The following is a 45,422-nucleotide window of genomic DNA, read 5'->3' as shown; positions in this document are numbered from 1 at the left end:
GCACATAACGCGGATAACTCCAACACTTACGATTTAACCGGATTACCTGCAGGTGCGACCGTGAAATATTTCATGACCGTTGCGCAGGAAATTGGCGCAATGGATACCCCATGGACTGAGTTTGTATTGAGCGGTTCCGCTGCCTCATCAAGTGCAGCATCCAGTACTCCTGCAAATAGTTCATCCAGTGCAAGCTCTGTGGCTGCGCTCAGTCAACATATCGAAGCAGAAACATTTGCGTTTATGTCTGGCCTGGAATTGTTTAGCACTAGTGATGTCGGCGGTGGCCAAGTTGTAGGTGCAATCGATGCAGGAGATTGGATGGCATTCACCAATATCACCTTCCCAGCTACCGGAAATTATTTGGTGGAGTATCGCGTAGCTAGCCCAACCGGTTCATTGTTATCACTGGATTTAAACGGTGGTTCAATTGTATTGGGCAACGCAAGTATTCCTGCCACGGGTGACTGGGGCAATTTCACCACTGTTAGCCAAACCGTCAGCGTAAATGCAGGCACTTACAATCTCGGCATCTACGCACAACAAGGTGGCTGGAGCATTAACTGGTTACGTATTACCAAACTCTAAAAACACCCAAAAGTTGTAAAAAAGCTGCAACGGAAAATTCCGTTGCAGCAGAGTAAACAATAAATCACAACACTCATACACGGAGATTTACCATGAAAAAGTTTTTTACTGCATTAACGCTCACAGCAAGCGTTCTGCTGGGATCTAATGCCAATGCCGTTATTATTGATGCATCAACCATTATCCCGGATGAAAATATCCTGCTTAACTTTAACGGCCTTGACTGGGTTTATGCCGGCCCGATTGCCACTGAGGAATGGGGTCCAGGTAATATCGAAGCGCCTGAATATCGCGCAAGCGAAGGCTGGCGTTATGCTACCGAAGCAGAGTGGGCATTACGCCCGGATTGGACTGATTTTATTATTGGTAACGCGATAATTGACCCGATTTCCGGTTTTAGCGATCACTCGATATACCGTTTTGCATCAGAGTATTGGAGTAACTTTAATCATATCGATTTAATCGATGCATCCGAAGGCTTAATCACTAACGGTTTTGATATAGGATCTTTATTCGAAACCCATGAAACCTGGTATGTACGCGATGCACGCATCACCAGTGATGTTCCTGAATCGTCTTCCATTATTTTATTAAGCCTTGGCCTGTTAGGCTTAGCACTACGCCGTAAAAAGCACAGCAAATAAAATTCTACTTCTTTGGAAAAACAAAAAAGCCGCATTCAAATGCGGCTTTTTTATTGATACAGATATAACGCAGAACTTTCCAAAGACTAACTTATTAAAGTTGCATTTTCTTCCTCAAAACTCACCCCAATGATATGAGGATATTTAACCAACACAGCCAAAGCAATTAAATCATAGGCACCGTGCCATAGCATAACAAGCACAAGACTATCACTGAAATGATACGCAACGCCGAACACAATACCCATCAAGGTCGCGACAACAAAGTAGACAAAGGAAATAAAATGCAACAAACCGAAAATGAGTGCGGGGATGAGGATGGCAAGGTAGATATTAACATGTGTTGCAAACCAGGCTTGTAAACCAACACGAAACAATAACTCCTCACCAACTCCCGCCAAAATAGAAATGATAACCAGCTTGCCCCATGAGTAACCAATAAAGTGTCGCCCCATTTTTTTGACATCAATAGTTAACTGCTCAGCAACACGACCACCATAAAGATAAACAAAATACATCAGCGCATAAGTCACTACAGCAGCAAATATACCTAGCGACAAATCCACTACAGGTGATGAATGCCACCAGCGCCACGGCAATTCGGCAGCAATCACAATAAGGCAACCGATAAATACAATACAAAATTGACTGACCAACACGTAAGCGAAACTTAATTTATTATCATTAGCTGGCATTCTATTCTCCAAAACTCCATTTAGATCGGCGCTTGATTACCGCTTCCGCAAACGCAACACCGCTTTGTTTTGGTCAATAAAAAAATCGAAACGGCCGAGGATATCAACACCTAATAGGCCATCAAATTGATCCATATTCTCCATGGGCAAACGGGCGAGCATATGTTTATTGAAGGTGATATTGTCGAGTGTAAACGTATCTACCACAAACAAATAACTTTCTACCGAACCACTTGCCGTATTCAATTGAATTGGCTTGGGGGATTTCACTAATGAATAGTGACGATTAATAAAATTGGCCGTTAACCCACTTAACGATGCACCGGTATCTAACAATAACTTAACTGGAACTCCCTCTACTTTTACCGGCACTAAAAATTGGCTGCCGAAGCGAATCAAAGGTACTGTTATTTCCGGTGGATTATTATCATCTCCCGCAGAATCCCCATCCAGCTTGGCGAGGATTCCCTCTGCCCGCGCACGGGTTTCTGGCTGATTAGCGGCCATCAATGCATGATATTGTGCTTGCTCATTATCTTCTTTTTTTAGATTCATTTTAGCGAGCTGTAAATGCAACTCGCCGTTATCCGGCGTGAGCTTGATAAGGTCATTTAGCTGCGCCATTAACCACTCATAACTTTCACCAAAAATGGATGGATTATCGGTGAGGCGAATTAAATATTTCGCCAGATAATCTAATGCATTATCAATTTTCTGTGCGTCTACTTCGGCATTAATATAGCGAAACCAAACCCCAACCGATTCTTTATGTTGCCCTTGCTGCTCATACACGCGCGCCAATAACCAGAGCGCTTCGGTGTTTCTCGCATTCTCATCCAGCAACTGATTTAGCAGGCGCACCGCTTCACCATAGGCACCATTGGCAATTAATTGGTTAGCTCGCGCGATCGGCGATAATGCAGCACTTGGTGCAAAACTATCTTGTGCAGCTACCGTTTGATTTGGTTCAGCATGGATAGAGGGAAAATCAACGCTATCGATTGTTTGTGCTTCAGGGACAGTGCTAGTGACATTAGCTTGCACATTATCAACTTGGCGCCCATGCCGATATTCACTGGCGTAAAACCCCAGTGCAAAAGTGATAGTGGAAATTAGAATTGTCTTTTTGGTATTCATCGTTATTGTAGGTTTGGATAATTTAAAATTTCATCAGGATTGCAATTGCTGTCGAATAAATCCGGCCATGTTTTCCGGTTTAGTAATCGAGGCAAAACGTTTAATCGGTTTACCGTCGCGACCAATTAAAAATTTGGTGAAGTTCCATTTAATCGATTGCCCTAACCAACCCGGCAATTCTGCCGTGAGCCATTTAAATAGTGGATGGGCATCAGGGCCGTTAACATCCACTTTGGCAAACATCGGAAAAGTCACGCCGTAATTGATCTGACAGGTCTGCGCGATTTGCTCTGCGCCCCCTGGTTCCTGTTTTCCAAATTGGTTGCAGGGAAAACCGAGGACCACCAAACCGTCATTGGCAAATTCTTTATAGAGTGTTTCAAGCCCTGCATATTGCGGGGTGAATCCGCATTTACTGGCAGTGTTGACCACCAATACCAACTTGCCTGCGTAGTCAGACAGTGCGACGGGGGTTCCGTTCAGGGATTGGGCGGAGAAGGTATAAAAAGGACTCATGACTCACCTCTAATATTGCTGGCGAAAGTAACATGAGCCCAGACTGCACGGATGGGGCGATTTAATCAACCCCAAACAGTTAGTATTCAGCGGCGGGTTTATCCAGAGGTTTAATCAGGATGTTGCGATAAAATGCTTCAGCCCCTTCGGACTGGATTTGCAGTTTGCCCTTCGTCAAAGCGACATATTTGCCATTGATTTTTTCGCGCGAATTAAAACCACGGAAGACTTCTTTACCGTTCACTTTGTGAATCAGCGTTTTGCCATCGGCGATGACTTCCATGGTGTCCCACTCACCGCTTGGTTTTTCATAATTGCCGAGCTTTAGCACGCGCGCGGCAATATCTTTGCGCAGCGGCTCTTTGGGATCATAGCGATAGAATTTCCAATCGCCCTGATTCGCATCACCTGCATGCACATCAATGATCACACCATCGAGGCTGTGGTAATCACCGCTGTCACCTTCCTGCACCTGGAATTCATGGCTGCGCATCCAGTGTTCGCTTTGCGCACCCTGAGGACCAACAGCGTAGTAAAGCAAACCACTATCGCGCACTACATCCAAACGCGGATGCCATTTTTTCTTGCCCCACTTGATGTCGAATTTCAAATGGAAGTTTTCATATTCATCAAGCGTGGTCAAACCACCCCACTCTTCACCGGATACACGCAGCAAACCATCGACCACCGAAAATACTTTTTTCGGATCATTGTTTAGCCCGCGCGGCTTGTGTTTGGAAACAAGGTTGTACTCGTTAGTCTCCGGCTGATAGCTCACATAAGCTTCCCATCCGGTCAGGTCTTTGCCATTGAACAGGGATTTCCATTCACCGGCCATAACCGCATTACTGGCCAGCAGGCCACAGAGTGAAAGTCCTAGAAGTAGTGGTTTCATTATCGTTCCTCATGTCGTTGTTGTAATTGGTGCGAAGACTAGGCTGGGCGGGAAAATGAGTCCATATATACATCAGGACAATTACAGTCCTTTACCTTACACCGGAATTGATCTCCCAATATCCACCAGTGATCTTTATAAATGGAGCGCCCGTATTCATAGGCAGATCTGCACGCACTCGTTGCTTCGCCGACCCGATTATCCAAGGTTTAACACTATGCACACTTACTGGAAAACTCTGCTGTTATCAGGTTTGATACTTATGCTTGCCTCCTGCTCAACCACCTCAATTGATGACTACGCCAACAATCAGCCAGCGCTGGATTTGCACCACTTTTTTAAAGGTTCATTGAGTGCTCATGGTGTTGTCAAAGATCGCGGTGGCAAAGTTACGCGTTATTTTAATGCGGCAATCAATGCGCATTGGGATAAGGGGATTGGCACACTGGAAGAAAAATTTGTATTTGATGATGGTGAAATTCAATATCGAAATTGGACTCTTACACCTACCAGCAAAGGTTATGCAGCAACCGCAGGCGATGTGATTGGCACTGGCAGCGCGCAAGTCAAAGGCAATGCGATGCAATTGGACTATGTGCTGGAAATAAAATACAACGGCAAACCGCTACAACTGAATGTGGAAGATTGGATGTGGCAAGTGGATGAAAAAACACTGCTTAATGAATCCATTTTACGCAAATGGGGCTTTAAAGTCGGTAGCGTGCAACTGGTTATTGTTAAACACTAACCAAAAAACACCGCTCTATTAAAAACGTATTGTACTGAGCTGATACAACTTATCGCGCATATGCTGTGCGCCCTCGCTATCACCGCGTTTTTCATAAATGGTAATGGCGAGCTGATAAAATCGCTCTTCATTCTCTTCTTTTTTAATCGCTTTTTTTATCAACACCAATGCTGATTCATAGTCATTTTTTTCAATCGCCTCTTCTGCACGCTTGAACATGAAGTAGGGATTGGCATTGCGGTGCATACGCACGCGCTTCTGATACTCCTGATGCTTTTGTATATTTCCCATCTCTTTATACAAGCCAGCCATATTGTGCATGATGGTGTAATCGCGCGGATTAATACTGAGCCCATGCAAATAAACCGCTTCTGCTTCAGCAAACAATCCCTGGCGACGATAAAAACTACCAAAGTTACTCCAGATATAACTCGGCTTTTCACTCATCAATAAAGCTTTACGCAAATACAAAAACGCATCGCGTGTTTTACCCTCTGCAGCCAACTCCATGCCGCGGTTGGAATAATATTGGGCGGAAACCAAATCCTTACCAATAATATTTTGTTTATAGTGCGGGCGAAAACGACGCATTTCCAAATCCACCACTATATCGCTCACATCAGCTGTACCTACCACGCGCACAAAGGTGCGCTGCGGACGCGGCAAAAATACTTTGGCATTCACATGCCGCATAAACAAATAAGTATCGCCCGCGCGCATATCCCACGTGGGCGGCAAGATGACTTCATTTACCTCCGCCAGCAAACCAACATGGCGAGCCATAGCAACAAATAACAAGGTATAACTCAGGCAATTGGCTTGGCGAGTTTCGAATGCCTCCCTGCCGGTGATGGTGTTGCAAGCGCTGTAGACGATGCCGCGCCCACCGTAATTGGTGGAGGTCATCAGCGCTTTGTGCAGCGCCTCGGCTTTGGCATCGGTGTTATTGGCTTTCGCGGTGACTGTCTCGGCGAAGACCTGCATTTCTTTGGTCAAACCGAATAGATCGACATCCGGTAGCTCGCTAGCCTGATAAGGCCTTCCCAAAATGGAGCTACCCGACAAAGCCGTCGCCAGAGGGTCTTTATCTGCCAAAAACGGGACTTTCTGCACCACAGAGGTACAGGCAATAAGGGTAAATGCCAGTGATACAACCAAAAAACGGAGTGAATTCATTGTTATTAGGCTCGAATCCGATCGGTTAGTCCCTTTGAGTATAGGAGCCATTTGCCGATTCCGCGCGCCACAAGTCACCCGCTAAATTTATGCCAAGCCCTTGAAGCAGAATAGATTTTTAATCTCACTCATCTTTGTCTGGATAACCATTTTGCCCCTTACGCAGAATCACTTAACGAGTTGACACTGCAGATTGCTCGAAAAAAGCGCGAGAAAAAACAAATAGTGCACCTACCAGCGCACAACCACCCACCAAATATCGGCACCAAAAATATGCAGTCACTTTTACTGCGATCCAACAATGTGCAAAAGCAATAAAAAATAAAAGAATCAATACCAACACAGCAAATTCCCTGCGCCGTTAAAGTGCACCACCGACCTTGGCACAGTGTTTGAATATGCCTATTTGTACTGACTCATTACATCAAACAATTTTTCCAATTTTTTCTGAATTATTTTTTTATCTTAAATTTTTCAGAAAAATAAAAATTAAATTTATGACCGATGTTTGCATCCACAGCCTGGAGTCTGAAATGAAAGTAACCGCCACTACAATGAAAAAAATTTCACGATTGCTAATGCCCTTGGCAAAAAAAACCTTTGCCCTTGCCGCTGCATTTTCTTTAATAACCGCCGCGCAAGCAGCTACCGGCCCAGCAGAAAAACCCGATTTGAAATTTGGCTTTATTAAACTGACTGATATGGCTGACCTTGCGGTCGCTTACGAAAATGGTTACTTCGACGATGAAGGTTTGACGGTAGAACTGGAAGCACAGGCCAACTGGAAAGTTGTACTTGACCGAGTAATTTCCGGCGAGCTGGATGGCTCACATATGTTGATGGCACAACCGGTTGCCGCCAATATTGGTTACGGCACCCAAGCAGAATTGGTAATTCCATTTACCATGGCGCAAAACACTTACGCGATTACCGTTTCCAATGAAGTTTGGAAAAAAATGAAAAAGAATGTACCGGTAGGAGCTGATGGAAAATTAGTACACCCGATTAGCGCCAGCACATTAAAACCTGTGGTTACCGAAATGAAAGACGCAGGCAAATCAATGCAAATGGGTGTGGTGTTTCCGGTATCCACCCACAATATGGGTTTGCGTTATTGGTTAGCGGCAGGTGGAATTAATCCCGGCGTATATGCACCGCACAAGGGTGACACCACCGGCCAATTAAATGCCGACGTTTTATTATCCGTTACTCCACCGCCACAAATGCCAGCCACTATGGAAGCAGGCACAATTCAAGGTTACTCAGTAGGTGAACCCTGGAACCAGCAAGCCGTATTTCGCGGAATTGGTGTGCCGGTCATCGCTGTGCACAACAAAATGGGCGATAAAGTATTTGCGGTAAAAAGAGAGTTTATCCAGAAATATCCCAACACCAGCGTGCGTGTTGTTAAAGCAATGATTCGCGCAGCGAAATGGCTCGATGAAAAAGAAAATGCCAACCGCAGTGCGGCGGCGAAAATGATTTCTGCAGCGCATTATGTGGGAGCTGATTACAAAGTTATCGCCAACTCTATGACCGGCGTTTTTGAATACGAGCGCAAAGATGTACGCCCAACGCCCGACTTCAACGTATTCTTCCGCTATAACGCCTCTTACCCGCACACTTCCGATGCCGTGTGGTACTTAACCCAAATGCGCCGCTGGGGCCAAATCCCAGAAGCAAAACCAGATAGCTGGTACATGGAAATGGGCAAAAAAGCCGTAGCTCCAGAGATTTATCAACAAGCAGCAGCGGATCTAATTGCTGAAGGAAAAATGGCCGCAAGCGATTTCCCCGACTTCAAAACCTTTAACGGCATTCGTGCAGCAAATGAAACGGAATGGATTGACGGTGTGCAATTTGATGCAACCAAACCTAATGATTACCTCACCAAATTCAAAATTGGTTTGAAAGGTGACGACAAAATCTGATTGACCAACCCTGTACCCGAGCAATGAAAAATAAGCCCGCTCTCACTTAGTGACCAACAAGCGTTTACGAGCGAGCGGGTAACCAGAGGAAATGTTCATGAGCAGCAAACTAGCCACCTTGAAGTTCGAACAATTAAAAGCCATCAAATGGCGCGATGTAGTACTTGCGATATTAATGCCGTCTGTCGGTGTACTCGCGTTTATTTTGTTGTGGCACACCGCCGCTCCTAACATCAATACGTCTCTCGGTGATTTCCCCCAACCCAAGCAAGTGTATGAGCAGTGGGGCAACCTGGTTGACGAATACAAAACCGAACAAGCGCGCGCAGCAACGTTTTATGAGCGTCAGGAAAAGCGCAATGCCGAATTGCTGGCGAATGATCCACAAGCTAAAATTGATGAGCGCAGTTTTAATGGCCGCCCTACTTTTTTTGACAAAATTAAAACCAGTCTGGTGACTGTGCTTTCCGGATTTTTTGTTGCATCAATCATCGCCATTCCTCTCGGCATTTTGATTGGCCTAAGCCAACCGCTCTACAGCGCATTCAATCCGCTGATCCAATTGTTTAAACCGGTATCGCCACTGGCGTGGTTGCCGTTGGTGACAATCGTAGTGAGCGCTGTTTATGTTTCTGACTCGCCGATGTTTTCCAAGTCGTACATTATTTCATTACTCACCGTGAGTTTATGCTCACTCTGGCCGACCATGATCAACACCGCTGTGGGCGTTGCTGGTGTAAGCAAAGATTTGATTAATGTTAGCCGCGTGTTGCGCCTCGGCTGGTTTACCCACGTGATTAAAATAGTTTTACCTTCTGCAATTCCGATGATGTTTACCGGCTTGCGTATTTCACTCGGCATCGCCTGGATGGTATTGATCGCCGCGGAAATGCTGTCGCAAAACCCTGGCCTCGGAAAATTTGTGTGGGATGAATTCCAGAATGGCTCATCCGATTCATTAAGCCGCATTTGTCTCGCCATTTTGGTGATCGGCCTGATTGGCTTTTTACTCGACCGTATTATTTTGTTGTTACAAACCTATGTGAACTGGGACAAGAGCGCCGTCGTTCGCTAATCACTTGTTAATCCTAAGCAATAGAGAACGTAAAAATATTCAGAGGAAAAAAACATGAGCCAGATCCATCTTGAATTAACCAAAGTGGGCATCGAATTTCCAACACCGAAAGGTCCGTTTTGCGCGCTGCAAAATGTGGATTTGAAAATTAAAAAAGGTGAATTTGTTTCGCTAATTGGTCACTCGGGTTGCGGCAAATCCACCGTGCTTAATATTGTCGCTGGCTTATATAAAGCCACTACCGGCGGTGTAGTGTTGAATGGCCGCGAGGTGAACGAACCCGGCCCTGAACGCGCCGTAGTTTTCCAAAACCATTCGCTGCTGCCTTGGTTAACCGCGTATGAAAATGTCGAACTGGGCGTAAAACGCGTATTCAAAGGCAAGAAAACCAAAGCCGAAATGCGCGAGTGGATTGAGCACAATCTGGAATTGGTACACATGACCCACGCGATTCACAAGCGCCCGGACGAACTCTCAGGCGGCATGAAGCAGCGTGTGGGTATCGCCCGCGCGCTGGCAATGGAGCCGCAGGTGTTGCTGATGGACGAACCTTTCGGCGCACTGGATGCATTGACCCGCGCACATTTGCAGGACTCGCTGATGGAAATCCAAAATGAGTTGGGCAATACGGTGATTATGATTACCCACGATGTGGATGAAGCGGTGCTGCTGTCCGACCGCATTGTGATGATGACCAACGGCCCGGCCGCTACCGTAGGTGAAATCCTCGATGTCACCCTGGAACGCCCGCGCAATCGCCTCGAACTGGCTGACAACGCCGAATACAACCATTACCGCTCGGCGGTGTTGCGCTTCCTTTACGAGAAGCAAAAAAAAGTTGAATCCATCGGTGCCAAGCGCGCCGAAAAACAGCTCGATAAAGACGCGCCCGCAAAGGCTAAAAGCGTCGCCTGATCGTGCCAATTGCCAAGCCACCCACAATCATTGGCTTGGCATGATCGGCAAAACCTACCTCTGTTGCCTCGGCTTGCCGGGGCTTTTTTTATACGCAAAAGAAAGTTGTTTTTTCAGGCTGAAAACCAAAAACAAGAAAAAGAGCATTTAATGACCTGTTTGACTGTTTTTTAGTTGGCACATTTTTCATCATTGGTATATATTATGCAGCATATTTAGGCGACACCCATCCGTGACGGATCACGCACTTTTGGAAACAAGGCGCGAACACTCCATGCAGCAAGCAAGCAAGCAACCCTATCTACTCCTCACCGCAAAACTGGAGCAACCATCAATTGAGGACACCATCCCATCGATTGAGGCACATGCGCTAGAGGAATTAACTCAACATCACCCCCAATCACACCAACAACCGCAACAGGATCAGCAGCCAAAGGCACAACTGATTCCATCGACCTACGCCGACCTGATTATCGATTACCTCAAGCAATTGAATATCGATACCGTATTCGGTGTACCGGGCGGCGCCATTGAGCCGCTGCTCAACTCCCTTGCCCGCAGCGAGCGCCAAGGCGGCCCGCGTTTAGTTGTTGCCCGCCACGAGTGCGGCGCTGCCTTTATGGCCGATGGTTATTCCCGTGAAACCGGCAAAATGGGCGTTGTCTGCGCCACTACCGGACCGGGTGCGACCAACCTGATTACTGGCGTTGCCTCGGCACTCGCCGATGAATTACCGATGCTGGTGATTACCGCCCAGACCCCGCTGCCTAAATTCGGCAAGCGCGCGCTGCAGGAATCCAGCTGCACCGCTATAGATACTGTCGGCATGTTCCGTTACGTCACCCAGTTCAATACGCTGGTATCGCACCACGAACAGCTGGAGAGCAAGTTGGTATCGGCGATCATGGCCGCCCATCGCAAACCTAACGGCCCAGTTCACATCAGCGTGCCCGCTGACGTGCTGCGCGCACCAGCATCCATCAACGCCCATATCCACAGCGACTTGCTGGTGCATGATTTTGCGATGGCCGACGATTCAGCCATTGCCCGCCTGTGCGAAAAGCTCGGCAAGGTCGACAACATTGTGATGTACATCGGCAATGGCGTCGGCAAAGCCAGCAAGCAAATTATGGAATTTATCGAACTCACCGGCGCTGCATTTGTTACCGGGCCGATGGGCAAAACCTGGGTCGATGAACATCACCCACAATACCGCGGTGTGTTTGGCTTTGCCGGACACGAAAGCGCACGCAACCTGCTGCAAAGCAAAGAAGTAAACCTGATCCTCGCGGTGGGAACCGAACTCGGCGAGTTAGGTACTAGCGGCTGGAAAAATGATTTGCTCAATACCAAGCTCGTGCACATAGATTCATCAATCGAACATTTCACCCGCTCGCCTATGGCGAACCTGCATGTGTTCGGTAATATCGATGTGATTTTTGATCGCTTGGTAAAAAGCGTGCGCGAAGTGCGTAAATGGGGACGTCGCTGGGAGACATTGCCCGGTGGTGAAACCCAAAATGCCAACGGCGGATTCTTCACACTCAATGATCCGGAAAAATGCTACTCCAATGCGAGCCCGGTAAAACCCCAGCGCTTGATGTGCCATCTCTCGCAGCAACTTCCCGACGACACGCGCATTTTTGTCGATGCAGGTAACGGCTGGTCATGGGCAACCCATTACCTGAGCCGCGCGAATAGCGAAGGCTTGTATCGCATCGCCATGGGTTACGGTTCAATGGCTTGGTCAATTGGTGCAGCGATTGGCTCTGCTATCGCCAACCGCAACGCGCCTACGCTTTGTATCGTCGGTGACGGTTCTTATTTGATGAGCGCGCAGGAAATTACGGTCGCCGCCCAACAAAAATTGCCTGTTATCTTTTTAGTGCTGAATGATTCAGCAATGGGCATGGTGATGCACGGCCAAATGCTCGGCCAGCAAGAGTCGATTGGCTGGGAGCTGAACGAAGTCAATTACGCGATGATGGCGCAAGCCATGGGCATTGACGGCATCATTATCGATTCACCTACGCAACTGGATGAACTCGACTACACCGCACTCTTCAGCAAAAACGGCCCGACCTTGCTCGATGTGCGCATCGACCGCAATGAAGTCCCACCCATGGGCGACCGCATCAAAGGCTTGGCAGTGAATGGCGCCTCTGCAACGCCGGGAGGCTAATTAGCAACAAGGTTGATTATTTTAGCTACAGGGTTAATTTAAGGATGGTCTAAGCGAAAAACATCCCTAGGCGAATGGCATCTCGCAGTTTATGCTAGGCTAAAGGGATATTAATTCGGAGACCTATGAGTGTTAATTGATAACACCAATCCCAATCAACCTGATTCGCCTATTAACCTCCTTGTAGTTAATAACGACCCCACTGCTTTAGCTGCTATTACTGCCAGCCTGCTTGCGGCTGGCTTGAATAATCTGACCAGTGTTGATTCTGCCCAAAAAGCCCTGCGCACACTGCGCCAACAACCCGTTGATCTCTTGATTGCTGATGTCGATACCGCTGACCTCGACGGTTGGCGGCTGTCGCGTTTAGTCAGAAGCGGTATTCTCAAATGCCGCGCCGATTTGCCGATCATTATTATCGCCAGCACCTGGTGCGAACGCATCGCCGAAGTTACCGCGCGCGAGTACGGCATTAATCAATTATTACCACTGGAACATCTGGAGCAATTGCCAAAAGTCGTCAGGCACCTTGCCCATAGTCAAATCATCAATTCAAAACCGCGCTTGCTGATCGTCGAAGATGAGCCGGATACCGCCGATCTCATTTCTCGCGTGCTCGCACCATCATTCAATATTGAAGTCGCCAGTGAAGGTGATGCTGGATTGAAAGCCTGGGTGCAAGGGCGCCACGATTTGGTGTTGTTGGATGTGATGCTGCCGAAATTATCAGGGCGCGATATTTTGATTGAAATCCAAAGTATTGATCCCAACCAGCCCGTGGTAATTATGACTGCACACACCACCACGGATCAGGCGGAAGAATTAATGTTACTGGGCGCGGTGGATTTTTTACCCAAACCTTTCCGCGCCGAGCAATTGCGCAAAGTGTGTGACATCGCTATCCATCGCGATGACTTTTTAGTCAGCACCCAACAATTTGCCACGCAAGTAAAATCCTTGCAGGAGCGCGAGCTCGCCTTCCGCCAATTGTATGAGAGCCACCATCAGTTACTCGATGATTTGCAATCGGTAGTGATGGAATTAGATTCCGATTTTGCTATTTGCTATCTGAACCGCGCATGGGAAACCATGATGGGTTTTCCGATTAGCGACTGCATCGGAAAATCGCTGGAACACTTTCTCGCCGATGAAGACATCGCACAGTTTTCGCTGTTCAAAAACAAAATCCGCAAAGCGTTGCAGCAAAACAAACCCTGCCCGGAAATTGAAATTTGTTTGAGCAATAGTCGCAACCAGAAGCTGTGGGCGCAATTAAAAATCAGTCGCTCCAGCAATGCCAAGCAGCAGAGCAATCTCACCATTTGTTTGGACAACATTACCGAGCGCCGCGAATCGCAAGAACAGCTTAAATATCTGGCAATGCACGATTCATTGACCGGTTTATACAATCGCCACTTCTTTGAAACCACGCTCGCGCAATTGACCGCCGACTCAGTGCGCAACAATCGCCAGCACGCATTAGTTTATTTGGATCTCGATCACTTCAAAGTCATCAACGATACCTTCGGCCACCAGAAGGGCGACGAAGTACTGCGCGAGATGTCGCACCTGCTCAGCAAACGCATTCGCGGCGCCGATATTTTATGCCGCTTGGGTGGTGATGAATTCGCTATTTTATTGCGCGATATAAAAGGCACGGAAGCGCATGACTTTGCCCGCAGCATCCAGCAAATCATTGGCGAGTTCAGCTTCCAATTACAGGAACAGCGCATCAACCTCGGCAGCAGTATTGGCCTTACATTGATTGACGGCAGCACCAATAATGCGGAAGAGCATTTAATGCGCGCTGACATCGCGCTCTATGTTGCCAAAGGTCGCGGTCGCAACCTCATTCATTTGTACGACCCACTCGACAGCGAAAGTGATGAATTGCGTCATTCGATTAATATGTCGCAGAAAGTGCGCAAGGCAATTACCGATGACCGCATGGTGCTCTACTTCCAACCGATCTTCGATATCAAAAACAATCGCATTTCTTATTACGAAGCACTGGTGCGCATGATTGAAACTGATGGCCGCATTACCGGGCCGGATAATTTTATTCCCGCACTTGAAGCCGCCGGTGAAATGCATTTGCTTGATCGTTGGATTATCAAGCTCGCCATCAAGACGCTCAACGAACACCCGGAATTAACCCATATCGCCATTAACCTTTCCGCACAGGCATTCAAAGATGACAATCTCGTCCCTACAATTCTTGAAAATCTGAGAGAAACCGGTGTTAATCCGAAGCGTATTACTTTTGAACTGACCGAAAGCGCCAGTTTATTTAATTTGCAAATCACCCAACGGGTTATCGCGGAGCTACATAAGCTCGGCTGCAGCTTTTCTGTGGATGATTTCGGCTCAGGCTTTAGCAGCTTCGCGTATTTGAAAGATTTACCCGCGGATTACATCAAACTGGACGGTTCGTTTATCCAAAACCTGCATCGCGATGCAATTGACCAAACCCTGGTGCGCTCGATGATTCAAGTAATACAGGCGCTGGGAAAAAAAGCGGTTGCAGAATATGTGGAGAATGAAGCGATTCTCGATATTTTAAAATCCATGGGCATCGACTTTGTGCAGGGTTATCACATCGGTCACCCACTGCCGATTGCCAAAATATTGGAAGCCCAGGCCAAGATCAATCTTGCCAGCAATGTGTTAACGCACCACTAATTTTTTACTACTCAATATCTAACACTCAATAAAAAACGCCGCGAAATTCGCGGCGTTTTTTATTGCACATTTTATTTTTAATCGGCATCCGGCACCGGGCGTTTCGCAGCACCTTGATAATCAATATCGTTGCAACGTAACGGCAAAAATGTTTCAGGGGGACGTTTGTAAGTATCAAGATAACAAGCAGTCACCCCACTGGCGACCAGCATGGAAAACATCTGGTAGCATTCATCTGCAGTGAACCCTTGATCGGCCAGGAAAGCCGACATGTAGCCATTGATATTCATTCCTTCGTCAATTCGCTGCAGCAAATCTTTTTCTATTTCATAAGCAAGCAACATGTGCTCACCAACACCAAAGCCGAGTTTGCGACCAACCTCTTCCATCACTTCCAAACGCTCATCGCCTTTTGCAATCGGGCGACGGTATCCCATGATGTATGGCTTTCCGGCACAAGCAGCAAACGCACTATCAATAATTTGTGCCGGTGTTAAACCCTGCTGTTGATTTATCCGTGCCTGCTGGATAAATGTAACGCTCTCCAGTAGCGGCAGCACACCGTAAATGCGCGAGTCTGCTGCAAGCGAACCCATCGCGGTTGCACTCATCACCGATGTGCGCGCAGCACCCGCAAGTGCACCAATCTGATTACACCAAATGCGCGGATCAGGCCAACTCAAACAACCGTAAAGCGCCTCGATCCAATCCGCCAAAGGTTTTTCGACCAGTTTACCGGTTGCATTGAGAATCAAAATCTGGAAATAGGTTTTTTCACCGACCAATTCTTCCAGCATTGAATAGCCATGACTGAATACACCTTTACCGGGAAACCATCCGCCAGTGCTGCTAATAATTTTGCCACGACGCTGATCGAGGTCAGCAATAATCGTTGCCTGCTGCTGCGCGACTTTATCGTTCGATAACATAATTTTCATCACTCACAAAAGGCATTGCAAGAATAGGTTTACCAGCCATTTCCAGACCGTGGGCTAAAAGACCTGGCGCGCCCAATAATTGAAACAGGCATGCACCGGTGCGCGAATTAAAACCAAGATCAGTAAATGCTGCAGCCGCGACACCAGCCATAGTCCAACCAATACCTTGCGCTGCCAGCGCCGCCGAAAATTCGCGCCCCCATGCAAGCGCGGCACCGGCTGCATCCAGAGTAGCTAAATGATCAGCAAGTTTTTTTGCGATAGGATCGACACCACCGAATCGCTTATCAAACCCGGTAACAGACCAATCACTTTCATTGCTTAACAACAAATTAGTTGTCACTTGTTGCGCGTCTGCCCCGCTATGTGTTGCAAAAAATTGCATCGCATTTTCTACTTCACCGCCTCCGGCATAGGCGCCACCAAGTACAGCAGTTGCAATAGGAAGGATGTGAAGCGGATCAGTTTTACCCACACCAGCATTCATTGCTGCGCGCGTAGCCGGGTGGCGTGGACCGGGATTGATCAAGGCAATCATCAGTTGCTGCAATAATTGCGCTTGCGCGCGCGTAGGCAATTCGCCGCGAAACAATAAATAAAATACATCAACAAATGAGCGCTTTTCTGCCAGCTCTGCCAGGTCATAACCATGGCAATAGCTCGCTTCAGCAAGATAGGGATTATCTGCTGCTGGCTCTTCATACCAGAGATTGGTGGCCGTGCGAGTAACAAAAGGTTCGTTGCGGCTACGAACCTCTTCGTGCTTATATTCCTGGCTCATAAAAATTTCCAGCGATGAAAAACAGGATAAAAAATTAGCGGAAGGTATAGGTTAAACCTAACCAGGCACTGCGGGATTCGAGCGGGTAATCTTCGGGGATGGAACCACTGCTTGGTTCGCGCGCATCTTCGTCGGTGGCGTTGCGCACAGCAAATGACAAATCCAGATCGCGCAAAATTTCTTTTCGATGTAGTGTGAAATTAAGCAGAGTGTAATCCGCAATTTCCGCACGCGAATCACCTGCAGCGCGCGCGCGATCCCCAACCCAATTCAACTGGCTGTTGATATGCCAGCGCGGTAAAAATTCCCAGTTTGCGTTCAATTTAAACTGCCGACCGGGCGCATCGGCAATAGTATCGCGGGTATGTACATTTTCCGCATCCTGCCACGCATAACTACTGCTTAATTGCAGCTGCGACAGAGGCTTCCAATTAACTTCCCACTCAATACCTTTACCATCCTGATCCAATGCATTCTGCGCAGTTTTGGTGGTAGCAAATTCATCGGGCATAAATTCGATCATGTCCGTTGCACTGTAAGTGTAGAAAGTAACGGAGGTTTGCAAGGTTTGCGCAGCAAGAAAGTTAAACGATAATTCCTGGGTATCAATACGCTCTGGTCGCAACGTATTGTTGCCGAGAGAAACCGGATTGTTTTTGAAATAGAGTTCAGCGAAGGAGGGGGCGCGGAATGCACTTCCGTATAACAATTTTGCCGTCAATTTTTCGTTTGCAGTCCACACTAAAGCGACGCGAGGATTGGTGGTACCACCAAAATCGGAATAGTCGTCGTAACGTATACCTGCAGTAACCGCGAGACCACTGGTCATTTGCCATTCGTCTTGCAAGGATAAATAACGCAAGTTGCGCGTACTTTCTGCCAGATAAACATAAGGCGTGTCACTGACATCAGTAAGCTTGCCATCGACAACTGACTCACTGCCATTGATGATACCCGGGCCAAAGTTTTTCGTTTCACGCGGATCAAGCTCTTGCTTCCTCGCACCCACTGCAACACGAAAACGATGCGATTCCAAACCGGTATAAAGCGAGACCCATTCAGCCAGAGTATCACCCATTGTTCCACCCGGATTACCGTAAAGGCCATCAGGAAAGCTCACCACACCTTCATAATCGGTGAAATCCACGTTGCCGTCTTTGCTAATTGGCAACAATGCATTGGCTGGAAACAAGCGGAAAACAGTATCAATGTCGTAGTACAAATGGCTCAGGCGAATACTGTTGTCCCAAACAGAAGAATCTTTATTAAAGTGATGGGTTACATCCACCATAAAAAGCTTGCTGTCGTCGTGTCCCAATGGATCAAGGATTTGCGCACCTCCCGCACCTACGCCTGCATCACGCGATATCCAATTCCATAAATTGACCTGGGTCTGTTCAGTGCTAAGCGATAAATGCGTATCCAATAATTCGTAACGAGTAGAGAGCGCGCCCGGAGCCAATGACGCATCGGTACCAATTACGCTATCCAGTGCAGTTTGCAAATCGGCATTAACGACGCGATCAGAATCCCCATCGGTTTTTTGATAGGCCATCCCGAATGCAATGGCGATATTGTTCCACTCAGTCGCACCTTGTGCCCAAATATCCTGACTACCAAAGGAGCCGGTACGCGCGCCTACTTCAGTTGCATCGATAGCCGCCGCATCTTTAGTGATCACATTGATCACGCCCGAATAAGCATCAGCACCGTAGACGGCAGAACCAGGACCGCGAATAACTTCGACGCGCGCAATATTGGTCACCGGCAGGCGGAACAATGTAGGCCGTCCACCCTGCAAGCTGTACTGCACGGGAACACCATTCAAAAGTAGCAATACTTGAGGATTAAACCCGGTGTGAATCCCGCGAATAGAATAAATAGAATCAAGCCGACTTAACGATGACAGGGAGACGTGAAGGCCGGGAACGGTTTCGAGTACATCATTGAGGCTGCGTGCGCCCATGGCTTCAATTTCAGCTGCATAAATAACAGACGCAGTTGCAGGGGCGCGATCAAGAGGAGTGCTATTACCGGTAGCGATGGAGATTTCAACCTGACCTAACTCGGCCAGTGAAAGATTGTAAAAGTCGACGGCGGCGTATTGGGTATCCGTTTCAGCTCTCAGGCCATGCACCTGGGATGCCAAAAAAAGAGTCAGCGAGATCGTTTGAATTCTTATTGCACGCATAATGACAACCTATTTAAAAGGGCCGACGTCATTCCGCTGACAATATCACTCAAATTACGGGTGAGTTTGACTCACCGCAAACAATTCGTCCTAACCAATAGCTGATCGTCTAAAAAAAATCGCCTAAGCACTTTTCGCGCTAAGAGAAGGCTAAAGATAGTTTACCTGAGCATGAAAGCAAAGAGCTTAACGCAAGTTTAGGGGATGTTTATGAATTTTTATGGGGGGCAAGGCGTTGAATCGCGAGCTTGAGTGTCTCGCGGCGGACGGGTTTGGTTAAATATTCCTCAGCTGGCTGGCGATTAAAACGCTTACGCTCTTCAATCATGGAGATGATGATGACCGGAATATCGCACACATCCGGGTCAGCTTTAATGCGTTCGAACAAAATCCAGCCATGTTGGTCAGGCAAAAATAAATCCAGTGTGATGACATGAGGCTTAATCGATTGGATTAACCGCCAACCGCTTTCGGCATCACTCGCCGTATGGACTTGATAACCCTCGGCGCGAATAGTGCGCGCCATAATATCCAGAAACGCAGGATCATCATCAATCATCACCACTTGCTCACCGGATGGCGGTGCAAGCGCAGGGATGACCTCAACAGCGGGTTCATCACCTTCTGTTTTGATTGCATCGCCCGACAACAGCTTCATCGGCAGAGGCAATTCCACAATAAACTTCGAGCCCACACCCAGCTCGCTCTCCACCCGAATGCCACCGCCCATTAATTCACACAGCTGGCGAGTAATGGACAAGCCCAAACCGCTGCCCTGGAATTTACGCGTAGTGCCTGAGTCGGCTTGTTTGAATGGGTCAAAAATATTTGCTTGCTGCTCAAGTGAGATGCCGATTCCTGTATCGGCAATGCTGATATAAATTTGTTTTGGTTGGTGGTACGCCTTTATCCGCACTTGTCCGTTAGGAGCAAATTTAATCGCATTACCCAACAAGTTAATCAGGATATGCAGTAATTTTTCCGGATCAGCAATTGGCAGCGTCTCACCATCATCCACATCCGTCAGCAAGCTGATTGAATTCTTCTCAAGTAAGGGCGCAACAGTGCCCAAAGCTTCATCGACCAAACTCGACAACTTCACTTCGGTCAAATCCAGATCCATGCGTCCGGATTCAATTTTCGCCAGATCAAGCACGCCGTTAATCAGCTTTAACAAACGCTCGCTGTTGAGAATTACGCGGTTTAAATCTTTCAGATGATGCTCATCGTCCGCCAACTTCAGCTCTTCGATAACCACTTCGGTGTAGCCGATGATTGCCTGCAGCGGTGTGCGCAATTCGTGGCTCATCAACGACAGGAATTCACTCTTGGCTTTGCTTGCGTCTTCTGCTTTGCGTTTGGCAATCGCGAGGCGATCACGCGCCATTTGCAGATCCTGACTGTGCGCGGCAAGGCGCTGGTTGTCGCGACGCTTAATGGTATAGGCGATCAAGACGGTAATGATCAACAAGGTACCCAGAAGTACCGAGCCCCACAGATAGCGAAGCGCTACTTTTTGTGAATCAACCAACTCATCCAGATCCACAATCGCGTTCTTTTGTTTGAGGATAGTTTCCTCTTGCGACTTGATGGTGGTGTTCAAGTAAGTCAGGCGCTTCTCGCGCGTATTAATTTCTTGCAAGATGGTACGCAGATGGGTTTGCTGTTCATCCAACTCTTTGGTGCGCAGCTCAACCTCACGCAACAAGGCCTCGCGCTCTTTCTTACTGGTTTCGATTTGCGTTTGCTGATCTTGTAACAGGACTTTTTGTTCGGCAATCAAGCTATCGCTTTTTTTGATGTTCTGGCTTAACTCCGCCATCTCTTTTTGCAAACCGGTATTCAACGCTTCCTGATTCTGGATAGCTGCCGTTAATTCGCTCAAGGTTTTTTCGCGGCCGTGCAATTGTTTTTGCAATGCAACCAGAGAGGCTTGCCCTTCACGATAGAGCCTGGCAACATCGATCTCGGTACCACCGTTTAAAATTAATTCCGGCAGCGGCGTCAGACCATGGTTGATGATGTTGGATTTATTTACTTCAAACTTCAGGCGATCATTCTCGGTGGTAACCAGATTGATCATCACCAACTGTTTGTTGCTGTAGGAATCGGTGACCAACAATATTGGTTTGCCTTCGAGCGCATCGTAAATCCCGGCGATGGTGTTAACGCTTGCCTGCTCCACATACACCATGTGGTACTTGCCAAGGGATTCGATCCGATTCACTTGCGTGACAGTAATAGGAAGATTACGCAACTTCATTCTGTCGCGTAAAACTGCCAACTCGGACATCAACGCCGGATTAGTCGGGCCGTAGACGCCAATATCAAATGAGGTCATGGCCGCCTGATTGGGCCACTCAATATTTTTTGCGAAATTGTATAAATAAGATGCAGTAATTTTTTGCTTGTTAAGGCCTTGCGCCCAAGCGGAAGGAATGAGGCAAACCAATAATAAGACGAAACACAGCAGGCGCGACAAAAACTGCCCATGCACTCCAGCCTGCTGCGGTGAACTACGGCGGCAAGGGGCAACTACAGAGGACAACACAGTGCTTGCTAACATGTCGATTGGTCTTATAAGTTTTTTAACAATCGAAGCATAGCCGGTTAATTCTGGTTTTGATAGATCTTGTGCCAACGGCGAGCAGAGTAAAATTACTCCCTGGCTTCAGGAGCACGTATCAACCGCGAAATATCTCTGTAAGAATGCAAAGACTTCCAAGGTAATCCTTTACCTGTGGATGGATTTGGAAGAAAAATAATTACATGTAGGCTTTAGCAAATGCCGCTTTGGACTCCTGAATGTATGCGCGAACCTTCACAGCATGGGATTCCCACAATTTGCGATCCTTTTCATCAGAGAAAGGATTCTGGTCTTTTGCGACTGAGCGATCAAACTTGTCATAAAAGGTAATCACTGACGATGCAATTTGGTTAAAGCGATCTTTATATACCTGGGTTTCCTCCATGGTGCCGGTCGCCTTCATCATAAATTGTACGAACTCAGTGTTGGAGCTGGAATAATTTTGATAGCTCTCAGCATGCATCAGGAAATAATTATTGATTTCCTGCAACGCCGCATTGCGGGTGGGCTCGTCTTTACTCATCACACGATTATAGTTTTCCTGTCCACGCCCCATGCCACCGGCAATTAGCGATTCTTTCAAATGCTTGTCCAGGTCTTTGCGGAATTTATCCACTTCGCGCTGGATATCAATCAAGTCTTTATCCAACGCGACAACCGTACTCAATTCTTTTTCCACTTCACCAAGGAAACCTTCCGCTTTAGAGAAGGTTTTCAAACCATTTTCTTCGGCAAATTTGCGGGTTTTACGATCAACACCGGCATTCTCGTAAGCGACTTTATCAAAAGTAGTCGCGACTATGGTTTTAAAGGGCTCGGCAAACGCAGCATAGGCGCCTTGGGTCATCACGTTCAACGTTGCAGTCGCGATATCACCCAAAGGTTTCAGCAATGAATCCATACGCGCCTTTTGGATTGGCGATGCCACCATGCGCACATCGCTCACAATACCTTTGAAGGTTTGATAGCCAAGCGGGTTCGCCATTTTGCCGCGCTCGGAAGTCGCCAACACCAAAGTCACGCTTGAATAAATACCGTTGGCATATTCCAGATACTGACGTTGTACATCAATTTGTGCAGCGTAGTTTTTACCGAGTGTACGCAAAGCATCGGCTTGCACTTGATAGTTTTTATCATCGCGCAGCTTGCCTAATACTTCGGCAATCACCTTTTCCTGATTCTTTTGCAGCGCAGTATCCAGCAGGATTTTTTCCACACTGACGTCATCCAACCACACCTGACCGTTGGTGACTTCAAAATCCAGACGCAGGAATTTTTTGCCCGGGTCATCAATTGAAATACGTTTTGCGTGATATTCAGTTGAGTCATTGCTGCCAAGGATCTGGCCCACCTGTACCCAACCGGTATCAGAGTTTTGTGTCGGTGCCACCATCACATTGATTTTATATTGCGTCGCGGGCGATGAAGTTTTAATCCAAAACTCCAAAGTGCCCTGCTCGCTCAAATTCACCCGCGAGCGAACCGATGCTTCACCCTGTTCAATTTGCAACGCGCCAGTACCATTGCGCGCTTGCTCAGTGACCACTTTGGCTCCGTAGAGGAATGCCCACTTTTTGTTGTCCGTATCAGTTTCAAAACCGTTTTTGAAAATGACTGACTTTTGTTGTGCCATAGCCATAGATGCCATCAGGCTGACCGTACACAACATCGCTATTTTTGCGCCTGTTTTCAACATACTGTGCTCACAGTCCTTAATTAAAAAACATGAAATAATAACAACGTAGAAATCTGATTAACTACTCAAGCAAACCCGGAATACGGGCCTGTAAAAAAGTATCTACCGCCGCTTTGCGCTCGCCTAACACACGGGGATAAGCCACTGGCTCATCGCGCAACCGCGTAATCGAATTCACATAACCATTCGCGCCCCAGCCATTTGCGTTAATGGGGTTGGCGACAGGATCGTCCAGCGCACGTTCGGCAGCAATAATAGTCCATCCCTGCTCCACCAAACGATCCACCAAAGCGACAATAAAATAGGCCGCCAGATCTGTTTCTTGTAACACCAATACTTGTCTGGGCGAATAACCTAACAGGTTAAATGCCGTTGCATCCTGTTGCGCTAATGATTGCAGAATAAAATCGACGTAGGTTTTTTCCAATACCGCCATATCAACATGACGATTACTGCGGATCTTTTTTTGATACAACTGATCCAGATACTGATCCGCACCGCGCCATGAGTTAAATCCGGTAAACGCCGGATGGTAACCACGCTCTTGTAAAAATTCTGCAAGCCCGCGTTGGATGTTGACATCACCCGCCTCGTGCAAATAAGAAAAGTGCACGTGCTTTTTATAGCCGGCGTAATTTTCCAAAATACGGTTGGCTTTCAGTATGCCAATTTCATACACATACAAATCACTTTTCGTCACCAGGCTGTGGCCGTGCCCGGCGTTCACTAACAGATGGCCTTTATCACTGTAAACAGCTATGCGCGCTTCATCTTTCTGATCAATACCTTTAGTTTTGATCAGAAACATCGCTTGGGGTACGCCCGCGGTTGCCAAATTGCGCACCAACATTTGCGAGCGCGCCATTGCATCCAGTGATGTAGATGGCTGCAGTGTATTCTCAAAGGCGATGACCAGTTCACGTGCGTAGCTATGGCTGCTGATTGCTAGCGCGCAAACCACACACAAACTTCCGAACAATCTTCCACGCACCCAATTTTTCAGCACTGTATAATCTCGCTCAGATAATGTTGTTAACATCAAACCTATTCAGGCAACTCGTACAACTCCAGCGGTAAACCATCTGGGTCCTGAAAAAAGGTAAACCGTTTTAGTGTGTACTCGTCAATGCGAATCGCTTCTACCGCAACACCGTTGCTAATTAACCACTCAACGTAGGCATCAATATCGCGCACCACAAACGCCAGATGGCGCAATCCGCAAGCCTCTGGCCGCGAAGGGCGCGCCGGTGGGTTGGGAAAGGAAAACAATTCTAACTGAGTGCCATCCGGTAACGCCAAGTCCAGTTTCCAGGATGCGCGTTCTGCACGGTAATGTTCAGCAATCACTTGCAACCCCAGAATTCGGGTATAGAAATGTTTGGACTTCTCGTAATCCGAACAGATCAACGCAACATGATGAATAGTCTGCAATACCGGTGGAACAATGCTCATTGTTTAACACTCAATAGATAACACCCGATGGTTAACACCAGCGATCCGCCATGCTCATTGCAAAGCTGATTTAGTATAACCTTGGCCTCAACTAAAATGATGGTTTCCCGCTGCCAAGTATATTGGAGCTTATGCTGAGGCTGCGAGGCTGTATCGGGGATGAATAACCGGTTAGGCCCTTTGTTTTGGAGCGCCATCTGTCACACCACTTATCGCCAACACAGGATTTGTTATGAGCTTGACCCGCCGTCACTTCTTACAGAACGCCGGAGCCGCTGCTATAGCGCTGACTGCTTTTCGCCATCTACCTGTACAAGCGGAGGCCTATGCGCTCGACCCTCATCAGGGCATTGATAAATATGGTCCGCTGATAAAAGACCCGCGCAAGGTTATCGATTTACCAGCAGGGTTTCGCTACCAAATCATCGCAAGAACCGGCGACTCTATGAGCGATGGCCTGATTATGCCCGGTGCACCCGATGGTATGGCAGCCTTTCCTGATCCGAAGAATCCATCCCGGACACTTCTGGTACGCAACCATGAATTAAGTTCTTCATGGGGCGATATAGACGCGTTCGGCGGCAATAAAAAGCGCGCAAAAGAATTCGTTGGAGATAAAGCCTTCGATTTCTACCGCAAAGGCCTGCCTGCCAACGGCGGCACCACCACCTTGGCATACAACCACAACACGAGCAAAATCGAGCGTAGCCATTTAAGCCTGGTGGGAACCTCGCGCAACTGTTCCGGAGGCGCAACCCCTTGGGGTTCATGGTTGACCTGTGAAGAAACCACCTACGGCATCGACCAGGGTTTTGGCCGGGATCACGGCTTCGTATTTGAAGTACCCTCAACAGCGACAGATTTAGTTACCGCTATACCACTACACGCCATGGGGCGCTTTGCCCACGAAGCCTGTGCGGTTGATGCCACTACCGGCATTGTGTATCAAACAGAAGATGCGAAAAACGCACTCTTCTATCGCTTTATTCCCGGCACTCCCGGTGAATTGCACAAAGGTGGCAGCCTGCAGGCGTTAGTCATCCGCGATTGGGCCGGAGCAAACACGCGCAATTGGCTCGACGATACCGATCCCGGTAAACGCACCGTCACCAGTGAACAGGAATTTTTGTGTGACTGGATTGACCTGGATAATGTCACCGCCCCCGCTGCTGATCTCGCTGCCCGGGGTCATGCAAAAGGCGCCGCTATTTTTGCCCGCTGTGAAGGATTGGCATTTGCAATGCGCTCCGACACTCGCCAACGCGAAGTATTTTTTACTGCAACTACCGGTGGCAACAAAGGGCTTGGACAAATCTGGCGCTATCAACCCAGCCCCTATGAAGGCACAAAACGCGAGCGCGAAGCACCGGGCAAACTCACGCTGGTTTATGAAAGCCAGGATCGCACTTATCTGGAAGGTTGCGACAATCTCACTATCGCCCCTTGGGGTGATTTGATTGTGTGCGAAGATAGCTATTCCGAAGCGAAAGACAACACCAATTATTTGCGCGGGCTGACACCACAAGGAAAAATTTATACGCTCGCGATGAATGCCCACAAAGACAGAAGCGAATTTTGCGGCGCCTGTTTTTCACCGGATGGTACAACGCTGTTTGTGAATATCCAGCAACCGGGATTAACACTTGCCATCACCGGCCCTTGGAAAAGTATTCGCCCGACCTGACAAAAAAACTTCGCAAAAAAAATCCCGGCCTGTGCCGGGATTTTTTATTTAATTTCGTTTTGCTTGCGGACTTGGCTTAGCCCCGTCTTGATAAAGGTGAGCAAGTCATCGGGAAACAAGGGCTTGGAAAAATAATACCCTTGCACCAAATCCACACCCAGATCATAAATAATTTTGTAATCCTCTTCCGTTTCAACACCTTCAGCAACGGTAGTCAAATTCAAATTCTTGGCCAGATCAACTGTGCTAGCCAAAATGGTGTGTTGTTGCGGACGCGCAGCAGAGCGATGCACTAAGGAGCGATCTATTTTCAATTCCGTTGCCGGCACACGCGATAACTGTTGTGCATTCGCAAAACCAGTGCCGTAGTCATCAATCGAAATATGGAAACCTTTTAAACGCAAGCGCGCGAGAGTGCGAATCGCACTGGCAAGCTCACCCAGCAATGCATTTTCAGTAATTTCAAAGGTAATTTCTGCCGGTGCTATGCCGTAATCTTCTGTGAGCTTGCACAGCCAATCCACCATGTCGGAATCAGCTAACGACAAGGGCGACAAATTAAAGGCGAGATTGAAACGCAAGCCATAATTTTGCCAATTCTTTTTGTGCTGAAATGCCACGTTTAACAAGTGACGAGTCAGCATATCAATCATGCCATGACGTTCTGCCAGAGGGATAAATACACCAGGTGAAATCATGCCCTTTTGTGGATGTCGCCAACGCGCCAAAGCTTCAACACCTTTGAGCATCAACCCATGCACCGTGAGTTTAGGTTGATAAGCCAGGCTGAGTTCGCCGTTGGCTAATGCCTCGCCCAACTCTACCGCCGTGACATCATTTTCAGGGGCAGGTTTGGATTCTTGTGCTTGTTGTTTTGCATCGTGAATAAAACGCAAAAAACTGCACTCAAGTGCATCGGGAAGTAAGGGTTTTTGAAACGTGCCCAGCACGTGCAAACCATCGGCTTCAGCCATGGTGCCGACACTGGCAATCAAGATAGGATCTTTTGCACTAAGGATAATGACGCTGCTGGCAATTTTTTTCTGCGCGATTGAGCGGATTAATTCAACACCGTCCATGATCGGCATTTCAAGATCAATCAACACCACATCGACCGGACAGGCTTCCAATACACTGAGCGCATCAACACCGTTGGCGGCGTCGTGCAGATCTTTAACCCCCAAATCACTACACAACTCTTTGGCATACTGTCGCTGGGTCAAGCTGTCATCAGTGACCAGCACGCTTAATTCGGAAATCACCGACTTCATGCCTTGCCCCCCAGCACCGCGGGAATTTGTGACAATGGCATTACTTCTTTCGCCGCACCCAAACTGATCGCTTCTTTGGGCATACCAAATACCACACAAGATTGTTCATCCTGCGCGATAGTTCTGCAGCCCACTTGACGCATCTCTAATAAGCCTCTTGCACCGTCATCGCCCATACCAGTCATGATAATTCCCATCGCATTGCGGCCAGCTGCTCGTGCAGCAGAACGGAACAATACATCAACTGATGGACAATGGCGATTCACACTTGGGCCGCGAAACACTTTTGCAATATATTGTGCACCTGAACGTTGCACCTCAAGGTGATGTCCGCCCGGTGCGATAAGCACGCGCCCCGGAATTAAACGATCACCGCTCTCGGCTTCTTTCACATCCACTTCGCACAAACCATCCAAACGCTTGGCAAAGGCAGCGGTAAATTTTTCCGGCATATGTTGAACCACGGCAATACCAGGGCAAGTACGCGGAATCTTGCTGAGAATTTCTTCTAATGCCTGAGTGCCACCGGTAGAAGTACCAATCACGATAATCGTATCGGTAGTGGCCGTCATGCTAACTAAATCGGTTGCCGGTGTTATCGGCGCTGCCGCTTTTTTCGCTTCGCCAACATTAGCACGACGTGCAACATGCGCACCGGCCGCACCGCGCACGGTTTGCCAAAGCAAATGTTTTGCTTCCAGTAAAAAATCTTTTACGCCAAGCTGAGGTTTAGTGATGACATCAATCGCACCAGCAGACAGCGCCTGCAAGGTTAGCTCGGCACCCTTTTCCGCAAGCGACGAACAAATAATTACAGGCGTAGGTTTTTCATTCATCAACTGACGCAAAAAAGTCAGGCCATCCATACGTGGCATTTCGATGTCCAGCAGAATCACATCAGGCCATTTCTTTTGCATTTGTTGCTGGGCAAAAATAGGGTCCGACGCCGTGGCGTAAACATTAATGTCGGGTGCTTCATTGAGCACGGCGCTAAGCACCTGCCGCACCACAGCTGAGTCATCCACTACTAACACATTAATTGTCATAATTTCCCAACTTTTCAGCGCGTTTATCTATCGATCAATTTATCGGTGCGCCGCTGGCACCAGCCCGGTTATAACCAAGTATTGTCGATCAAACTGTTATTTCAATTATTCAAGACTGATTCATTTGGTAAAGCTTTAGCTGGATCTCACCGGTGGACATCACCAACATTAGCGAACGCGAGATTCTCCCACCGACATCTGTTTGTGTCGGCTGCAGCTTTTCGCGCCGCAACCACTGGCGTGCGAAGGCAATATTGTCTAGCCCAATCGATGTCGGTGAGCTGTACGCAAACATATCACCACCACCAAAAATTCCAATTTGATACTCGCCGATATTTGCAAAAGCCTGCATCGCCTTTTTCATTTCTGCCATGGCATGGACAGCGTAACGACAATCATTACTTCGCGAATCCGGATGCTTGTGCGTGGGTTCATTTGCCAATAAATAGTGGCACATTCCACCAATCTTGAGTGTTGGATGCCATGCGGTCATGGCAACGCAGGAACCTAACACCGTGTGCAGCCGTTCGTAACCTGCACCAAAATACCACTCACCAGGATGTATGCTGTGCAGTGGTTTAATGAGTGGCGCAACGGCCATACCAATTACCGCCCTACTAAACGATATATGGCGGGTTTGACCGGCACAAAGCGTGTACTGAGTCCATGCAGGCTTTCTGAGTGACCGACAAACAGTATCCCGCCTGGATTTAACTTTTCTGCAATCCTATTCAAGATCTTTACCTTGTTTTCATTCTCAAAATAAATCAATACATTGCGCAAGAACACTAAATCAAATTTACCAATATCCGGAAATTCTTCATGCAAATTCAAGGTAAAAAATTGCACTTCTTGGCGCAAATCTGAAATCACTCGCACGTTGCCCTGCTGTGGGCCAATACCTTTGCGGCAAAACCGACGCAAATATTCTTGCGGAATATTTTTAACGCGCATATCAGGATAAATCCCAATCTTCGCCTGCTCGACTACGGTGCGGTTCACATCCGAGCAGAGCAGCTCCCATTCACTTGGACAGCGGTCTTTCAACACCATCGCAATACTGTAGGGTTCTTCACCAGTGGACGACGCCGCGCTCCATACGCGAAAGTTAGCTCCCGGCCGCAACTTGGGGAGAATTTCTTCCTGCATGTAATCGAAATGTTTTTGCTCGCGGAAAAAATAGGTTTCGTTAGTGGTAATTAGCTCCAACGCAACATTCAATTCCGTTTTTCCCTGAGGACTTTGGATGAGGCGATAATAATCGCCAAATCCATTCACCTTGCAGGCTTGCAATCGCTTCCATAAACGATTGCTTAACAATGCTTTTTTTTGCTCCGGTAAAAATATCCCCAACTTCTCCTGAATCAATTGCTGAAACAATTGAAACTCTTTATCCGATGGGATGGGCGTTGCCGATTCCATTGTCATAACGTGACTCACTATCATCTATTTATCTGGGCAATGCCGTTACCTGATCGCAACGCACAATTTTTATCATCATTACCTGAGTCCGCTAACAACTGCTTCCCTGTCCACTTTTCACCTTAGGAATAGCGGACAAAATCTTTATCCAAATCATCGTCGGTAAAGGATTTTTTATCTGCCTTCTTCTCGCCATTTTTGCGCGAACTTGGTGGTGGAGTCGATTTAGCTGGGCGACTGAATGTAGAGCGAGAATCCTGATTGGATAACGTGAAATAACTCACTGCATCTTGCAGGCGCATCGCTTGGGAACTCAGTTCTTCAGATGTTGAACTCAATTCCTCTGCCGCGGCTGCGTTTTGTTGCATGGTCTGACTCACTTGACCAATCGCCGCATTAATTTGGTTAACCCCTGCCGTTTGCTCTGTTGATGCGGCAGCAATTTCCTGTACCAAATCAGCAGTCTTACGAATAGAGGGCACCATGTCTTGCAGTAACTTACCAGCGGTATCTGCCTTATTAACAGTTTCACCGGCCAGCGAACCAATTTCTTGTGCAGCAACCTGGCTACGCTCTGCCAGCTTGCGCACTTCTGATGCAACTACCGCAAAACCGCGACCATGTTCCCCAGCACGCCCTGCTTCAATTGCGGCGTTCAATGCAAGTAAATTAGTTTGGTAAGCAATGTCATCAATCACGCCAATGCGGTCGGCAATTTTCTGCATTGCCGCCACTGTACTTGCAACTGCATTTCCACCGGTTGCTGCATCAGTAGCTGCTTTTTGAGCCATGCCATCAGTGATGCTTGCATTCTCATTGTTTTGCATGATGGATGCCGACATTTCCTCCATAGAGGCAGAAGTCTCTTCAACACTTGCTGCTTGCACTGACGCCCCTTTTGCAAGTGATTGTGCCGTTGCATTTACTTCTTCTGACGCAGAAGCCAAAGCGTCAGCCGAACTACGCACTTCACCCAACACTTGCGACAAGGTATTCGACATTTCGCGAATCGCCGCCAACATACTGGATGTGTCACCTTGTTTGGTAATCACTTGCTCAGTTAAATCGCCTGTCGCAATTCGGGCAACAACCGCAGCCGCATAATCCGGTTCACCACCCAATTGACGCAACAAGTTGCGTGCGATAAAAAATCCAATCAGTGCAATAACAACCAAGGTTATCGAGGCGATAACTACCGACAAAAATGCCGCACTGGATTTTGTTGCCAAAGCGGTATTCTTGGCATCATCAGCCAATTGAATATTGTAAGCCGCATGCTCTTCCAGTGCAGTTGCCAAGGCTCTGGCATCCTCACCAGATTTTTCCATCAATAATAGCGCTTCTGCGGTTTGTGCTTTTTTGGCGGCCGCTAGAATAGCGGGCAGATGAGCAGAAAATTTATCAAACATTTTCTTATCAATTGCCAAGAGTTCTTTGTCCCTTTCCTGATCGGTGAAGGTCTCATACTTTTTCATGCCGTCACTGGAATCCTTTAGCGCCTTATTCAGGTCGGTTTCCAGCTTCTCTATTTGTGATGCATCGGTATTCAACACAAAACGATTTAACCGAATGCGCGCACGATAAACGTTACTTTGAATATCAGACAGCAAGTTCATGCTGGGAATAACATTTTCGTTACTGTAATTTGTCTGTTCAAACACATTATTAATCTGTATTTGTGCTGCTCCGGCGAGTACTACAATTCCTAGTAAAGCGGCAGCCACCAGAAAAATCATTTTTTTGGCTACGGTCATTTTCAACTCCATTAACTTTCAATGTAAATATATTCAGGAACCCGGTACTGCTGGATTGGTTAGCTATAACGCACAAAATTTTTGTCTAATTCATCGTCGCTCATCTGGCTAGCTTTATTGCCGCCTGATTTTGGTTTACTGATCGGTGTTGGCTTCTTATTAATGGAACTGATTTTTTTAACCACCCCATCATTGCCCAACTTAAAATAGGTCATCGATTCCTGCAGACGAATTGCCTGTGCACTCATCTCTTCTGATGTAGAACTCAACTCTTCAGAAGCTGCTGCATTTTGCTGCAAGGTCTGGCTCACTTGTCCGATAGCACCGTTGATTTGCGATACACCGGCATTTTGTTCAGATGAAGCCGCTGCAATTTCTTGCACCAAATCGGCCGTTTTCCGAATGGCTGGAACCATATCTTTCAGCATGGTGCCCGCTTGTTCTGCGCGTTTAACAGTATCCAATGCAAGCGTGCCAATCTCTTGTGCTGCCACTTGACTGCGCTCGGCGAGCTTGCGCACTTCTGATGCAACCACTGCAAAACCACGCCCATGTTCACCCGCACGTCCTGCTTCAATAGCGGCGTTGAGCGCGAGCAAATTGGTTTGATAAGCGATATCGTCAATAACACTAATGCGCTCGGCGATTTTTTGCATTGCCTCAACAGTGCCCATCACCGCTTCACCGCCAGTCGCTGCATCGCGCGCTGCTTTTTGGGCCATGCCATCGGTCACTTTTGCGTTCTCGCTGTTTTGCGAAATTGAGGCAGACATTTCTTCCATTGAGGCAGACGTCTCTTCCACACTTGCCGCCTGGATTGATGCGCCTTTAGCAAGTGATTGCGCCGTTGCATTCACTTCTTCCGAAGCAGAAGACAGTGCATCAGCAGAGCTGCGCACATCGCCAATAATTTCTGCCAATTGCTTACTCATATTCGCAACACTGGCTAACAACGAACTGTTGTCGCCCTGCTTAAGTTGAATATCAATATTCAAATTACCTTCTGCTACCTGCGACACCACTTCCGCCGTATAAGCAGGCTCACCGCCAAGCGTTTTAAACATATCGCGGAAAATAAACACCATCACAGCGATAATAACAGCCGATGCGCTAAAGCAAATAATCAGCAATAAACGAACGGTCTCGCTGTAGATTTTTTCAGTTTTAAGATCAGAATCGACAAGATATTGGTCAAACCCTTTCGTCGTATTATCGGCAATTGCTTGCATCTGACTGCTGGTTTCACGATCCATCCCACTTACCAGCTTATCTACGATTTTTCCCGTCTCAGCATTTTCCTGATCATAACTTTTAAGTGCCTCACGGTAATTTTTACCCAACTCAGCATGCTCTTTTTGCAGCTTGGTCACTGCCTCGGTCGATTCGCCTTCCTGTTGCAGCAGTTTTGAAGCTGCAGCAAGATGCTTTTGCACTGCAGTTTCTGCCGCTACAAAACCCTCTACATACTTGGTAAATTGTTCAGATTCATTACCGCGAATCAGAATATTCTTCCACTCTTGCACCTGGGTTTTGAACTCAATTGCAGCGGCTTGTACCTGCACCAATATTTCAGAACGCAATTTGCTGTGGGTTGCAGTTTCATCAACCACAGCATTGTATGATCGAATTTGCAAATAAGCCGTAGCCCCCAAGGTAGACAAGCCCAGAACGATTAAAGCGCTAAGCAATAAAATCTTAAATTTCAAACTGAGGTTGTTGAACATGAAAATTCCCTCAAGGAATCTGGCTTATTGATACGAGAAAACGTTATTGCAGCTGTGCTTCAACCAAGTGTGCCAGCTCGCGAATCGACAAAGCGTTATTTGCATCCAGCAATACCACAAACTCATCGTCGCGCTTGGCGATACCTTGAATAAAATCAGCGCGAATGTTGGCCCCAAACGAAGGTGCATCTTCAATATTTTCATCATTCATTTCGATTACTTCACTGACTGAATCTGCCAGCAAACCGAGCACATGGTTTTGCTCATTGTTTTGCAATTCCACTACGATGATGCAGGTGCGTTTTTGTACTTCTATTGATTTGCGCCCTAAACGCACCGCCAAATCAATAACTGGCACCACTTCACCACGCAGGTTAATAACACCACGTAAAAAGTTGGGCATCAGCGGAACTTCAGTAATACCACTGTATTCAATAATTTCGCGGGTCTGGGATAGTTCCAAACCATAGTTTTCATGGCCGATGCGAAAGGTCAGGTATTGTTTGATAACTTCAACTGACTGACTCTTTTTTTGTCTACTTGGTTGGTTCATTTATTCCTGCTCCTGCGCACTCAAAGAAAACGCATTGTTACGTAAGTGTTCGCGATTAATGGCGAAACCGATCAGTTGTTGGATATCCAGAATCAATGCTACTGCGCCAGTGCCCAACAAACTGGACCCGCCGATTCCTTTGAGTGCCTGAAAAATTGGCCCCATTGGTTTTACTACCGTTTGAATTTCACCGTGCAACTCATCAACCACTATACCGGCACGCTTTTCACCGAACTGCACTACTACAATTTTTTCACGGCTGTGATCATTGGATTGCAGTGCAAAAATTTCACGTAACCGAATATAGGGAACTTGCTCACCGCGTAAATTGACGCAATTTTGCCCTTGCACGTGATTCAATGAATTGAGATCAACGCATTCAAGAATGGTATTTTGCGGCACAATAAAATCGATCAGTCCGGCCGTCACATGGAAGCCGTCGATAATCGCTAGTGTCAGCGGCAAGCGAATGCTAAAGCTGGTACCAACACCAACTTCACTTTCAATTTCAATACCGCCCTGCAACTCTTCAATATTGCGTTTGACCACATCCATTCCTACACCACGTCCAGACAAATTGGTCACTTGTTCTGCGGTGGATAAACCGGGATGGAAAATTAATTGGAATAATTCCTGACGGGAGAGATTAATTCCCTCTTCAAGAATTCCGTTGGCAACCGCTTTTTTACGGATGCGCTCAACATCCAAACCACCACCATCATCGTGAATACCGATAACGATATTGCCCGCATCATGGCGAGCGGTAAGTTTGATAGTGCCACTGTCTGATTTATTGCGCGATTGACGCACCGCCACAGCCTCAATACCATGGTCCATCGCATTGCGCACAATATGCATCAAGGGATCATTCAACTTTTCTACCATTGAGCGATCGAGTTCAGTTTCTGCGCCTTCAATTTCCAGCTCAATTTCTTTGCCGATGGATTTGGCGGTATCGCGCACTACGCGTTTGAATTTTTGGAAAGTATCGCCGATAGGAACCATCCGCAGTGTCAACGCCGCATCGCGGATTGCCTCGGTGAAATTTCCCATTGAGGTAACCGCTTCAATCAACGTCGGGTTACCCATCTTAGAAGACAGCAAATCAACGCGTTGGCGGTTGATAACCAGCTCGCCAATTAAATTGATAAGGACATCCAGACGCTCGGCATCAACACGGATAAAGCGATTTTCACCGCTGGTTTTTTTCTCGCTGTTTTTCTTTTGCTTGTCGAGTGCAGCGTTGACAATTTCTGGTGCAACAGCCTGCTCTTCAATCAGGATATCGCCCAACATACCAACGGCGCCCGCACTTTTCGCCTGCTGTTTTTGAGTGGCCAGAGCAGCATCTAACTCTTGAAAAGTAATTGCGTTACTTTTTACTAAAATCTCGCCCAAACGCTGTGCATTTTCCGGCAATGATTGAATCAAATTGACATAGGCTTCGATATTGCTGCGCGGCGGAATCAGTTTCAGATCAGATTCATCGCGCACAAACATAAACGCGTCTTCGATTTGTTGCTGCGATGCATTGCTAACCAACGTGATTTCAAAACCGAGATACAACTGCTCGGGATCATAATCATTAAATTCCGGCAAATGATCGGTGATAGTTGCGATATGGGTAATCTCACCGAGTGTGCGCAGGAAACGCAAAATCGATAATGGGTCCATACCATTGCGCAATAAGTCCGGCCCCAAGCGCACCGAAATATGCCAGGCTTCGTGATCAGATTCATTCGTGAACATGCCAAACGGTGGAGTGCCAGAATCGACTGGCTCTGCAGCCTTGGCAACAGGTTTTGCTGAAGGTTCCAACCAGGGAGAGAGTGAATCCAATAATGCCTTCCCGTGCGCAAGGCACTCTGCATCGTTTGGATTATCGTGCATCGCATTTTCTACGAGCGTTGCAATATGGTCACGACAGGGCAACAAGATGCTGAGTAAATCTCCAGTCACCGAAATTTTTTCATCGCGCGCGCGATCCAACACGTTTTCAACAATGTGCGTAAAACTAACAATATCATTCAGCCCGAATAAGCCAGCGGAACCTTTGATCGTGTGCGCAGCACGAAAGATTTCGTTAATGGTTTCCATATCCTTCTCGCCCTCATCCATGCGCAGCAATGCAGCTTCCATGGAATTGAGCAAATCCTCCGCTTCTGCGAAGAACGTCTGCAAGGCACCGTCGAGATTCATAGTGGCGAGTTCCTTATGATTCCAGGGCAAACTGGCTATTGACATCAAGCGCCGTCAAGACGCTTTCTACTGACTCATTGCTTTTGGTTATAAAGACTGAGCGATGCACTGAGGAGAAAAATTTTTTCGCGAATAACAGCAATTGCACGCCCGCTGTATCTATTTCAGTTACCGAGGTAAGGTCGAGGGCAATTTTATCGGCCAGCTTTTCGTAATCAGCAAATAACTCATCTTTGATTTGCGCAACGTAATAGATAGTCAGATCGCCTTCGAATACCAGCGTCGTTGTATCCTTGCTCTTTTTTCGCGAAATATTCATGTTCACTTTTCTCGTTAGATCAGCATTGATACAGCTTGCAGCATTTGTTCAGGGCGGAAAGGTTTTACAATCCAGGCTTTTGCACCGGCAGCTTGGCCTTCGCGTTTTTTCTCTTCTGCACCTTCGGTAGTCAACATAATTACCGGTGTGAATTTGTAGTTAGGCTTGGTTTTCATTTCTTTCAGGAAAGTGATCCCATCCATGTTCGGCATGTTCACATCCGAGATCACCAAATTAATTTTTTGCCCGTCCAATTTGGTCAATGCATCCTTACCATCACTTGCTTCTACTACGGTGTAGCCTGCTCCGCGCAATGCGATACCAACCACCTGACGCACACTGGCTGAATCATCAACTACAAGAATTACTTTGGACATTAACTACTCCTAAAAAAACGTGATTTCTGAATTATTGGAACCTTTGGTTTGTGATCCACCGCGATGGATATCAACCTGCTCTAGTGTGGTGTAAGTTTTTTGCAGCGAGCGCAACCATTCTTTGGTATCGATCGCCACCACGGGTTCACCGTGGCGCAAACGCGTTTCCTGATCGGCAATAGCGCCTACCATTTTTTCCATATCATCCATTACGTGCCCTAAAATTTGGCTGACACGATCCTGAAACTGTAAGTTGACGAGCACTTCTTCAACGCTCGATTGCACAGCGGCACTTTCCTGCTCCAGAATATGTGCAGACTGCAAAATGTTTTCGCTGGAATGTTGGAATTGCTCAAGCACTTGTGAAATTGAAGTCTCCGATTTAGCGAGACGGGAATTATCTTCTGCCGCGTATTCAGCGGTTCGATCCAATGTAGTTTGCAATGCAGAATTCACTTGCTCGATGCGGCGACCAATACGCGCACCGGTTTCGCCTGAGCGAGTTGACAGCGTACGCACTTCGTCAGCTACTACCGCAAAGCCGCGACCGTATTCGCCAGCTCGCGCCGCTTCAATTGCCGCATTCAATGCAAGCAAATTGGTTTGCGAGGCAATGCCCGCAACTTCTGCACTCATGCCACTCAATTCAACGGTGATTTTCGACAGGCCGGAAATTTCGGTTAACAACTCATCGCGCTGCTCAATTGCATGACGCAATGTCTGGGTAATTTGGCTCAGCTCATCGTTGGCAAAATGAATCACGCCACCCAAACCGTTATCGCCTTTCATACTGCTTGCAGTAGTAGAGGAACTGGCAACCGCCGCTTGCAGACGCTGATGGATTTCGGAAAATCGTCCCACCAATTCGGTGATACTGGTTTCCAATTGGTTGCGCGCCAATTCAGTTTGGCGCTGCCATAGCGGTAGAATTTCTTTTAATAAATTCTGATAGTTTTCTAACAGCGGCTGATAGGTTTGTGCGAGTTCTTGCATACCGCGCGCTTTTGACAGGGCTGATTGCGAATCACTCTCTTGTTTCGCCATTTGGGCGACTTGTCCCCAAGCAACGGCAGCAGCACCAATTAACGCGACTAGCACAAGCACTTTCCAGACAATCGACAAGGTCGTCAGGGTGATCAAGCCGACGCCAATAATCGTCAGCAACGCAATCGATCCCAGCACTAAAGGCTGTGATGAACCGCGCTGATGAGGTAAGGAAGAAAAAGAACCAGGCGCACGCCCGTTAGGATAGTTATTACTCATTGGTGTAGTCCGTCAAATTCAGTTGCAAAAGCTCAGCGATGGACAAGAAGTTATCACTGCGCAGACTGCTGTCAGGTGGGTTAACTAGGTATAGACGGCGTTTATATAGGTGTCAAAGACGCGCCCCTGAGTGAATCTACTCATATCCAAGAGCGACAATATGAAGAAAATCATTAAGCGGAGGATGGGTATAAATTGCGGCTATGGGACTATTCAATCTGAAGCGACGAAAGAAAAAGCTTACCGGGATAAAAGGAAGAATGATCGCGCGGCAAAGCCGCATCAAAAATAAACAAACACCAAAATGAAAACAGGGCAAAAGTGCGATCACTTTTGCCCTGTTTTCGAGAGATTTTCTCTAAGCGATTATCAACCCGTATTGCGCATACCCGCAGCAATACCCGCCATGGTCACCTTGAGCGCGCGCTCAAGATCCGGACTGATGTTTTCGCTGCTGCGGTAACGCTTCAACAATTCGGCTTGCAGGTAGTTGAGCGGATCAACGTAAGGCTTACGCACTTCCAATGATTGGCGCAGCATTGGATCGTCGGCCAGCAACACATCCTGCTTTTTCATCTGGTTGATCAAGCCTTCCAGCGCCAACAAGTCACCGCGCAATTCCTGACCTAGACCGCGATATTCAACTGGTACCAGCTGCTCTTCGTAATAGGTGCAGATAGGACCGTCGGCTTTGCCGATCACCATTTCCAACAGGTCGAGGAAGCTGGAGAAAAACGCCCAGTTGCTCACCATGTCCTGCAACAATGACGGATCGTTTTGCAACGCGTATTCAAATGCCTGACGGGTACCCAACCAAGCTGGCAGGTTCAAACGCACTTGCGTCCAGGCGAATACCCATGGGATTGCGCGCAGACTTTCTACGCCACCAGTGGATTTACGCTTGGCCGGACGGCTACCCAATGCCAGCAAGCTTAACTCCTGTTCTGGAGTCAGGTTGCGGAAGTAAGGAACGAAATCTTTGTGGCCACGCACCACTGCACGGTAGGCCTCAAGGCTGGCAGTACCCATGCGCTCGATCAGATCGCGCCACTCAGGTTTAGGTGCCGCGTTTGGTGCCATAGTCGCACGCAAGGTTGCTACTACATAAGACGACAAACTGCTGAACGCAACGCGTGGCAGACCAAACTTGTAGCGGATCATCTCGCCCTGCTCGGTCACACGAATGCGCCCTTTGACCGACCCCGGAGGTTGGGACGCCATCGCCTTCTCTACCGGGCCGCCGCCGCGACCAACAGTACCGCCACGGCCGTGGAACAGCACCAGCGATACGTCGAATTTATCGGCCAACGCCACCAGTTTTTCTTGCGCTTTATATTGCGCCCAGGTTGCCGCCAGCTTGCCTGCATCCTTCGCGGAGTCGGAATAACCGATCATCACCGTTTGTTGCTGGGCTGAATATTGTTGATACCACTCCAGATTCCACAGACGCTCCATCACAATCGGCGCGCGGTCGAGGTCATCAAGGGTTTCAAACAGGGGAACGATTGGCATATTCCAGGTCATACCGCACTCTTTTAACAAGAGCGCTACGGCCAGCACATCAGACGGTTGCTGTGCCATGGAAATAACGTAGTGCGACAGGATTTCACGCGGCTCTTGCGCAACGATGCGGCAAGTAGCGAGGACTTCGGCGGTCTCGTCACTCATTGGCCAACTGATTGGCAGCAACGGACGCTTGCTATTCAATGAGTCCAACAAGAACGCCTGACGCTGCTCTTCCGGCCATTCACGGTAATCACCCAGGCCAAGGTATTGCACCAACTCGTCGATAGCTTGCACATGGCGGTCGCCGTCTTGACGGATGTCGAGCGGAACCAGGTTGATGCCGAAGCAGTGGATACGGCGGATAGTGTCGACCAGCGGGCCATTGGCGATGTGCGGTAAACCCACATCGTTCAATGAGCGGAAGCACAACATCAACGGTGACAACAGGTCTTCGCGGCTGGTGATCAGATCAACCGGCACTTCTACCGAGCGGCCTTGCAGGCGCGCTTCAGCCCACTCCAAGGTGGATTGGATACGGCGACGCAGGTCAAACATCACATCGCGGTACGGGGTGGTGCTGTCTGGATACAAGGCGTGCAACTCTTCGCTCGCCTCGATCATACTCAGGTCGCCGCCCAAGCTATAGATGTCGCGTGAGTACAATTCGGCAGCCATCCAGCGGCCAAGCAGCAATACTTCGCGGGTAATTTTGTGGGTTACATTCGGGTTGCCGTCGCGGTCGCCGCCCATCCATGAATAGAATTTGATTGGACGGATGTCGACTGGCAGAGATTCGCCCAAATGGCGGCTGCACATGCGATCCAAATGGCGGATAAAGTCCGGCACGGCTTGCCAGAGGCTGTTCTCGATAACCGCAAAGCCCCATTTAGCTTCGTCTACTGCGGTTGGGCGAGTGGTACGGATTTCATCGGTAGACCAGATTTCTTCCACCAAACGGTGCAGACGGCCACGCAATTTGTCTTGCTCAAAGCCCAACAGGCTGCCGTTTTGGCGATCTGCAAGAGTGTCAACGATCTGGTCGTATTTGCGAATCAGGGTGCGACGGGTCACCTCGGTCGGGTGAGCGGTCAGAACCAGCTCGATACGCAGTTTGTTGATAATTTGTGCCAGGGCATCTTTACCGTGAATACCGGCAAACTCCTGGATCATGGTTTGTAAGCTGTCATCGCGCTCGGCTTCGGCGCTGGAGAAATATTCCTGGTCAGCGATATTTGCCAAGTTCAGGAACTGGTTGAACGCACGCACAATCGGCAGGATGTCCTGGTCATCCAGGCTACTCAGCATCGCCACCAGTGGCGCAGAATCACCATTTTCAGCCTTGGTGATCGCCTTACCCAACTTGCGAATACCTTCTACTTTGGTAAACAGATCTGCACCTTCGTGGGCATGGATTGTTTCACCTAAGAGCTCCCCCAGCAGGCGGACATTTTCGCGCAGGGTTTCAGGTAGCTTTAACATTGGGCATCTCCAACAAATCGAGGGATTAAAAAACACACTAGCGAATCACCAAAAGCGGGCGGCATTCTACGCCATCGCCCCTGTGATGGGTAGAAAATGGCAGCAGGATTAGCTTACTTAATGATAAAAACTCGCATTATCGAATTATTCAGGCTTTTTCGCGGCCGCGCAGATTACAAAGGTGCAGGCCGCGATGCAAGCGCACCAAACGGGAGCGGTTGAGCTACCCGCCGAAATCGCACAAAATTTAACCGCCAGCACACTAAACTTCTGCCCCATTAATAAATGGCTTATAAAGCGCAGACGGTATCAGCGCCAAAAGTAATTTGCTGATTCCACTTCTGCTTTATCGCTTCCAAAAACCAAACGACGCTATAACTGAATTTAAGATGTAGAGACTCGAGCAAATACTATGCCCAGTAACAGTGGCGCAGCGGATTAGCGTTATGCAAAGTGGATAATATTAAGAAGAGAAAGGCTGGCGCCGGCTCGATCCTTCGTGCGGCACCAGTTTTTGCGCCATCCCTGAATTTTTTCCTTAAAACTTATATTCCGCCGACACCATGACGTTTCGCGGCTCACCATACATTTCCACCGCGCCGTAATAAATGTCGTCGGCAATGGCTTTGTAGTAGGTTTTATCGAACAGGTTGTTAACGCGCGCATTGATGCTGAGGTGCTCAGTTGGTTTGTAGCCCACCATCAGATCAGCCAGGACATAAGCGGATTGTTTATTGCGCACAATCGCAGTGCCATTATCCAAGTCCTTATAAATATCACCCTGATATGTCGCACCACCGCCAATCCGCCACTTGTTCCAATCGCCGGGCAAGGTATAGGTGGTGTTGATTTTAAAGAGGCTTTCAGGATTCAAGGTGTTCAGTGTTTTGCCCTCATTGTCCGCTTCGGAATCGCGCACGTATTCAGCGTGAGAATAGGTATAACCGGCGCCCACTTCCCAACCCGCAGACAACTCACCTTGAATTTCCAGATCAATCCCTTCACTGCGAACCAAACCGGTTGCTTCAACACAGGCAACGCCCGGGAAGGTAGGACAGCCAGATTGATCCGCTAAGCGTTTGGCAAGGTTGGCTTGATCAATACGAAATATCGCGATGCTGGTGTTCAGCAAACCATCAAAATACTCGCCCTTTACGCCGAGCTCATAATTTTTTCCTACCACCGGCTTTAACACTTTACCGTTGATATCTTTCCCGTCCTGCGGCTTGAACACATCGGTATAACTTAAATAAGCAGAGTGATTTTTTTCAAAATCGTAAATCAATCCGCCGTAGAAGGATGGATTTTTATCTTCTTTTGTCTGCGACCATGGGCCGATATTTTCATACCAATCCAGTCGTGTGCCAGTAATCAGCTTTACTGAATCCGCCAGGTTCCAGCGCATAGTTACGTAGGTGCTTTTTTGTGAGACTTCAGCAGAACCTTCAGATTTGTAGGGACTGTCCGGATCAAACGATGGTTTGACCGGTGCGCTTGGGTTGGGATTAAACACATCATAATTAGATGAAACGCCGCAACTATAATCAAAGCAGTTAAAAAATTCAGTGTTGCTAACTTCCTCTTTATTGCTTGCCGCACCGAGCACCAGCTCGTGATTTCTGCCAAACAACGACACCAATCCCGATGCATAAAGGTCCGCACCTAATTGATCAGTTTCATCTTGCGCTGCCCAATAAATATGTGAGTAGTTACCATTCACCTCATCAGGCATTAACCAGGTTCCCAACACATCAGACACAGTATTCGAGCGCTTCACATTCAAGCGCAGACTCCAACTGTTATCAAATTGGTGATTGATACTCGCGTAAACTGCTTTTACATCCTGCGTTAAATATTCCCAGTCAGCAGCCACGAATGTTGAGCGCGGAACATCCAGATGTTCGCCCATTGGTGAAACAGGAATACCGCCCCACACCATATTGGTATCGGTATCAAGTGAAAGCAGGCCAAGATTAATCGTGGTGTTTTTGGTCACATCAAAATCAATTGTGCCGTACACCAGTTGGCGATCTTCTTTTTCTACATCGCGAAAATTTTCGCCGTCTTGCAGATAAGCCACCACACGGCCGCGAATACTGCCATCATCGGTCAATGAACCACTCACATCGGCAGAGGTACTAAAATCATTCCATGAACCAGCATTAGCGCTAATACTTGCCTGAAACTCTTCGGTGGGACGTTTGCGAATTAAATTCACCGCCGCCGCAGGATTGCCCGCCCCCTGCATCAATCCCGTTGAACCTCGCACGATCTCTGCGCGGTCATACATCGCAAGGTTCGCGAGCGGACTGGGAATATAAGAGCTGAAACTGCTGGAAATACCATCTTCAGTCACTGTCTCAATTAAAAAACCGCGCGCGTAAAATGCAGGGCGACCAGTGCCGTAGGAATTCACTGACAGGCCGGGCGTTTTTTCAATGACGTCCTGCATATCCACCATGCCTTCATCATCCATACGCTGACGGGTAATGACCGTTACCGATTGCGGAGTCTCACGCAAAGTTAAATTTAATTTGGTTGCGCTGTTCATCGCACCGGTAGTGTAGGAACCAGAATTTTCGGTGGTACTGCCCAAAGTTGCGGCGCTGACTTTTACCGATTGCAGCTGGCCGACTTCGCGTTTTTTCTCCAGGATTATTTTTTTGCCTTCGCTGACTTGATAAGTCAAACCGCTGTCGTTTAACAATCTTGCCAATGCTTCTTGCGGGGTAAAACTACCGCTTAAGCCCGGACTGGCTTTGCCTTGGGTTAACTGCGCATTACCGCTGATCAGCAAACCGGATTGCGCGGCAAATTCATTGAGTGCCGTCGCGAGTGAACTGGCGGGAATATTGAAATTTGTTTTGCTGGCAACCAATTGATTGGCGATAACAACTGATTCAGTTTGCGCCTGCGCTACGAGCGGTAAAAATGCACCGGCACAAATCAGGTGAATCCCCAGCGCAAGGGCATTAAACGATTTACCGGGAAAGGTTCTCTGGCGGGACAAGATGTGGTTGGACATGGTGTTAACAGGCTCCGGGATAAAATTAATTGTGTCAGTTGCCGGTTAAACCGCACGAGATCCAAAAAGGGGAACCTGAAAAATGAAAAAGAATGAAAATTATTTTGCGGTGATGTTTATCCACCAGGAAAAACGCCGCTCGATACGGATCGGCAACTGAAGCACCCTCGGTTGAGGACCAAGCGATTATTCTCGATACGTTGTTGCAGATAGACCCGATGCTTGGCCGCTTATCTAAAAATGCAGCCACCGCTTTTGTGATGTCGATGGTGTATGGCTATACCGGTGAAGAAATTGCGCGCGAGCTGGGTGTATCTGATCGCATGGTGCGCAAATATTTGGCGAGTGCGATGTTGCATTGCCTTGAGTGGGAAGCGCGGGAGTTGGCACAATGACGAGCTCCCTGCCCTCACACAAAGTATTGCAGCAGGCCGCCGAATGGTTTGCCTTGCTGCAGTTGGATGCGGACGATAAACAGCGTAGCGATTGGCAAGAATGGCTGGCCGCGCACGATGATCACCGTCGCGCATGGCAATATGTAGAAACCGTCAGCCAACGCTTTGAGCCGTTAAAATCCAGCTCTGCGCAACAGCCCGCCACCATCACCTTGCAAAAACTCCAGCAAAAAAATCTTGGTCGCCGTCAATTAATGAATGGTGCCCTGAGTGTATTTGGTGTGGGCGTACTGGGATGGTTTGGTTTACGCGCAACACCGTTGCCGGAATTGGCAATGGCATTAGCAGCAGATTATCGCACCGGCACTGGAGAGATACGCAATTTCACCTTGAGCGATAGCACCCGCGTTTGGCTGAATACCGCGAGTGCACTCAATGTGGATTACCAAACTGATCTGCGCCGTTTGCAATTAGTGCGTGGTGAAGTGTTGATCGACACCGCAAAAGATCCGCGCCCATTAGTTGTTGATACTGCTCAGGGACGGCTGCGTGCACTAGGCACTCGCTTTACCTTGC

The 45,422-nt window shown here is 47.9% G+C and carries 36 protein-coding genes (1 of these 36 cut by a window edge); 11 read left to right on the top strand and 25 right to left on the bottom strand.

All coding sequences use genetic code 11. The annotated features are described in order from the left end of the window. Positions 1–588: carbohydrate-binding protein (locus tag AAGC78_RS00865; RefSeq protein ID WP_435782131.1), on the top strand; the 588-nt coding region annotated here is incomplete at its 5' end. Positions 589–680: 92 nt separating this feature from the next. Then, positions 681–1,232, top strand: coding sequence for a PEP-CTERM sorting domain-containing protein (locus AAGC78_RS00860; RefSeq protein WP_435782130.1), 552 nt, complete (start codon positions 681–683; stop codon positions 1,230–1,232). An 86-nt stretch (positions 1,233–1,318) separates the two neighbouring features. Here the strand turns inward: AAGC78_RS00860 and AAGC78_RS00855 are convergent, their stop codons facing one another. The 4 genes from AAGC78_RS00855 to AAGC78_RS00840 form a co-directional block, all read right to left on the bottom strand. Next, on the bottom strand, positions 1,319–1,927 hold the full coding sequence (locus AAGC78_RS00855) for a lysostaphin resistance A-like protein (RefSeq protein ID WP_435782129.1): 609 nt from the start codon (positions 1,925–1,927) through the stop codon (positions 1,319–1,321). A 36-nt stretch (positions 1,928–1,963) separates the two neighbouring features. After that, positions 1,964–3,064: an aspartyl protease family protein gene (locus AAGC78_RS00850; RefSeq protein ID WP_435782128.1), complete on the bottom strand. Its 1,101-nt coding sequence runs from the start codon at positions 3,062–3,064 to the stop codon at positions 1,964–1,966. Between the two features lie 33 nt (positions 3,065–3,097). Beyond that, entirely contained in the window at positions 3,098–3,580 is a 483-nt protein-coding gene (locus tag AAGC78_RS00845; protein WP_435782127.1) for a glutathione peroxidase, read from the bottom strand. 79 nt (positions 3,581–3,659) lie between these two features. Further along, positions 3,660–4,475, bottom strand: a complete 816-nt coding sequence (locus AAGC78_RS00840; protein WP_435782126.1) for a 3-keto-disaccharide hydrolase — start codon at positions 4,473–4,475, stop codon at positions 3,660–3,662. 262 nt (positions 4,476–4,737) lie between these two features. Here AAGC78_RS00840 and AAGC78_RS00835 point away from each other — a divergent pair, with 262 nt between their 5' ends. Further along, positions 4,738–5,223, top strand: a complete 486-nt coding sequence (locus AAGC78_RS00835) for a DUF3833 domain-containing protein (RefSeq protein WP_435782125.1) — start codon at positions 4,738–4,740, stop codon at positions 5,221–5,223. An 18-nt stretch (positions 5,224–5,241) separates the two neighbouring features. Here AAGC78_RS00835 and AAGC78_RS00830 read toward each other — a convergent pair whose 3' ends face one another. Beyond that, on the bottom strand, positions 5,242–6,399 hold the full coding sequence (locus AAGC78_RS00830) for a transglutaminase domain-containing protein (protein WP_435782124.1): 1,158 nt from the start codon (positions 6,397–6,399) through the stop codon (positions 5,242–5,244). 578 nt (positions 6,400–6,977) lie between these two features. Here AAGC78_RS00830 and AAGC78_RS00825 point away from each other — a divergent pair. The 5 genes from AAGC78_RS00825 (at position 6,978) to AAGC78_RS00805 (ending at position 15,184) form a co-directional block, all read left to right on the top strand. Next, positions 6,978–8,330 (top strand): CmpA/NrtA family ABC transporter substrate-binding protein, encoded by a 1,353-nt coding sequence (locus AAGC78_RS00825; RefSeq protein WP_435782174.1) that lies wholly within the window; start codon positions 6,978–6,980, stop codon positions 8,328–8,330. Positions 8,331–8,427: 97 nt separating this feature from the next. Next, a complete protein-coding gene (locus AAGC78_RS00820) occupies positions 8,428–9,405 on the top strand; it encodes an ABC transporter permease (RefSeq protein ID WP_435782123.1) in 978 nt (325 codons plus the stop codon). 54 nt (positions 9,406–9,459) lie between these two features. After that, entirely contained in the window at positions 9,460–10,320 is an 861-nt protein-coding gene (locus AAGC78_RS00815) for an ABC transporter ATP-binding protein (RefSeq protein WP_435782122.1), read from the top strand. Between the two features lie 274 nt (positions 10,321–10,594). Next, positions 10,595–12,502, top strand: a complete 1,908-nt coding sequence (locus AAGC78_RS00810; RefSeq protein WP_435782121.1) for a thiamine pyrophosphate-binding protein — start codon at positions 10,595–10,597, stop codon at positions 12,500–12,502. Between the two features lie 129 nt (positions 12,503–12,631). After that, positions 12,632–15,184 carry a GGDEF/EAL domain-containing response regulator gene (locus AAGC78_RS00805; protein ID WP_435782120.1) on the top strand — a complete coding sequence of 851 codons (2,553 nt, stop codon included), beginning with the start codon at positions 12,632–12,634 and terminating at the stop codon, positions 15,182–15,184. 77 nt (positions 15,185–15,261) lie between these two features. On the opposite strand, the gene AAGC78_RS00800 is transcribed toward AAGC78_RS00805, so the two are convergent. From AAGC78_RS00800 to gloA2, 7 genes are all read right to left on the bottom strand, one after another. Next, positions 15,262–16,113 (bottom strand): hypothetical protein, encoded by an 852-nt coding sequence (locus tag AAGC78_RS00800; protein ID WP_435782119.1) that lies wholly within the window; start codon positions 16,111–16,113, stop codon positions 15,262–15,264. Continuing rightward, positions 16,097–16,903 (bottom strand): citrate/2-methylcitrate synthase, encoded by an 807-nt coding sequence (locus AAGC78_RS00795; protein WP_435782118.1) that lies wholly within the window; start codon positions 16,901–16,903, stop codon positions 16,097–16,099. The genes AAGC78_RS00800 and AAGC78_RS00795 overlap by 17 nt, the downstream gene beginning before the upstream one ends. Before the next feature lie 34 nt (positions 16,904–16,937). Further along, a complete protein-coding gene (locus AAGC78_RS00790) occupies positions 16,938–19,094 on the bottom strand; it encodes a TonB-dependent receptor plug domain-containing protein (RefSeq protein ID WP_435782117.1) in 2,157 nt (718 codons plus the stop codon). A gap of 208 nt (positions 19,095–19,302) precedes the next feature. Next, on the bottom strand, positions 19,303–21,660 hold the full coding sequence (locus tag AAGC78_RS00785) for a YfiR/HmsC family protein (RefSeq protein WP_435782116.1): 2,358 nt from the start codon (positions 21,658–21,660) through the stop codon (positions 19,303–19,305). Positions 21,661–21,859: 199 nt separating this feature from the next. Next, on the bottom strand, positions 21,860–23,377 hold the full coding sequence (gene bdpA / locus AAGC78_RS00780; RefSeq protein WP_435782115.1) for a BAR domain-like protein A BdpA: 1,518 nt from the start codon (positions 23,375–23,377) through the stop codon (positions 21,860–21,862). 61 nt (positions 23,378–23,438) lie between these two features. Continuing rightward, positions 23,439–24,383 carry a hypothetical protein gene (locus AAGC78_RS00775; RefSeq protein ID WP_435782114.1) on the bottom strand — a complete coding sequence of 315 codons (945 nt, stop codon included), beginning with the start codon at positions 24,381–24,383 and terminating at the stop codon, positions 23,439–23,441. Between the two features lie 38 nt (positions 24,384–24,421). Next, complete coding sequence (gloA2, locus tag AAGC78_RS00770) at positions 24,422–24,829, bottom strand: SMU1112c/YaeR family gloxylase I-like metalloprotein (RefSeq protein WP_435782113.1); 408 nt, start codon at positions 24,827–24,829, stop codon at positions 24,422–24,424. 232 nt (positions 24,830–25,061) lie between these two features. Between gloA2 and AAGC78_RS00765 the strand changes: the two genes are divergently transcribed. Continuing rightward, positions 25,062–26,513: an alkaline phosphatase PhoX gene (locus AAGC78_RS00765; protein ID WP_435782112.1), complete on the top strand. Its 1,452-nt coding sequence runs from the start codon at positions 25,062–25,064 to the stop codon at positions 26,511–26,513. A 44-nt stretch (positions 26,514–26,557) separates the two neighbouring features. On the opposite strand, the gene AAGC78_RS00760 is transcribed toward AAGC78_RS00765, so the two are convergent. From AAGC78_RS00760 to AAGC78_RS00700, 13 genes are all read right to left on the bottom strand, one after another. After that, positions 26,558–27,784, bottom strand: coding sequence for an EAL domain-containing response regulator (locus AAGC78_RS00760; protein WP_435782111.1), 1,227 nt, complete (start codon positions 27,782–27,784; stop codon positions 26,558–26,560). Next, positions 27,781–28,830, bottom strand: coding sequence for a protein-glutamate methylesterase/protein-glutamine glutaminase (locus AAGC78_RS00755; RefSeq protein ID WP_435782110.1), 1,050 nt, complete (start codon positions 28,828–28,830; stop codon positions 27,781–27,783). Before AAGC78_RS00755 ends, AAGC78_RS00760 begins: the two co-directional genes overlap by 4 nt. Positions 28,831–28,939: 109 nt before the next feature. Then, the gene (locus AAGC78_RS00750; protein WP_435782109.1) at positions 28,940–29,431 is read right to left on the bottom strand and encodes a chemotaxis protein CheD; all 492 of its coding nucleotides are present in this window, start codon (positions 29,429–29,431) and stop codon (positions 28,940–28,942) included. A gap of 5 nt (positions 29,432–29,436) precedes the next feature. Next, positions 29,437–30,258 (bottom strand): CheR family methyltransferase, encoded by an 822-nt coding sequence (locus tag AAGC78_RS00745; RefSeq protein WP_435782108.1) that lies wholly within the window; start codon positions 30,256–30,258, stop codon positions 29,437–29,439. 116 nt (positions 30,259–30,374) lie between these two features. Next, a complete protein-coding gene (locus tag AAGC78_RS00740; RefSeq protein ID WP_435782107.1) occupies positions 30,375–32,006 on the bottom strand; it encodes a methyl-accepting chemotaxis protein in 1,632 nt (543 codons plus the stop codon). Between the two features lie 59 nt (positions 32,007–32,065). Then, positions 32,066–33,730, bottom strand: a complete 1,665-nt coding sequence (locus tag AAGC78_RS00735) for a methyl-accepting chemotaxis protein (protein WP_435782106.1) — start codon at positions 33,728–33,730, stop codon at positions 32,066–32,068. 43 nt (positions 33,731–33,773) lie between these two features. Further along, entirely contained in the window at positions 33,774–34,283 is a 510-nt protein-coding gene (locus tag AAGC78_RS00730) for a chemotaxis protein CheW (RefSeq protein WP_435782105.1), read from the bottom strand. Beyond that, positions 34,284–36,482, bottom strand: a complete 2,199-nt coding sequence (locus tag AAGC78_RS00725; RefSeq protein WP_435782104.1) for a chemotaxis protein CheA — start codon at positions 36,480–36,482, stop codon at positions 34,284–34,286. Between the two features lie 13 nt (positions 36,483–36,495). Continuing rightward, positions 36,496–36,801, bottom strand: coding sequence for an STAS domain-containing protein (locus tag AAGC78_RS00720; RefSeq protein ID WP_435782103.1), 306 nt, complete (start codon positions 36,799–36,801; stop codon positions 36,496–36,498). 14 nt (positions 36,802–36,815) lie between these two features. After that, a complete protein-coding gene (locus AAGC78_RS00715) occupies positions 36,816–37,178 on the bottom strand; it encodes a response regulator (RefSeq protein WP_435782102.1) in 363 nt (120 codons plus the stop codon). Positions 37,179–37,187: 9 nt separating this feature from the next. Further along, on the bottom strand, positions 37,188–38,441 hold the full coding sequence (locus AAGC78_RS00710) for a methyl-accepting chemotaxis protein (RefSeq protein WP_435782101.1): 1,254 nt from the start codon (positions 38,439–38,441) through the stop codon (positions 37,188–37,190). Positions 38,442–38,810: 369 nt separating this feature from the next. Next, positions 38,811–41,426, bottom strand: coding sequence for a phosphoenolpyruvate carboxylase (ppc, locus tag AAGC78_RS00705; protein WP_435782100.1), 2,616 nt, complete (start codon positions 41,424–41,426; stop codon positions 38,811–38,813). Between the two features lie 538 nt (positions 41,427–41,964). After that, positions 41,965–44,451: a TonB-dependent siderophore receptor gene (locus tag AAGC78_RS00700; protein WP_435782099.1), complete on the bottom strand. Its 2,487-nt coding sequence runs from the start codon at positions 44,449–44,451 to the stop codon at positions 41,965–41,967. Between the two features lie 218 nt (positions 44,452–44,669). Here AAGC78_RS00700 and AAGC78_RS00695 point away from each other — a divergent pair, with 218 nt between their 5' ends. After that, complete coding sequence (locus AAGC78_RS00695; RefSeq protein WP_435782098.1) at positions 44,670–44,846, top strand: sigma factor-like helix-turn-helix DNA-binding protein; 177 nt, start codon at positions 44,670–44,672, stop codon at positions 44,844–44,846. Next, positions 44,843–45,422: the 5' portion of a FecR domain-containing protein gene (locus tag AAGC78_RS00690; RefSeq protein WP_435782097.1), read on the top strand. It continues 401 nt past the right edge of the window; only the first 580 of its 981 coding nucleotides appear in the window; its start codon is at positions 44,843–44,845; the stop codon falls past the right edge of the window. The genes AAGC78_RS00695 and AAGC78_RS00690 overlap by 4 nt, the downstream gene beginning before the upstream one ends.

Source organism: Cellvibrio sp., assembly GCF_039207905.1.
Lineage (GTDB): Bacteria > Pseudomonadota > Gammaproteobacteria > Pseudomonadales > Cellvibrionaceae > Cellvibrio.
This window is presented reverse-complemented; position numbering and strand designations above follow the sequence as displayed.

Excerpts from the sequence above, each read along its gene's own strand:
- AAGC78_RS00860 (WP_435782130.1), top strand. The coding sequence starts at position 681 with ATGAAAAAGTTTTTTACTGCATTAACGCTCACAGCAAGCGTTCTGCTG.
- AAGC78_RS00855 (WP_435782129.1), bottom strand. The coding sequence starts at position 1,927 with ATGCCAGCTAATGATAATAAATTAAGTTTCGCTTACGTGTTGGTCAGT.
- AAGC78_RS00850 (WP_435782128.1), bottom strand. The coding sequence starts at position 3,064 with ATGAATACCAAAAAGACAATTCTAATTTCCACTATCACTTTTGCACTG.
- AAGC78_RS00845 (WP_435782127.1), bottom strand. The coding sequence starts at position 3,580 with ATGAGTCCTTTTTATACCTTCTCCGCCCAATCCCTGAACGGAACCCCC.
- AAGC78_RS00840 (WP_435782126.1), bottom strand. The coding sequence starts at position 4,475 with ATGAAACCACTACTTCTAGGACTTTCACTCTGTGGCCTGCTGGCCAGT.
- AAGC78_RS00835 (WP_435782125.1), top strand. The coding sequence starts at position 4,738 with ATGCTTGCCTCCTGCTCAACCACCTCAATTGATGACTACGCCAACAAT.
- AAGC78_RS00830 (WP_435782124.1), bottom strand. The coding sequence starts at position 6,399 with ATGAATTCACTCCGTTTTTTGGTTGTATCACTGGCATTTACCCTTATT.
- AAGC78_RS00825 (WP_435782174.1), top strand. The coding sequence starts at position 6,978 with ATGCCCTTGGCAAAAAAAACCTTTGCCCTTGCCGCTGCATTTTCTTTA.
- AAGC78_RS00820 (WP_435782123.1), top strand. The coding sequence starts at position 8,428 with ATGAGCAGCAAACTAGCCACCTTGAAGTTCGAACAATTAAAAGCCATC.
- AAGC78_RS00815 (WP_435782122.1), top strand. The coding sequence starts at position 9,460 with ATGAGCCAGATCCATCTTGAATTAACCAAAGTGGGCATCGAATTTCCA.
- AAGC78_RS00810 (WP_435782121.1), top strand. The coding sequence starts at position 10,595 with ATGCAGCAAGCAAGCAAGCAACCCTATCTACTCCTCACCGCAAAACTG.
- AAGC78_RS00800 (WP_435782119.1), bottom strand. The coding sequence starts at position 16,113 with ATGTTATCGAACGATAAAGTCGCGCAGCAGCAGGCAACGATTATTGCT.
- AAGC78_RS00795 (WP_435782118.1), bottom strand. The coding sequence starts at position 16,903 with ATGAGCCAGGAATATAAGCACGAAGAGGTTCGTAGCCGCAACGAACCT.
- AAGC78_RS00790 (WP_435782117.1), bottom strand. The coding sequence starts at position 19,094 with ATGCGTGCAATAAGAATTCAAACGATCTCGCTGACTCTTTTTTTGGCA.
- AAGC78_RS00785 (WP_435782116.1), bottom strand. The coding sequence starts at position 21,660 with ATGTTAGCAAGCACTGTGTTGTCCTCTGTAGTTGCCCCTTGCCGCCGT.
- bdpA (WP_435782115.1), bottom strand. The coding sequence starts at position 23,377 with ATGTTGAAAACAGGCGCAAAAATAGCGATGTTGTGTACGGTCAGCCTG.
- gloA2 (WP_435782113.1), bottom strand. The coding sequence starts at position 24,829 with ATGAGCATTGTTCCACCGGTATTGCAGACTATTCATCATGTTGCGTTG.
- AAGC78_RS00765 (WP_435782112.1), top strand. The coding sequence starts at position 25,062 with ATGAGCTTGACCCGCCGTCACTTCTTACAGAACGCCGGAGCCGCTGCT.
- AAGC78_RS00760 (WP_435782111.1), bottom strand. The coding sequence starts at position 27,784 with ATGAAGTCGGTGATTTCCGAATTAAGCGTGCTGGTCACTGATGACAGC.
- AAGC78_RS00755 (WP_435782110.1), bottom strand. The coding sequence starts at position 28,830 with ATGACAATTAATGTGTTAGTAGTGGATGACTCAGCTGTGGTGCGGCAG.
- AAGC78_RS00750 (WP_435782109.1), bottom strand. The coding sequence starts at position 29,431 with ATGGCCGTTGCGCCACTCATTAAACCACTGCACAGCATACATCCTGGT.
- AAGC78_RS00745 (WP_435782108.1), bottom strand. The coding sequence starts at position 30,258 with ATGACAATGGAATCGGCAACGCCCATCCCATCGGATAAAGAGTTTCAA.
- AAGC78_RS00740 (WP_435782107.1), bottom strand. The coding sequence starts at position 32,006 with ATGACCGTAGCCAAAAAAATGATTTTTCTGGTGGCTGCCGCTTTACTA.
- AAGC78_RS00735 (WP_435782106.1), bottom strand. The coding sequence starts at position 33,730 with ATGTTCAACAACCTCAGTTTGAAATTTAAGATTTTATTGCTTAGCGCT.
- AAGC78_RS00730 (WP_435782105.1), bottom strand. The coding sequence starts at position 34,283 with ATGAACCAACCAAGTAGACAAAAAAAGAGTCAGTCAGTTGAAGTTATC.
- AAGC78_RS00725 (WP_435782104.1), bottom strand. The coding sequence starts at position 36,482 with ATGAATCTCGACGGTGCCTTGCAGACGTTCTTCGCAGAAGCGGAGGAT.
- AAGC78_RS00720 (WP_435782103.1), bottom strand. The coding sequence starts at position 36,801 with ATGAATATTTCGCGAAAAAAGAGCAAGGATACAACGACGCTGGTATTC.
- AAGC78_RS00715 (WP_435782102.1), bottom strand. The coding sequence starts at position 37,178 with ATGTCCAAAGTAATTCTTGTAGTTGATGATTCAGCCAGTGTGCGTCAG.
- AAGC78_RS00710 (WP_435782101.1), bottom strand. The coding sequence starts at position 38,441 with ATGAGTAATAACTATCCTAACGGGCGTGCGCCTGGTTCTTTTTCTTCC.
- ppc (WP_435782100.1), bottom strand. The coding sequence starts at position 41,426 with ATGTTAAAGCTACCTGAAACCCTGCGCGAAAATGTCCGCCTGCTGGGG.
- AAGC78_RS00700 (WP_435782099.1), bottom strand. The coding sequence starts at position 44,451 with ATGTCCAACCACATCTTGTCCCGCCAGAGAACCTTTCCCGGTAAATCG.
- AAGC78_RS00695 (WP_435782098.1), top strand. The coding sequence starts at position 44,670 with ATGCTTGGCCGCTTATCTAAAAATGCAGCCACCGCTTTTGTGATGTCG.